Origin of the sequence: Pseudomonas sp. GM48 (genome assembly GCF_000282335.1) — a bacterium.
Taxonomy (GTDB): Bacteria; Pseudomonadota; Gammaproteobacteria; order Pseudomonadales; family Pseudomonadaceae; genus Aquipseudomonas.
In genome coordinates, this window is the sequence record NZ_AKJM01000050.1 from 1 (window position 1) to 48,271 (window position 48,271).

The 48,271-nt window shown below is 59.6% G+C and carries 37 protein-coding genes; 22 read left to right on the forward strand and 15 right to left on the reverse strand.

The features are described from left to right. The 7 genes from PMI28_RS31005 to PMI28_RS19475 form a co-directional block, all read left to right on the forward strand. Window positions 1-256, forward strand: a 256-nt coding sequence (locus tag PMI28_RS31005) for a hypothetical protein (RefSeq protein WP_238540675.1), incomplete at its 5' end; no start/stop codon positions are given. Further along, window positions 235-1,878 (forward strand): ABC transporter substrate-binding protein, encoded by a 1,644-nt coding sequence (locus PMI28_RS19500; protein ID WP_007984938.1) that lies wholly within the window; start codon window positions 235-237, stop codon window positions 1,876-1,878. The genes PMI28_RS31005 and PMI28_RS19500, both read left to right, overlap by 22 nt. Before the next feature lie 76 nt (window positions 1,879-1,954). Then, window positions 1,955-2,908 carry an ABC transporter permease gene (locus PMI28_RS19495; RefSeq protein ID WP_007984940.1) on the forward strand — a complete coding sequence of 318 codons (954 nt, stop codon included), beginning with the start codon at window positions 1,955-1,957 and terminating at the stop codon, window positions 2,906-2,908. Continuing rightward, window positions 2,905-3,741: an ABC transporter permease gene (locus PMI28_RS19490; RefSeq protein WP_007984942.1), complete on the forward strand. Its 837-nt coding sequence runs from the start codon at window positions 2,905-2,907 to the stop codon at window positions 3,739-3,741. Before PMI28_RS19495 ends, PMI28_RS19490 begins: the two co-directional genes overlap by 4 nt. Window positions 3,742-3,743: 2 nt before the next feature. Then, window positions 3,744-5,393 carry a dipeptide ABC transporter ATP-binding protein gene (locus PMI28_RS19485; protein ID WP_007984945.1) on the forward strand — a complete coding sequence of 550 codons (1,650 nt, stop codon included), beginning with the start codon at window positions 3,744-3,746 and terminating at the stop codon, window positions 5,391-5,393. A 130-nt stretch (window positions 5,394-5,523) separates the two neighbouring features. Next, on the forward strand, window positions 5,524-6,672 hold the full coding sequence (locus PMI28_RS19480; protein WP_033063205.1) for a hypothetical protein: 1,149 nt from the start codon (window positions 5,524-5,526) through the stop codon (window positions 6,670-6,672). A 215-nt stretch (window positions 6,673-6,887) separates the two neighbouring features. Then, window positions 6,888-7,763 (forward strand): LysR substrate-binding domain-containing protein, encoded by an 876-nt coding sequence (locus PMI28_RS19475; RefSeq protein ID WP_007984948.1) that lies wholly within the window; start codon window positions 6,888-6,890, stop codon window positions 7,761-7,763. Between the two features lie 123 nt (window positions 7,764-7,886). Here PMI28_RS19475 and PMI28_RS19470 read toward each other — a convergent pair whose 3' ends face one another. The 6 genes from PMI28_RS19470 to PMI28_RS19445 all read right to left on the reverse strand — a co-directional run bounded on the left by PMI28_RS19470 (window position 7,887) and on the right by PMI28_RS19445 (window position 12,996). Next, the gene (locus PMI28_RS19470) at window positions 7,887-9,335 is read right to left on the reverse strand and encodes an NAD-dependent succinate-semialdehyde dehydrogenase (RefSeq protein ID WP_007984950.1); all 1,449 of its coding nucleotides are present in this window, start codon (window positions 9,333-9,335) and stop codon (window positions 7,887-7,889) included. Continuing rightward, complete coding sequence (locus PMI28_RS19465) at window positions 9,332-10,366, reverse strand: aldo/keto reductase (RefSeq protein WP_007984952.1); 1,035 nt, start codon at window positions 10,364-10,366, stop codon at window positions 9,332-9,334. Before PMI28_RS19465 ends, PMI28_RS19470 begins: the two co-directional genes overlap by 4 nt. A gap of 10 nt (window positions 10,367-10,376) precedes the next feature. After that, complete coding sequence (gene fae / locus PMI28_RS19460; protein ID WP_007984954.1) at window positions 10,377-10,889, reverse strand: formaldehyde-activating enzyme; 513 nt, start codon at window positions 10,887-10,889, stop codon at window positions 10,377-10,379. Window positions 10,890-11,273: 384 nt separating this feature from the next. Next, window positions 11,274-11,543 carry a pentapeptide MXKDX repeat protein gene (locus tag PMI28_RS19455; protein ID WP_007984957.1) on the reverse strand — a complete coding sequence of 90 codons (270 nt, stop codon included), beginning with the start codon at window positions 11,541-11,543 and terminating at the stop codon, window positions 11,274-11,276. A 53-nt stretch (window positions 11,544-11,596) separates the two neighbouring features. Continuing rightward, window positions 11,597-12,382, reverse strand: coding sequence for a molybdopterin-dependent oxidoreductase (locus tag PMI28_RS19450; protein ID WP_007984959.1), 786 nt, complete (start codon window positions 12,380-12,382; stop codon window positions 11,597-11,599). Beyond that, window positions 12,379-12,996, reverse strand: coding sequence for a cytochrome b/b6 domain-containing protein (locus PMI28_RS19445; RefSeq protein ID WP_007984961.1), 618 nt, complete (start codon window positions 12,994-12,996; stop codon window positions 12,379-12,381). The genes PMI28_RS19450 and PMI28_RS19445 overlap by 4 nt, the downstream gene beginning before the upstream one ends. Window positions 12,997-13,276: 280 nt before the next feature. Between PMI28_RS19445 and PMI28_RS19440 the strand changes: the two genes are divergently transcribed. Next, window positions 13,277-14,218, forward strand: a complete 942-nt coding sequence (locus PMI28_RS19440) for a class I SAM-dependent methyltransferase (RefSeq protein ID WP_007984963.1) — start codon at window positions 13,277-13,279, stop codon at window positions 14,216-14,218. A gap of 21 nt (window positions 14,219-14,239) precedes the next feature. Here PMI28_RS19440 and PMI28_RS19435 read toward each other — a convergent pair whose 3' ends face one another. After that, entirely contained in the window at window positions 14,240-17,113 is a 2,874-nt protein-coding gene (locus tag PMI28_RS19435; protein WP_007984965.1) for an RHS repeat domain-containing protein, read from the reverse strand. A gap of 150 nt (window positions 17,114-17,263) precedes the next feature. Beyond that, window positions 17,264-18,037 carry a helix-turn-helix transcriptional regulator gene (locus PMI28_RS19430; RefSeq protein ID WP_007984966.1) on the reverse strand — a complete coding sequence of 258 codons (774 nt, stop codon included), beginning with the start codon at window positions 18,035-18,037 and terminating at the stop codon, window positions 17,264-17,266. Between the two features lie 110 nt (window positions 18,038-18,147). On the opposite strand from PMI28_RS19430, the gene PMI28_RS19425 reads away from it, so the two are divergent. Then, window positions 18,148-19,251, forward strand: coding sequence for an extracellular solute-binding protein (locus PMI28_RS19425; protein WP_007984967.1), 1,104 nt, complete (start codon window positions 18,148-18,150; stop codon window positions 19,249-19,251). Window positions 19,252-19,419: 168 nt separating this feature from the next. Continuing rightward, entirely contained in the window at window positions 19,420-20,550 is a 1,131-nt protein-coding gene (locus PMI28_RS19420) for a DmpA family aminopeptidase (RefSeq protein WP_007984968.1), read from the forward strand. A gap of 298 nt (window positions 20,551-20,848) precedes the next feature. On the opposite strand, the gene PMI28_RS19415 is transcribed toward PMI28_RS19420, so the two are convergent. Beyond that, window positions 20,849-21,469 (reverse strand): TetR/AcrR family transcriptional regulator, encoded by a 621-nt coding sequence (locus PMI28_RS19415; RefSeq protein ID WP_007984969.1) that lies wholly within the window; start codon window positions 21,467-21,469, stop codon window positions 20,849-20,851. 163 nt (window positions 21,470-21,632) lie between these two features. On the opposite strand from PMI28_RS19415, the gene PMI28_RS19410 reads away from it, so the two are divergent. Beyond that, a complete protein-coding gene (locus PMI28_RS19410) occupies window positions 21,633-22,073 on the forward strand; it encodes a hotdog fold domain-containing protein (protein WP_007984970.1) in 441 nt (146 codons plus the stop codon). 137 nt (window positions 22,074-22,210) lie between these two features. Here the strand turns inward: PMI28_RS19410 and PMI28_RS19405 are convergent, their stop codons facing one another. After that, on the reverse strand, window positions 22,211-22,933 hold the full coding sequence (locus tag PMI28_RS19405) for a GNAT family N-acetyltransferase (RefSeq protein ID WP_007984972.1): 723 nt from the start codon (window positions 22,931-22,933) through the stop codon (window positions 22,211-22,213). A gap of 509 nt (window positions 22,934-23,442) precedes the next feature. On the opposite strand from PMI28_RS19405, the gene PMI28_RS19400 reads away from it, so the two are divergent. Next, a complete protein-coding gene (locus PMI28_RS19400; protein ID WP_007984974.1) occupies window positions 23,443-26,835 on the forward strand; it encodes an Ig-like domain-containing protein in 3,393 nt (1,130 codons plus the stop codon). A 349-nt stretch (window positions 26,836-27,184) separates the two neighbouring features. Here PMI28_RS19400 and PMI28_RS19395 read toward each other — a convergent pair whose 3' ends face one another. The 3 genes from PMI28_RS19395 to PMI28_RS19385 form a co-directional block, all read right to left on the reverse strand. Then, on the reverse strand, window positions 27,185-27,754 hold the full coding sequence (locus PMI28_RS19395; RefSeq protein ID WP_007984976.1) for a YceI family protein: 570 nt from the start codon (window positions 27,752-27,754) through the stop codon (window positions 27,185-27,187). Between the two features lie 137 nt (window positions 27,755-27,891). Further along, window positions 27,892-28,563, reverse strand: coding sequence for a phosphoribosyltransferase (locus PMI28_RS19390; RefSeq protein WP_007984979.1), 672 nt, complete (start codon window positions 28,561-28,563; stop codon window positions 27,892-27,894). A gap of 221 nt (window positions 28,564-28,784) precedes the next feature. Then, window positions 28,785-30,143, reverse strand: coding sequence for an MATE family efflux transporter (locus PMI28_RS19385; RefSeq protein WP_007984980.1), 1,359 nt, complete (start codon window positions 30,141-30,143; stop codon window positions 28,785-28,787). Window positions 30,144-30,622: 479 nt separating this feature from the next. Between PMI28_RS19385 and PMI28_RS19380 the strand changes: the two genes are divergently transcribed. Further along, on the forward strand, window positions 30,623-32,101 hold the full coding sequence (locus PMI28_RS19380; RefSeq protein WP_033063208.1) for a DUF1254 domain-containing protein: 1,479 nt from the start codon (window positions 30,623-30,625) through the stop codon (window positions 32,099-32,101). A 56-nt stretch (window positions 32,102-32,157) separates the two neighbouring features. Here the strand turns inward: PMI28_RS19380 and PMI28_RS19375 are convergent, their stop codons facing one another. After that, window positions 32,158-32,481: a low molecular weight protein tyrosine phosphatase family protein gene (locus PMI28_RS19375; RefSeq protein WP_007984984.1), complete on the reverse strand. Its 324-nt coding sequence runs from the start codon at window positions 32,479-32,481 to the stop codon at window positions 32,158-32,160. Between the two features lie 1,731 nt (window positions 32,482-34,212). Between PMI28_RS19375 and mhpA the strand changes: the two genes are divergently transcribed. Both mhpA and PMI28_RS19360 read left to right on the forward strand, forming a co-directional pair. Continuing rightward, on the forward strand, window positions 34,213-35,871 hold the full coding sequence (gene mhpA / locus PMI28_RS19365) for a bifunctional 3-(3-hydroxy-phenyl)propionate/3-hydroxycinnamic acid hydroxylase MhpA (protein ID WP_007984989.1): 1,659 nt from the start codon (window positions 34,213-34,215) through the stop codon (window positions 35,869-35,871). Window positions 35,872-35,873: 2 nt separating this feature from the next. Then, entirely contained in the window at window positions 35,874-36,521 is a 648-nt protein-coding gene (locus PMI28_RS19360) for a TetR/AcrR family transcriptional regulator (RefSeq protein ID WP_007984991.1), read from the forward strand. Here the strand turns inward: PMI28_RS19360 and PMI28_RS19355 are convergent, their stop codons facing one another. Beyond that, window positions 36,522-37,778, reverse strand: coding sequence for an NADH:flavin oxidoreductase/NADH oxidase family protein (locus PMI28_RS19355; protein ID WP_007984993.1), 1,257 nt, complete (start codon window positions 37,776-37,778; stop codon window positions 36,522-36,524). Between the two features lie 350 nt (window positions 37,779-38,128). On the opposite strand from PMI28_RS19355, the gene PMI28_RS19350 reads away from it, so the two are divergent. The 7 genes from PMI28_RS19350 to PMI28_RS19320 all read left to right on the forward strand — a co-directional run bounded on the left by PMI28_RS19350 (window position 38,129) and on the right by PMI28_RS19320 (window position 48,134). Next, window positions 38,129-38,743 carry a TetR/AcrR family transcriptional regulator gene (locus tag PMI28_RS19350; RefSeq protein WP_007984994.1) on the forward strand — a complete coding sequence of 205 codons (615 nt, stop codon included), beginning with the start codon at window positions 38,129-38,131 and terminating at the stop codon, window positions 38,741-38,743. A gap of 86 nt (window positions 38,744-38,829) precedes the next feature. Further along, window positions 38,830-39,921 (forward strand): VOC family protein, encoded by a 1,092-nt coding sequence (locus tag PMI28_RS19345; protein ID WP_007984997.1) that lies wholly within the window; start codon window positions 38,830-38,832, stop codon window positions 39,919-39,921. A gap of 175 nt (window positions 39,922-40,096) precedes the next feature. Next, on the forward strand, window positions 40,097-41,053 hold the full coding sequence (locus PMI28_RS19340) for a fumarylacetoacetate hydrolase family protein (protein ID WP_007984998.1): 957 nt from the start codon (window positions 40,097-40,099) through the stop codon (window positions 41,051-41,053). A gap of 2 nt (window positions 41,054-41,055) precedes the next feature. Next, window positions 41,056-42,957, forward strand: a complete 1,902-nt coding sequence (locus PMI28_RS19335) for an acyl-CoA synthetase (RefSeq protein WP_007985000.1) — start codon at window positions 41,056-41,058, stop codon at window positions 42,955-42,957. Window positions 42,958-43,109: 152 nt separating this feature from the next. Then, window positions 43,110-44,429: an outer membrane protein transport protein gene (locus tag PMI28_RS19330; protein ID WP_007985001.1), complete on the forward strand. Its 1,320-nt coding sequence runs from the start codon at window positions 43,110-43,112 to the stop codon at window positions 44,427-44,429. A gap of 442 nt (window positions 44,430-44,871) precedes the next feature. Beyond that, entirely contained in the window at window positions 44,872-46,368 is a 1,497-nt protein-coding gene (locus PMI28_RS19325; protein ID WP_007985003.1) for a methyl-accepting chemotaxis protein, read from the forward strand. 179 nt (window positions 46,369-46,547) lie between these two features. Further along, window positions 46,548-48,134, forward strand: a complete 1,587-nt coding sequence (locus tag PMI28_RS19320) for an ArnT family glycosyltransferase (protein ID WP_007985006.1) — start codon at window positions 46,548-46,550, stop codon at window positions 48,132-48,134. Window positions 48,135-48,271: the final 137 nt, after the last annotated feature.

Genomic DNA, 48,271 nt, shown 5'->3' on the forward strand with positions numbered 1-48,271 from the left:
TGCTCGCGAAAGCGGTGTGTCAGTCAACATTGATGTATCTGACACCCCGCTTTCGCGAGCAAGCCCGCTCCCACATCGATTGTGTCCAGCCCTTCTATTTCAGGCGCTGGCACCGCCCTGCACCAGTAACATGCATTTATCGAACGTTTCCGCGCTGATTTTATCGTTTGTCGATCTTTGCCCGGATGACAAAACTGCGGCCATCTCAAATAAAAACAACATGAGAGCTGCCCCATGCCCCATCTCGACGAGTTAAAGACTCTGGACGGCGCCCTGCCGCATCCAGCGGTAAACGACCTTTGCACCCAGGTCAAAAGCGGCGAGATCAATCGCCGGCAATTCCTGCGCACCGCCGCCCTGCTGGGCGTCACCGTGGCCAGCGCCAGCACCTTTATCGGTTCGGCACTGCTCGGTGATTCGGCATTCGCCGCCGAGGATCAGCCACCGCGTCAGGGCGGCAGCCTGCGTTTTGCCTGCGCCATTCAGGAAATCCAGGACCCGATGCTGATCACCTGGATCGAAGCGTCGAACCTGCTGCGCAATTCCCTGGAGTTCCTGACCTGGGTCGATGCCGAGAACATCACTCACCCGTACCTGGCCGAAAGCTGGAGCCCGTCCGAAGACCTCAAGGTCTGGACCTTCAACCTGCGCCAGGGCGTCAAGTGGAGCAACGGCGACGAGTTCACCTCGGATGACGTCGAGCACAACATCAATCGCTGGATCGCCGCCGATTCCAAGTCGGTCAACCGCACCGCGTTCCAGGACATCGCAGCTTTCGAAAAAACCGGCCCGTACCAGTTCCGCCTGGTGCTCAAACGCCCGATCCTGGCCGTCCCGGAAATGCTCAGCGCCTTCACCTGCACCCTCGTTCACCGCAGCTTCAAGGCCGGCGACGACTGGACCAAAAACCCGATCGGCACCGGCCCGTTCAAGCTGGTTTCATTTGCGGTCAACAAGCAAGCCACCTTCGCCAAACGCGCGGACTACTGGCGCAAACCGGCCAACCTCGACGAACTGCGCTACGTCGACATGGGCACCGACATTTCCACCCATCTGGCAGCGTTGCAGGCCGGTCAAGTCGACGTGCTGTACCGCGTCACCGTCGCCGAACTGGACCTGGCCAAACGCTTGCCGGGTGCCCAATTGCTCAGCTGCAAGTCGGCGCAAACCGTGGTCATGCGCATGGCCTGCGACCAGAAACCATTTACCGATGTGCGCATCCGCAAAGCGGTGGTGCTGTGTGCCGATAACGCGCAGATGCTGAAGATTGCCTATCGCGGCATGGGCACCCTCGGTGAAGACCACCACGTCGCCCCCTCCCACCCGGAATACTCGCCGCTGCCCATGCGCGAGCGGGATGTCGCCGGGGCGAAAAAGCTGTTGGCCGAAGCCGGTTACCCGAATGGCATCGACATCGACCTGATCGTCGGCAACACCCAGGGCCGCTACGAACAGGACTGCGCGCAGATCCTGCAACAGAACTGCCTGGAAGCCGGTATCCGCATCAACCTCAAAGTGATCCCGGCCACCCAGTACTGGCCGATCTGGGACAAGGCGGCGTTCAGCCTGACCTATTGGGCACACCGTCCGCTGGGCGTGATGTCCCTGGAGCTGGCCTACCGCAGCGGCGCCGCCTGGAACGAAAGCCACTACAGCGACCCTGCGTTCGACGCCGCGCTGGACAAGGCCATGGGCATCATCGATCCGAAACAACGCGCCCTGGCGATGCAGGACGTCGAGCGCATCCTGCAAGACGCCGCCGTGATGGTGCAGCCGTTCTGGGGTGACAAGTTCACCGCCACCAGCAAGAAGGTCCAGGGCTTCAAGGTTCACCCTTCGGACTTCTACCCAATGGATGAAGTCTGGTTGAGCGCCTGACGCGCAGCCCCATATGTGCCCGCCCACCGACCTGTGCGGCGGGCCGGCATCCCTTGATTAGCCGGAGCCTGCAAGCATGGCTGAATTTCTGTTGCGCAAATTGATGGCGTTGATCGCGACCCTGTTGTCGGTGTCGCTGATCGTGTTCGTCGCCCTCGAACTGAACATCGAGGACGTGGCGATCAACGTCCTCGGCCCCTACTCCGCCGCCGACCAGCGCGCCGCGTGGCTGGTGGAACATGGCTACAACCAGCCGTTCCTGTGGCGCTACCTGGTGTGGCTGAAGGATTTCGTCAGCGGCGACTGGGGCACCTCGGTGCACTTTCGTGAGCCGGTGATCAATCTGTTGCTGCCCAACCTCGGGCAAACCCTGATCCTTGCCGGTCTGGCGCTGTTGATCATGGTGCCGGTGGCCCTGACCCTGGGCATTCTGGCGGGCATTCGCCAGGGTTCGCTGGTGGACCGCCTGGTGTCGTTCCTGTCGATCGTCACCACTTCGATTCCGGACTTCGCCAGCGCGGTGTTCGTCTCGGCGATCTTCGTCTTCTGGCTCAACTGGCTGCCGGGCGTGAGCAGCATGAGTGAAGGTTTCAACGCCGCCGAACTGGCCCTGCCGCTGATGGTCCTGTGCCTGTTCGGCATCGGCTATCTGGCGCGCATCACCCGCGCTTCGATGGTCGAAGTGATGCAGGCGCCGTACATCCGTACTGCTCGCCTCAAGGGTGCGTCGACTTCGCGCATCGTGCTGCGCCATGCCCTGCGCAATGTGCTGATCGCACCGATCACGGTGATCATGCTGTACATCCCGTGGCTGCTGTCGAACGTGATCGTGGTCGAGGTGTTCTTCGCCTACAAAGGCTTCGGCTCGCTGCTGTACACCGCCTCGCTGAACCACGACGTGTACCTGATCGAGGCGTGCGCGATGATCAGCGGCGCGGTGGTTGGCGCAACCAAAATCTTTTCCGACCTGGCCTACACCTGGCTCAACCCGCGCATCACCTTGCGCAGTCTTGGCGGAGGTGGCCAATGAGCTTCCTGCAATCGTTCAAACATCCTTTAGCCCTGCTCGGCCTGCTGTTGGTGGGCGGCTGGGTGCTGATCGCCGCGTTTGCGCCGTGGCTGGCGCCCCATGATCCGCTGGCAAGCTTCTCCCCGCTGCTCACGCCGATGACCGCTGACCCCAGTGGCCAAAGCTTCCTGCTGGGCACCGACATGATTGGCCGGGACATTCTTTCGCGGCTGGTCTGGGGCACACGTACCGTGCTGTTCTGGTCGATCCTCGCCACGTTGACGGCGTTCACCGTGGGCATTGCCATGGGCCTGTGCGCCGGTTACTTCAATGGCAAGGTCGATGCCTTCCTGTCCTATGTCGCCGACACGGTGCTGTCGTTCCCGGTGCTGGTGCTGTACATCGTGATCATCATCGCCCTCGGCGCTTCGGCGCTGAACATTCTGATTGCGGTGACCTTCACCAGCGCCCCGGCAATCTTTCGCATCATGCGCGCCCTGACCATCGACATCCGCTCCCGGGACTACGTGCTCAGCGCCATCACCCAGGGCGAAGGCTCGTTGCGCATCATGCTGGTGGAAATCCTGCCCAACTGCGGCGGGCCGCTGATCGTCGATTTCTGCCTGCGCATCGGCTACACCGCGATCATGATCGGCGCCCTCGGTTTCCTCGGCCTCGGCCTGCCACCGCCGACTCCGGACTGGGGCGGCATGATCAACGAAGGCCGCAGCATGGCCATCGCGTTCCCGCACCTGGTGATCTTCCCGTGCATTGCCATCTCCACCCTGATGCTGGGCCTGAGCCTGTTGGCGGACGGTCTGGACGAACACGCCCAGAAAGGCACAAGGAGCTGAGCATGAGCAACCCACAGAACCTGCAACAAGTGCTGCGCGTGGAGAACCTCTCCATCGAACTGCCGGCCGGCGCCGACCGCAGCCACGCCGTGCACGGCATCAGCCTGGATGTGCGCAAGGGTGAAATCCTCTGCGTAATCGGCGAGTCCGGCTCCGGCAAATCCGTGCTGTCGGCGGCGATCATGGGCGACTACGCCAAAGGCCTGCGCCACAGCGCAGGGGTGATCGATTTTCTCGGCGACGACATCTGCCGCATGCCAGACGATGCCTTGCGTCAGTTGCGCGGCAATCGCATCGCCATGATCTTTCAGGAACCGATGGCGGCACTGAACCCGGCGATCCGCATCGGCCGGCAAGTCGAAGAAATCTTCGACATTCATGCACCACAAATGCCCAACGCAGAACGCCGCGAACGCATGCTCGCCCTGCTTGAATCGACCCACCTGCCCGACCCGCCACGGATCGCCAACAGCTTTCCCCACCAGCTCTCCGGCGGCCAATGCCAGCGCGTGGTAATCGCCATGGCCCTGGCGATGAACCCGGACTTGCTGATCGCCGACGAACCGACCACGGCGCTGGACGTCACTACGCAAGCGCAAGTGCTGAAACTGGTGCGCGAACTGCGCGGGCGCGGCCAGCACGGGATTCTGTTCATCACCCACGACTTCGGTGTGGTCGCGGAGATCGCCGACCGCATCGCAGTGATGGAAGGTGGACGACTGGTGGAAATCGGTGAGCGCGATCAGGTGCTCAACGCCCCGGCGCACCCGTACACCCGCAAATTGATCGCGGCGGTGCCGGCGTTGCACCCGGAATTGCACGTACCCAGCGCCGACGGCGAACTGGCGTTGCGCATCGAGCATTTGAACAAGACCTACAACGTCGGCGGCCGCTCGGTGGCGGCGCTCCGGGATGTATCGCTGCAACTGCCACGGGGCAAGACCCTGGCCATCGTCGGCGAGTCAGGCTCGGGCAAGAGCACGCTGGTCAAGGCGGCGATTCGCCTGGTGGACAGCGACAGCGGTCACGTCTGGGTCGGTGACACCGACTTCCTGGCCTTGCGCGGCGCGGCGCTGGCGGCCAATCGGCGGCGCATCCAGATGATTTTCCAGGACCCTTATGGCTCGCTCAATCCACGCCACCGGGTCGGCGACATCATTGCCCGCGCCGCGCAGTTGCGTGGTTTGTCGGCCAAGGATGCCTGGGCCGAGGCCGGTGATTTGCTTGAACAGGTCGGACTCAAGCGCGACGCCCTCAAACGCAAGCCCCGGCAGTTTTCCGGAGGCCAGCGCCAGCGTATCGGCATCGCCCGTGCATTGGCGATGCGCCCGCAAGTGCTGATCGCCGACGAAAGCGTTTCGGCCCTCGATGTCTCGGTGCAAAAGCAGGTGCTGGAGTTGCTCGCCGAACTGCAACAACGATTGAACCTGAGCATCTTGTTCATCACCCACGACCTGCGGGTGGCGGCGCAGATCAGCGACTACATCGCGGTGATGCGCCAGGGCGAAGTCGTCGAATACGGCACCGCCGAACAGGTGCTGCTGCGACCGCACAACAGCTACACCCAGACGCTGCTGGCGGCGGCTCCCGGCGCTTCGGCAATACCGGCCAACCCTGTCGATGGCCCTGCGTTGAGACTGATTCGCCCATAGGCCATCGGCCCGAAAAAACCTTTCCCCCACGCCGCAGCATTCGCTGCGGCCGGGGTTGCTGTTGCCAACAAAAAATCAAGAAAACGGGAGTAAGACTTTGCGCACACCTACCCTTCGCGCGATCCATTGCATGGCCTTGATACCGGTGCTCGGCGCCCTGGCAGCACCGGCCATGGCGGTCCAGGTCACCGACAACCTCGACCTCGGCGGCGCCGTCCGTGCCCGCTGGGACTACGACCCGGATCGCGACATCCAGAAATTCGGCCTGGACACAGTGTTCCTCAGCGCCAAGTACAACTCCGACACCTGGATCGGTGAGGCCCAGTACCGTTTCTACGGCCGTTCCTACCCCTACCAGTACACCAAGAACTACGGCGACATCCAATTCGCCAAGTACGCGTGGGCCGGCTACAAGTTCAACCCCGACCAGCAGGTGCAAGTGGGCCTGAACACGGTGCCGTTCGGTTTGCAGCCGTACTTCGGCAGCACCTTCTACGAAACCCTGGGCAACGTCATCGGCCTGGAAGATGTGCAACAGGTCGGCGCCAAGTACATCCAGCAAAGCGGCGACTGGAACGTCCAGGCCGGTTACTACCTGCGTCCGGCCTGGCAAGGCAAAGGCACCAGCAACGGCGTCACCTACTCCAGCGTGGTGTCGGAAGCCGACAGCTACGTGGCCGACGGCAGCGACAACCAGGAACGCAACACCGTGGTGTTGCGCGTGGCCAGGGCGCTGGACTTGGGGCCGTGGAAATCCGAGGTCGGTGTTTCCGGCCTGACGTCGAGCATTCAGAACAGGGACACCGATAACGACGGCCGGCGCAATGCCGTGGCCGTGCACTACCTGGGCAAGAACGGTCCGTGGGGCGTGCAGTTGCAGGCAGCGCGACAGCAGATGTCACCGCGCAACCCCGGCACCGACGAACTGGTGACCCTTGGCGGTTACGACGGCACCTACAACGTCGCCAGTCGCGGCAACCTGTACGTGGCGGATGTCAGCTATGACGTGGCCGGCAAGTACCTGTTCGACCAGGTCAGCGGGGTCAAGCTCTACGCCAACTACAGCGTCTTCGACAAATCCGCCGATGATTTCAAGACCTCGCAACGGATGATCCTCGGCACCTCGTTCGCGGTCAGCAAATTGTGGGTCTACACCGAATGGCTGTTCGGCAAGAACGATCCGTACATTGGCGGCAGCAGCTATACCCAGAGCCTTGGGGCGGGTGGGACCGATCAGTGGGAGAATCAGTTGTACATGAACATCGGGTACTACTTCTGACCCGGGATTTGTAGCGTCTGCAAGGACGCTTTCGCGAGCAAGCCCGCTCCCACAGGTTCAGTGGTGATCCCTGTGGGAGCGGGCTTGCTCGCGAAGAGGCCAGCCGAAACAACACTTGCATCAGCACCTTGCTGATAGTCATATAGGCTCCACCGAACTACTAAAGACAAACCTGCCCCACGCAACACCGGCGGCCGGTGCGGAGCCCTTCTTACATGCGTCAACTGCCCTCGCTCAATATGCTGCGTGTCTTCGAAGAAGTCGCGCGGCATCGCAGCTTCAGCCAGGCGGCTCTGGGGTTGAATGTCACCCAGGGCGCCGTCAGTCGGCAGATCAAACAGCTTGAAGATTATCTCGGCGTGGCGCTATTCGTCCGCACGCCCCAGGGCCTGACCCTGACCGAAACCGGCACCGCCCTCTCCCCGCACCTGGCGGAAGCCTTCGACCATATCGAACGCGCCCTGCAAGCGGTACGCGTGCCCAATCTGCGGCAGCGCCTGCGCATCGTCGCACCGCCCACCTGGGCGACACGCTGGCTGTCGGCGCACCTGCGAGCGTTCGTTCAGCGCTATCCCGACATCAGCCTCAGCGTGACCAACCAGTTGGGCCACGACAGCCTCGCGGAAATCGACTGCCACATCCGCTTCGGCCTCGAAGCCGCCAGCCATTGCAACAGCCGCTTGCTGGTGATGGAACGGCACATTGCCGTGGCCAGCCCGGAACTGTTCAGCGACGGCAAGCCGCCGGACCTGCGGCAATTTCCATTGCTGCACATCCTGCACGACGGCAAACGCCTGAAGGTCTGGGAGAACTGGCTGGCAGCCATGGGCCGGGACGACATCGATGCCGGGCAAGGGCTGGAATTCAGCACCCTGGACCAGGTGATCCACACCGCACTGGCGGGCGGTGGGCTGGCGGTGATCGACCGGCAGATGATCGAAAAGGAACTGGCCAATGGCAGCCTGCTACCGATCACCCCGGTGGAAGTGGTCGGGCCGTATGGCTATTGGCTGGATGTGGCGAATGACAAGCAGGGCTTGTCGAAGGTGCGGTTGTTTACCGAGTGGTTGGGACTGGTCAGCAATCCCTGATACACCAACATCCCCCTTGTGGGAGCGGGCTTGCTCGCGAAATCGGTGTGTCAGTCGACATATGTATTGCCTGACACACCGCTTTCGCGAGCAAGCCCGCTCCCACAGGTTTTTTGGGTGCTGTTACAAACCGCCCATCAACAGGTATTTGATTTCCAGGTAGTCATCCAGACCGTACTTCGAACCCTCGCGACCCAGGCCCGATTCCTTGATGCCGCCGAACGGCGCCACTTCCGTGGAAATGATCCCTTCGTTGATCCCGACCATGCCGGCTTCCAGGCCTTCGGCCATGCGCCACACGCGGCCGATGTCGCGGCTGTAGAAGTAGGCGGACAAACCGAATGGCGTGTCGTTGGCCTTTTGCAGTACCTCGGCTTCATCCTTGAAACGGAAGCAGGCAGCCACCGGGCCGAAGGTTTCATCCCGGGCGATCAGCATCTCGCTGTTGGCGTCGGCGAGGATGGTCGGCTCGTAGAACGTGCCACCCAGCGCATGACGACGGCCACCACACAGGACCTTGGCGCCCTTCTCCACCGCGTCGCTCACGTGCAACTCGACCTTGGCCAGCGCAGCGTTGTTGATCAACGGACCTTGTTCGGTTTCGCCGTCCAGGGCGCTGCCGACACGCATCGCTGCAACCGCTTCGGCGAGTTTGCCAGTGAAGGCTTCGTACACTCCGTCCTGAATGAAGAAGCGGTTCACACAAACGCAGGTCTGTCCGGTGTTGCGGAACTTCGAGGCCATCGCGCCTTTGACGGCAGCGTCCAGATCCGCGTCATCGAACACAATGAACGGCGCGTTGCCACCCAGTTCCAGCGAAACCTTTTTCAGGGTGTCGGCGGCCTGGCGCATCAGCAATTTGCCGGTGCGGGTCGAGCCGGTGAACGACAGCTTGCGCACGATGCTCGACGCTTGCAGCGCGCCACCGATCGCCACGGCATCACCGGAGACGATGTTGAACACGCCGGCCGGAATCCCGGCCTGCTCGGCCAGCACCGCCAGGGCAAAGGCCGACAGCGGGGTTTCTTCCGAGGGCTTGAGGATCATCGTGCAACCGGCGGCCAGCGCCGGACCGACCTTGCGGGTGACCATGGCCAGGGGGAAGTTCCACGGGGTAATCGCCGCGACGACGCCTATGGCTTCCTTGACCACGATGATCCGCGCATCGGCCTTGTGGCTCGGGATCACGTCGCCGTAGGCACGCTTGGCTTCTTCGGCGAACCACTCCAGGAAGCTCGCGGCATACACCACTTCGCCCATCGCTTCGGCCAACGGCTTGCCTTGTTCGCGGCTGAGCAGCGTGGCCAGATCCTTCTGGTTGCTTAGCATCAAGTCGCTCCAGCGCTTGAGGCGCTGGCTGCGTTCCTTGGCAGTCAGCTTGCGCCAGGCCGGCAAGGCGCGGTTGGCGGCTTCGATGGCCAGGTTGGTTTCGTCTGCGCCGGCCTTTTGCACCTCAGCGATCAGTTCGCCGTTGGCCGGGTTCAGCACCGGATAAGTCGCACCGCCGCTGGGCCCCCCACCGCTTAACCATTGCCCATCGATGAAATTGCCGTGACGAATCAACGCGCTCATGCCACGGCCTCGGTCAGGTTGAAACGATCCAGGCCCGGACGCGCAGTGCGCAGGATACGTTTGCCGGCGGTGTAATCGTTGATCACGTCGCACGGCGTGTAGTTGCGTTCCAGCTCGTGCAGCTCTTCGGTGTCGAGCCTGGTTTCCAGGGCCGCCAGGGCACTGTCGAACTGTTCGGTGGTGTCGGCGCCGACCAGCATGCAATCCACGCCCGGGTGGTTGGCCACCCACGCCTGGGCAATCTGCGCGTTGGACACGCCACGGGCACGGGCGACACGTTGCACCGAATGGGCGATTTCGAACGAGGCTTCGTCGCTGTACATCTGCTGGGTGAAGAAGTCGGTCTGGTTGCGGGTCGACTGCGCATCACCGGTCAGCAGGCCACGGGCCAACGGGCTGAACACCGAGACACCGAGGCCCTGATCGCGGCAGAACGGGATCATCTCGCGCTCTTCTTCACGGTAGGCGCAGTTCAGTTGCAGCTGCATGTTGATCGGCTTGACCCAGCCATTGCGCTCGCAAGCCATGAGAATTTTCGCCAGTTGCCCGGTGAGCATGGTCGACACGCCAATGTAGCGGGCCTTGCCGGAACGCACGATGTCGTTCATCGCGCTCATGGTTTCTTCGACCGGCGTGTTGACGTCGAAGTAGTGCAGCATGAAGACGTCGACGTAATCCATGTCCAGGCGCTTCAGCGAAGCATCGATGCTGTCCATGATGTGCTTGCGCGAGTGGCCGCTGGCGTTGATACCACTGCGGGTGCCGTAGCCGACCTTGGTGGTGATCACCAGGTCTTCGCGACGGGCCAGGCGCTTGACGATGCGCCCCACCACTTCTTCGCCTGTGCCTGCGGAATAGAAATCCGCCAGGTCAATGAAGTTCACGCCCTTGTCCAGGGCGTGCTTGACGATCGGCTCGCTTTTCTTCTCATCGAAGATCCACGGTTTCCAATCCGGGGTGCCCATGTTCATGGTGCCCAGGCACAGGCGGGAGACTTCGAGGCCGGAGTTGCCCAAACGAATGTATTGCATGGCGCGGACCTCAGGCTTTTGGCGTGTAGAAAGGGTTGCTGATGTGATCGACCACATCTTTTAGCTGCGCGGTTTCCGGTTTGCCGGTCAGGGCGGCGCGGATTGCGGTGCGGCAGGCGTTGTAGTTGTTCAGGTACACCGCATCGAGGTCGTCGCAGGCCGGGTTGACCCAGTTGGCGGTGACGATGGCCCACTCGTCCTCGGCTTCCGGCGGCAGGGTGCCGTCGAGCAGTGCTTCCAGAACCGCCTTGGCAATGCCGGCCTGCGACGCGCCCCAGGTGGCGTTGCCGTGCAGGTCGCTGCCGATTGCGGCCTTGTTCACATACAGGGTCATCGGCTTGACCGGGATGTTCGGCTGGGCGATCACCATGAACGGGCAGTGCCCCTGGCTAGGCGACGCCAGGCTGTTGGCGAACGCTTGCCCTGCCGGGCCGTTGCGCGGGCCGATCAGGATGTTGATGTGCGCGGCGTTCACGCCCGGGCCTTCGAAACCTTCACCGATGTACAGGTCGAGTTCTTTCATGATCATTACTCTTGGGGACGCAGAGGGATTTGTTTGGAGGTTCAGCAGCGCACACAGGCACGGGGCCTGGCGTGGCAGATGTTCGGGTTCGAAGAGCGCAGCAGGACGCTGGCGAAGACGCGGCAGTGATGATGAGTCATGGTTGCAAACGCTCTTTTTTGTTGTTGATGAGCTGGTTTGCGATTTTTTAACACTGGGGGTTGGCGGGGCTGTAACCATTAAAAGTCATGGGGGTATGACTTCAAGTCATACCCCCTGAATACCTGCGAACAACCTGTGGGAGCGGGCTTGCTCGCGAAGGCGTAGTGTCAGTCGCTATCAATGTTGACTGATACGCCGCTTTCGCGAGCAAGCCCGCTCCCACAGGGTCTGCGGTGCTTGGACTTACTGAGACATTTCGCTTTTTTTCATTGCATCCTTGGACATTGCATCTTTTTTCATCGCGTCCTTGGACATTGCGTCCTTGGACATGCTGCCTTTGGACATGGCGTCCTTGGACATCGAATCGGTTTTCTTCATCGCGTCTTTCTTCATCGCATCCTTGGACATCGAGTCCTTGCTCATGCTGTCGTTACTCATAGTGTCAGCTGCAAAGACACTGGCGGCACCAACGGCCAGGCACATGGACAGAACAACAGTGGTCAACTTTTTCATGATGAAACTCCTTGGAGCACGGGATTGCGGACGGTGAATGTTTCGGGTGTTCATCAGCTGCCACCAAACCAGTTGTAGCCCTGGTCTTCCCAGTAGCCGCCGCTGTAGGTGTTGCTGACGAAAATCGCCTGAATGTGTTTAGGGTTCTTGTAGCCAAGTTTGGTGGGCATGCGCAGCTTCATCGGGAAGCCGTATTGGCGCGGCAGCACCGCGCCGTCATAGGTCAGCGTCAGCAGGGTTTGCGCGTGCAGCGCGGTGGCCATGTCGATGCTGGTGTAGTAGTCGTCGGCGCATTTGAAACCGACATATTTGGCATCGGTGTCGGCGCCGATGCGCTTGAGGAAATCGCTGAAACGCACGCCACCCCAACGACCGATCGCGCTCCAGCCTTCAACGCAAATGTGCCGGGTGATCTGCTCGGTCTGGGCCATGGCACGCAGCTCTTCGAGGCGCCAGCTGCGCTTGTCGGCGACCAGTCCGGTAACTTCCAGGCGATAGCTCTCCTCCTCCACCGTCGGTGCCTCGTCGATGCCGTAAAAGGCATTGAACGGAAACGGTCGGGTGATCATCGACTCGGGATAGGTCGGCGCCATCGCGTTGGGGTTGAACAGCCAGCCCTGCACGCGGTCGTTGAAGCGCGACATGGACGACAACGCGGTCTCGACGCTTTCGTTGTCGGTGATGTTGCAACCGGACAACATGGCCACGCCGCCCAGAGTCAGGCCGCGCAGCAGGAACGAGCGGCGCGAGCGGTCTTCAATCTGCGGGGCGAGGATCTTGCGGGCGTCGGTGAGGATCGACGACTCGTCCAGCCCGGGTATCTGAATGCGCTTTTTCATGCTTGCTCCTTGCGGCCGACGATCATGGCCAACAGCGTTTTCGGCACCAGCGCGACCATCAGCAGATGCACCGCCACGAAGGCCACCAACAGCGCCATAGCGAAGAAATGCACACGCCGTGCGCCTTCGTAACCGAACAGCAATTCACGCAACAGCGGGAACTGCACCGACTTCCACAACACCAGCCCGGAGAGCACCAGCAGCGTGATATCGACCATCACGAACAGGTAGGCGACTCGTTGCACCTGGTTGTAATGACTGAGGTCGGCGTGTCCGAGTTTTCCGCGCAACGCGGCCCACAGGTCATGCAGCACGCCTCTGGGCGAAACCGGGAAGAAGCGTCGCTTCAGGCGTCCGCTGAACAGATTGAAGGCCAGGTAGATCAGGCCGTTGATCGCCAGGAACCACATCGCCGCGAAATGCCATTGCAGCGCGCCGCCCAGCCAGCCGCCGAGGGTGATCGACTTGGGAAAACTGAATTCGTAGATCGGCGAAGCGTTGTAGATGCGCCAGCCGCTGGTGACCATCACCAGCACCGCCAGGGCGTTAAGCCAATGGGTCAGGCGTAGCCAGCGTGGATGACTGGACTTGGGTGAAGCAGTGGTCTGCGACATGTCCGGCTCCCGGTTGTTATTCGTTGGAGCCGATTATGGGAGCCGGAAGATCGCCAAATCCTCACGTAAAGTTAAATTAAACGTGATAACTCGTTCCTGACGAACATCAGAAAACCTGTGGGAGCGGGCTTGCTCGCGAAGACGGTGTGTCAGTCGACATCTGTATTGCCTGACACACCGCTTTCGCGAGCAAGCCCGCTCCCACAGGGGGATTTGTGTGGTCCGCCGTATGCGCAATTATGTTTAAATGCCGCCCCCTACAAATGACCGACCCGACCCGATGAACCCTGAAGCCCTCGCCACCCTCAACCAACAGGTGCTGACTGCCCTGGCGGCCGCCCCCACAGAAACCCGTCGCCTGTTCCACGGCCGTGGTCGCTGCTGGCCGGGGCTGGAGCAAGTGACTGTGGACTGGTTGCAAGGCGTGGTGCTGGTGGCGCTGTTCAAGGAGCCGGAAGCAGCGCAACTGGAAGACTTGAAACAGTTGCTGATGGCGATTACCCAGTCTGAACAGTGGGCAAAATCCGGCGCCCATACGCTGCTGCTGCAACATCGCTACCTGCTGCAAAGCACCACCGAATGGCTGCTCGGGGAAGCCATCGAGGAAATGACCATCACCGAAGGCGGTCTGAAGTACCGGGTCGACCTGGGCCGCAAGCAGAACACCGGGCTGTTCCTCGACATGCGCTATGGTCGCGACTGGGTACGGGCCAATGCCGAAGGCAAACGGGTGTTGAACCTGTTCGCCTACACCTGCGGTTTTTCGGTGGCAGCCATCGAAGGCGGCGCGAGCCACGTGGTCAACCTCGACATGTCGAGCCCGGCCCTGAGCCGTGGTCGCGACAACCACCGGCTCAACGGCCACGACTTGAGCAAGGTGAGTTTCCTCGGCCACGACCTGTTCAAGTCCTGGGGCAAGGTGATCGGCAAAGGCCCGTACGACCTGGTGATCATCGACCCGCCGTCGTTCCAGAAAGGCAGCTTTTTACTGACCAAGGATTACCAGCGCGTGCTGCGCCGTTTGCCGGAATTGCTCAGCCCGCAAGGTACCGTGCTGGCGTGCATGAACGACCCGGCGTTTGGCCCCGACTTCCTGATCGACGGCGTGACTCGTGAGGCACCGAGCTTGCGGTTCGAGCAGCGGCTGGAAAATCCGCCAGAGTTTCCGGATGCGGATGTCGAGTGTGGGTTGAAGGCGTTGGTGTTCAGGCTGGAAGGCTAAAAGATCACAGCCTGGACACTACTAATGCGGATTTCGTATGCCCTCGACTCGGTAATGAACACCACCTTGGTGGCTCAACATAAGTCGGTGGACTCCCCGTTTGGTACTTCCAGGAAAACCTCGCAGATCCGCAGACCACAAACCGTCGTGATGGCGATGCCAACTGAGCGCTCCAGTGCGGCCTTCACGCAGACTGCTGATCGTTGAGGAAACACTCTTGTGGCACGGGTCAGACGAATTACCCAGGATTGAATCCACCGCGTGAGTATCAATTTCCCAGTGTTGAACTGATTTCGGCGCCATTGATGATGCGACCGAGCTCGTGCCGGACTGTGACGTTTTACCGGCCTTGCGCATGTTCGAGACAGAGGCACCTTCTACCTCAAATGATTCAACATAGGGCGATTGTTCAGTGGATGATTGCTCTTTCGGCGTATCTCGAACCAGCAGCGTGTTGTAGCCAAGCCGCTTTAGCCCTCGAACCGGATTTTTTTCCGTGCTAAGGACGCGCCATGCCTTGTCTACGTTGCCTTCGGGACCTGTATAGCCAAATATTTTTCCTGTTTGCGAATGGAAAAGTCTAAGGACCACCCCATCACTTCCCGAGGCATTACGGTGTTCAAAAGCAAAGCTCGAAAACTTTGTAGTTTCCTCCTGTGTCAGGCTTTCGTTCGCCGCCAGGCTGGTGGCCAGATTTTTAATGTCCTCCCCAAACTGCCGTTCCACTACGTCTTGATTGGCGGCCACAGCCTCTGGTCGTAACTGTAGATACTCGTGCGTTCGCACAATCCCGAACAGCGCTCCACCCAACAGGGCGCCGACTGAGGCACCTGTCATGGCATTGCCCGCCAACCAACCCAACCCGGCCCCGGTCAAGGTCAGCAAGAACATGAGAATAACCCCTCCCAAAATCTGGGTACCCGTAACCTGCTCTCCGTTTAATCCGAATCGATCAGCGAAGTTGATCGGGTTATTACCCACCATCGCATAGCGATTGGGCCCCTCCACTTCCCCCGCCGGATCCGGACAAATCCAGTGCTGCAACCAAGGGGCGTAATACCTATAGCCATAGTAATAGAGCCCGGTCGCATCCCGTTCCTTGCCCGAATAACGAATGGTTTTGTACTTCGCTACCAATGCGCTTTTACCCGCCCAGCACGCCGTGCCGCCAAAGGGGTAATAGTGTTCCTGGGTTAGCACGCCCGCCTCATCGTCCAGTTCCAGGGTGCTGGAACCGAGGTGGTCGCTGAGGCTGAAGCGCAATTGATCGTCATGAGTACCTTGGGGCCAGTGCAGCGCCCGCACGCTACTGCGCCCGGCTTCGACGCTGATCACGTGATGTTCTTCGCCATCGGCCTGACGGTGGATTTCCAGACCCGGGAGGTAACGGACCTCGCTGCACAGGGTGCGACCGCCGCTGTGGGCGACCCCCACTTTGCGCAGGCGATGACCGGGGCGGTCGTAGCGGTAGCCTTCGTAGTCGTCCGGCCCGGTTTCACGTTTGACCAAGGTGACCTGGTGCAATTGATTGCGGCTGTCCCAGGTCATGGCTTGACCACGTTGCAGTTCCTGTTGATTGCCACAGGCATCGAAACCCAAGGCGACTTCGGGCTCGCCCGGCAGCGAACCATCATCGCGCTGCCCGAGGCTCCGGTTGCTTCGTGTCGAGGTGAACATCGAAAACCTGGGCGCATCGCTCTGCTGGCGGCTAATCAAATTCCCGCCCCGGTCGTACTCGAAGCACTGGGTGTAATTACGCCGTTGATTAGGGTCCAGCGGTGTGGGCAGCAGTGTCGGCAGCGTCGGACCATGACTCGGCTGGCTGACCTCCCAACCCCGGGCTTCGACCAGTTGATACAGGCTGTCATAGCGGTAGCGATTGATCGGGTCGATGCGCTGGTTGTTGAAATGGCTGACGGCTTGAGACAGGTCTTGCAGCTCGACGATGTTGCCCGCCGGGTCGTAGACGTAGTTCAGTTCCTGCAACGGCTTTTGATTGCCGACTGCCGCTACCAGCCTGAGCAGCCGGCCGTCATCGGCCGCATACTCGGCGTGGGTCAGCACGCCATTGCCGGCGGTTTCGCTTTCGATCTGATCCTGGGCGTTGTAGCGGATCGCACTGACCAGCCGTTGCGGACGCTTGCCCTCACCGGCCATTTGAAGCCAGACCTCACTCAACTTGCCCGCCCTGTCGTAGCCAACGGTGCGAACATTGCCCATCGCATCGGTTTGACGCTGAAGCTCACCACCGGGGTTGAAGGCGTGGCGAGTGATGAACGACCGATCTTCCAGCCATGAATCGCGCTCATCGAGGCCCAAAGGCCAATCAGGAGTTTCGAGATCAGCGAGAAAACGTCGATCCTCAACCAGCACGGCACCGGTAAGCCCGTAGGCGAGGAAGACTTGAACTCCAGCCGGATCATCATGGCGGATCAACTGCCCGCACTGGTTGCGCTCGGCGAACGCTGGAGCGCAATCACCGTAGGTCAGTCGCTCCACTACCCGAGGCGCTTCTCCAGCGACCTGTTCCATGACGGCGATCGGTCGCTGTTGTGCGTCGAACCCGGTGCGGCGCTGACTGCCTCGTGCATCCCAGAAGGAACAAGGCGAACCGGCCTGATCCGGCAAACCCAACTGCCATCCGCCATCGACGCTGTCCGTCAGTAACGGTTGACCGCTCAGGCCGTAGAGCGTGATCAAGTTCGGCTTCGGCGCCGTACCCCACAATCGCGGGTCCCAGGATTCGACCAAACGGCCTGCCGCGTCAAAGCGTTGCCGGGTAATGCGCGGGTCAATCACCGGGCTGTCGGGATGGCGGCAATAGCCCACGTTGCGAACCGCCAGGGTGCGCGGGTCGATGACCGACAGCGTCGGTGTCGCGGCGTGAGGGTTCATGGCGTTGACAGCCCTTCGTTCTGACTGAGGACAGACTGGGCCTTTTTTCGCCGGACCGTAACTGTAAGAAGTTACAGTTGAGCGTCTTTGACATCACCATGGTGGGCAAAGCTTTTTCCATTCAAGCGGATGAGACGCAGGGCAGGCGATTCAACGCGGCTGCAACACCAAGGCAAACAACTCGCCATGCCCGCTCACGTTGAGCTTGTGATAGAGGTTGCGCCGGTGCACTTTCACTGTCTCCGGGGAGATGCCCATTTGCTGGGCGATGGCCTTGCTGGAGAAGCCCTGGAGAATCAGGCGCGCAGTTTCGATTTCCCGCAGCGTCAGGCGTGCGTCGAAGCGATCGAGCAAGGTCGCCAGATCGCCGGCCGGTGGTTCGGTAGCCGGCCCTTCAGGCGGCAGCAAATCCAGGTGTCGGCGCATCGCTGCCAGCACCCAGTCACGCATGCACAGCAGGCGGCCCTGTTCCTCAAGGCTAAAGCGTGAAGCACGTCCGAGGGACAGGCCGAGCACGGCACCGTCAACGTTGACCATGAACTGCAACTCGTCCCCACCGACCACGGCGCTGAAGTAACTCAGGTAATACTCGCTGTGCTGGAACTGGTCGGGGGCCACCGATTCGAGGCTGTGCAAACCGTCGGCAATGCCTGCGCAAGCGGCTTGATAGAACGGATCGAGCAGGTACATGCCGGCACTGTAGTCCGCCAGTTCTTCCTGCTCATCGCGGTTGCCATTGGCATCGAAATCAATCAGCAGGCGCGGCACATGCCCCGGGCGCATCAGCGCCACCAGGGCGTTGTCCAGCGGCACCAGCAAGCGCAGGGTATCGACCAGCGCACGCCAGAAACCGTCCCGCCCCACCGCCGTGAAGACCCGCGCCAGCCCCTGGTGCACCGGCAACTCTTTCAACAACGCGTCCACGCACTACCCCTTTTGAGTAACCCATGATGGGAATGGGTGAAGGTCACCCTGGTCGATACGCTGCAAACTCCTGATTACCACCGGCCGCAACAGGCCAGGAGTGCCGCATCATGAGTCGTCACCGCTTGTATTTCAATCTGGGGTTTGGCGCCTGCCTGGCGGTGTCGCTGTCGGCATTTGCCGTCGAAGCCCCGACCGTGCACGTGTACAACTGGTACGACTATATCGGCCCCACCACCCTGCAGGATTTCAAGCGTGACACCGGGATCGCGCCGGTCTACGACACCTTCGACAGCGCCGAAGTACTCGAAGGCAAGTTACTCACCAGTCGCAGCGGCTACGACGTGGTGGTGGCGAGCAACTTCAGTCTGCCCACGCTGATCAAGGCCGGCGCCCTCGCCCCACTGCCCCGTTCGCAGATGCCGGACTTCAAGAACATGGACGCCGATCTGCTGGCGAAACTGGCCAACAACGATCCGGGTAACCAGTACGCCGTACCGTATCTTTGGGGCACCAACGGCATCGGCTACAACATCGACAAAGTGCGCGCAGTGCTGGGCGACAAGGCACCTGTGGATTCCTGGGACCTGGTGTTCAAGGAGGAGAACCTGGCCAGGCTCGGCGAATGCGGCGTGGCCATGCTCGACTCGCCGTCGGAGATGCTGCCGGTCGCCCTGCACTACCTCGGCCTGCCACCCAACAGCACTAACCCCGAGGACTACAAGAAAGCCGAAGCGCTGCTGCTCAAGCTGCGTCCGCACATTGCCTACTTTAACTCGTCGAAGTTCATCAGCGACCTGTCCAACGGCAACATCTGCGTGGCGGTCGGTTGGTCCGGGGCGATGCTCGAAGCCAAGGCCACCGCCGAGCAGGCCGGCAACGGCGTGAAGATCGCCTACAGCCTGCCCAAGGAAGGCGCGCCGGTGTGGTTCGACACGCTGGTGCTGCTCAAGGACGCACCGCACCCGGAACAAGGGATGGCGTTCATCGACTACCTGATGCGCCCTGAAGTCATCGCCCCGGTCAGCGACCACCTCAACTATCCCAACGGCAACCGCAGCGCCACGACGCTGGTCGCCGAAGCGACCCGCAGTAACCCGGCCGTCTATCCGCCAGCGGAAGCCATGGCCACGTTGTTTACCCTCCAGCCTTTGCCGCCGGCTACCGAGCGTGTGCGCACGCGGATCTGGAGCAAGGTCAAAAACGGTCAATAAACACACCGCATGTCCCTGTGGGAGCGGGCTTGCTCGCGAAAGCGGTGGATCAGCAAAAACTGATAGCGACTGACACTCCGCCTTCGCGAGCAAGCCCGCTCCCACAGGGGACGTACGGTGCCCGAAATACCCCCTTTTTTCTGCCACGAATTGAAGATGAGAAAAACCATGAAACCACGCGCCCGCGACCTGAATATCTCGTTCGGCCAACTGCAACCCGGCCCGCTCAACGCCATCACCGATGTCCCCGGCGTGCGAGTCGGCCACAGCGATGTACGAGGCCGCACAGCCAATGGCCGCGACATCCTCACTGGCGTCACCGTCATCGAACCGCGTGCCGGTTCCACCAGTCAGCAACCCTGTTTTGCCGGCGTACATGTACTCAACGGCAATGGCGATGCCACGGGGCTGGAGTGGATTCGCGAAGCGGGGTTGCTGACCAGCCCCATCGCGTTCACCAACACCCATAGCCTGGGTGTGGTTCGCGATGCGCTGATCGTGCTCGATCGCGAGCAGCAAGCCGATGACGGGCGTCTCTACTGGAACATGCCGGTGGTGCTGGAAACCTTCGACGGCCTGCTCAACGACATCAACGGTTTTCACGTGAAGCCTGAACACGTGGCCCAAGCCGTGCGCTCGGCGGCGGGTGGCCCGGTGGCCGAAGGCAATGTCGGCGGTGGCAGCGGCATGATCTGCCACGAATTCAAGGGCGGCATCGGCACCGCGTCGCGACGCTTGAACAACGCCCAGGGTGGCTGGACGGTGGGGGCAATTGTCCAGGCCAACCATGGCATCCGTCATGAACTGCGCGTCGACGGGTATCCGGTCGGGCGCTACATGGAACAGGTCGATTCGCCGTTCCTCAAGGCCTCGTTGCCCCATCCGGGCATGGGTTCGATCGTGGTCTGCCTGGCCACCGATGCGCCGTTACTGCCACACCAGTGCACGCGCCTGGCCCAACGCGCCAGCCTCGGCCTGGCCCGCACCGGCGGCGGTAATGAAGACCACAGCGGCGACATCTTCATCGCCTTCGCCACCGGTAACGATCACGTGCCGCCGGCCGCCTATGAGAGCAAGAAAGCACCGACCACCGACAACCTGAGCATGGTCAACAACGACCACATCAGCGAGCTGTTCCTGGCCGCCACCGAAGCCGTGGAAGAAGCCATCATCAATGCCTTGCTCGCCGCCGACACCGCCGAAGGCAACGGGCACGCGGTGCAGGGGCTGGATGTCGAAACGTTGCTCAAGGCGTTGCGTAGCGCTGGCTGGCCGGGGGATGCGACTAGTGGTACTTGAGTGAAACACTCGGTCTTTTTACGATGAACTTGCGCAGCCGTTTGTTGACTCAAACCGCTGCGTAGGTGGTGAGTGCACTGAACCCCTACCAAGCTCACCGCCTGCTTCACGCGCATCTTGAGCCTCACGGCTCCTCTTCCTCCCCATCAAAGAGCTTTGAGGCTCTTTTTTTGCCTCTGAAAACCAACACTATTCATTGTGGGAGCGGGCTTGCTCGCGAAGGCGGTGTGTCAGTCAATATTTATGGCGACTGATACGACGCCTTCGCGAGCAAGCCCGCTCCCACAGGGGGGGATTTTCATTGGGGTTGGGGGATGCACAGCGAACGCCACGCCGCCTCCGCCAGCATGTCCCGGTATGCCTTCGGGCTGCCCTTGACCCGGCCCGACAACCAGGCGCGGCAGTAACTGTCAGCCTGGCCGACGATCAGCGACGGTATCAACTCCGCCGGAAAATTCCCCAACTCATTACCGTGTGCCCCCAGCCACTCCAGCAACTGCTTGTTGCGCGTCTTGTTGCGGGTGGCGAGTTCGTCCTTGAACGGCCCCTTGGTGACGGCAAACCGCGCGTGGTACTGGAACCGTGCCCACTCCGGCTGGCTATCGACCCAATCCACATAGCTGTGCACCAGCGCGTGCACCCCCGCTTGTGTGGTGTGTGCGTCAGCCAGGTAGCTGTCGCGCAAACGGGCCTGATCGTCGAGGGCGGTAAAAAACAGCGCCGCCACCAGACCTTCCTTGTTGCCGAAATGGTGATAGATCGCGCCGACGCTGGTATCGCATTCGGCGCGAATCATTTCGATGGTCGTGGCCTCGATCCCCTGTTCGTTGAACAGGCACAGGGCCTTTCTGAAGATGTCGCGCTTGAGTTCGGCGCGTCGTCCGGGGTAGCAGCGTTCGAGCAGGTCGGCGGTTTCCATGCTGAAAAACAGTCCAGAACAATCATGAGGACGCTGGCGAATGCCAACGGGTAAGTCGCAACAGGTTGACAGATTTCTCATCGACAGAATACTGTTCCGTCACAGAACAATATTCTGTTACGGAATATTGTTCTGCAAACTGTCATCCTCAAGAGGCAAAAAAATGAGTCAGTTCCTCAGCATGTTCAACAGCGCAGGGCCAGAAGGGTTCAGCAAAATGGCCTGCCAGGTGGCGCCCTACTTCTCCACCATCAACCCGCTGGTCCAGGATTTGCGCAAAGGCTCTGCCACCGTGCACGTACCGTTCGCCCGGGAGATCACCAATCATTTGGGTACGGTGCATGCCATTGCCATGTGCAATGCCGCCGAACTGGCCGCCGGGATGATGACCGACGTTTCCATTCCCGCCGGCGCACGCTGGATTCCCAAAGGCATGACCGTCGAATACCTGGCCAAGGCCAAGAGCGATGTGACGGCGGTGGCCGCGGGGGAAGCAGTGGACTGGACCACTGAAGGCGACAAGATCGTGCCGGTGGACATTCACGATGCCGAAGGCAAGAAGGTGTTCACGGCGCGGATCACCATGAATGTGAAGCTCGCCTAAACGCTGCCCGCAGTTAAATGTGGGAGCGGGCTTGCTCGCGAAGGCGTCGTGTCAGTCGCCATCAATGTTGGCTGACACACCGCTTTCGCGAGCAAGCCCGCTCCCACAGGGGAATTGTGGTGTTTAGTTGAACACGGTCAGACCAGGCGCAACCGGGGGCCAGACGCCGGCACCGCATCGTCACCCAACCGCGCCCGCACAAATTCATTGGCCTTGCGCGTCAACTGGTCCAGATGCCGGTCGCGTTGTTTTTCCGCATCGGTCATGGCCCGCTTGCCGTGCTTTTGCAGCAGGTAGGTATGAATCTGCCGCACTTCCAGCGAGCTGTAGATCGACGCCACATCCAGCAGCGCCATCAAGCCATCGGTGGCGTGGTCGCGGGTGTTCATCAACACCTGGGTCGCACGCACGCCCACCACCTGAAAACCCATCGCCTCGAAATACGGCACCTTGGCCACCGCGCAGGTCAGCTCGGCATGGGGATAACGGCCGACCATTTCCCGCAGCATCCGTCGGGCCACGCCCTGGCGCCGATATTCGGCCTGTACCGCCATGTACGCCACGCCGCAAGCCTCGGGGTCATCCTGCACAGGCAGGTACAACAGAAAGCCAATGACCTTTTCCGGATCGTCTTCGTCAGTGGCAACGATCAACTCCACGGCAATACCCTTTTCACCATTCAGCGCCTCCAGATACAGATGCACCTCATAGCCGATCGCGTATTGATAGAGGTTGTACAGCAAGTTGCTGGGCGGGATCGCGACCATGCTGATGTCGGTCAGGTTGTCGACCACCATCTGCAGGATCTGGCTATTGATGTGCTCGGGGCACGGGGTCTTGAAATGGCTGATCAGGGGCATTGCGGTGACAGGCTCCGTGAGGCAAGGGCCGCCTATCATAGCGCGCCTGACACCTGCGGTCCGAAGGGTGATGGACAGACATCCCCCCTATTCATGAGCCATGCACATCGCCAGCGTTTGCCTTACGGCTGGAGGCGTTGCGTTTTCGAGGCTGACAGCAGTGACTCAGGCACAATTTGTGCTGGATGTAGTTGCCTCATCGCGAGCAGGCTCGCTCCCACAGGGGACTGCGGTTTTGCCCACTCCTCGATCTTCTGTGGGAGCTCGCATGCTCGCGATAGCATCCACCACTACAACGGTCTGCGGTGTGAATGGGGGGGAATCAATGGGTAAAGCCCCCCAACTGTGAGGATTCCCACCCACTAGGCCACTACGACTAAAGTCCTAACCGCCAGTCTTTTGATATCAATCAGGTTTTTGTCTCCCTCGATCTCCCCGCGATTGGCGCACCTCTTGCATTGAGCGAAATGCGAACGTCAGCCACACCGGCGCGCCCCGAGGGGAACAACATGAAAAAAATGCCTGACCTCCAGTCGCTCGGTTTTTTCCGAAAACCGGGCATCGCCGCTGTGTTGCTGATCAACGTCAGCATCGGCACCGCCAATGCCGTACCGTTAGATGATTTCGGCCCGCCACCACCGACGGACCCCTCGGCGTTTAGCAACCCGCCGGCCGACCTCGATGCCGCGGCGGCTGCCCTACGGGCCATGCCACCCGTCAACCAGGGCGCCATCGCCCTGCCCAATGGCGCTTATGGCACCCGCCTCACCACGCCAACGACTGATAACGTGCTGCCGCCAGCCCTGCAGACATCATTCAAGATCCCCACCAACGGCAAGCCCAGCCCATTGTTCGGGGCCCAGCCGTACACTCAGCAACTGCTGCTGTTCGAAGAATTCGGCACGGAAAAACTCGACCCGACACTGCCGGCACCGCCCCTGACCTTCCCGGTTCCGCTCGTCGGCCCGGCGCCCACGCAGGACCCGAACAACATCGCCCGCAGCGGCCCTTCGCCCACGGCGCTGGTAGCCTTCATGCGCCAGCCGGGGCTGTACCCGTTTCCGTCGCAGTATTCCAACGTGCTGGACCGCAACCCGTGGAAAGCGCAGATCGAAGCCTTCCTCAACCGCCATCCGGTCGGCTCGCCGGCCGAAGGTCGTCCGCCAGGAAAAGGCTGGTCGCACCAGCGCTGGAACGAGTTCTACCCACAGGTCGGCTTCAAAACCGCTCAAGCGGGCGCCCAGCTCAACAGCGGCATGCGCGACCGCCGACAGTTGCACAACTACGCCGTCGGTGAGTTCGGGCCTGGCGGGCTCTACAACCAGACTTCGAGCACCCCGGTCATAACAGGCACCACCCAAGGCATAAATGTTCGTTTTCACCCCAACATGCCGATTCAGAACCACAAGGCGCTCTGGACCTTCGACGGCACCTTTCCACCAAAACTGTTGATGGTGCGTTACGGTCAAGCCGCGCTGATGCGCCACTACAACGCCCTGCCGATCGATCCAGCGGCCAACATGGGGTTTGGCCTGCACACCATTACAACCCACGAACACAACGGCCACTCCCCGGCCGAAAGCGATGGCTTTGCCGGTGCGTTTTTCTTTCCGGGGCAGTACTACGACTATCGCTGGCCGATCCAGCTGGCCGGTTACGACACCATCAACACCAGCGCTCAGGATCCGCGTGCGGCGTTCCCTTGCGCCCCTGGCGAAACCCTGTTCGTCAACGATGCCACTCCAGGCCTCAAGACGTGCAACAACGGCAGCATCAAGATCCGTGGCGACTGGCGTGAAACCATGAGCACCCACTGGTTCCACGACCACATGGTCGATTTCACCGCGCAGAACGTCTACAAGGGCAACGCGGTGATGATGAACTACTACAGCGCCCTGGATCGCGGTAACGAAGCCTTCGAAGACGGCGTCAACCTGCGCCTGCCCAGCGGTTCGGCGCTGCCTTGGGGCAACCGCGACTATGACGTCAACCTGATGGTGGCCGACAAGGCCTGGGACGCCAATGGCCAACTGTGGTTCAACCCGTTCAACACCGACGGTTTCCTCGGCGATCAGATCCTGGTCAACTGGCAGTACCAGCCGCGCCTGAATGTGCGGGCGCGCAGCTATCGCTTCCGCATCCTCAATGGCTCGGTGTCGCGCTACTTGAGGATCGCACTGGTGCGTGAAGTCGCCGGCACCGGCGGCGAATTCCCCGGGCCGGCAGGCTCCGGCGTGTCTTATACCCGCGTGCCGTTCCACTTGATCGCCAACGACGGCAACCTTATGGAACATGCTGTGCCGTTCGACGGCAGCATGGACCTGGAAGGTAACGGCGACCTGCAGAACCACAACGCCATCCTGCCCACCATGGGCATCGCCGAGCGTTACGACATCATCGTCAACTTCGCGAAAAACGGGATCAACACCGGCGACAAGCTGTACTTCGTCAACCTGATGGAGCACCACGACGGCAAGGGGCCAGAGGCTACACTGCTGAGCCTGGCCGACGTGCTGTCCGGGACGTACAAGGCGGTGCTCAAGCAGGGCAGCAAAGGGCTGGAATGGGACGGCGGCGACCCGGCGGTGGGCAAGTTCATGCAGATGGTGGTCCAGCCTTATACCGGCCAGGACGTGAGCATGAACCCCGCCGACTACGAACCCGCCAAACCGGGCAAGCCGGCCGGCAAGACCATGATCCCGCTGACCCTCAACCGCGATGATCCGGTGGTGCAGGCCAAGCTCAAGGTGTCACGGCATCGCGAGTTCATCTTCGGCCGCTCCGACGGCACCGACCAAGAACCCTGGACGATCAAGACCGACGGTGGTCAATTCGGCTTCCCCATGGACACTCGAATCATCAGCGCCGCTCCGCAACTGGCCAACGGACCGACCCCTGCCGGGTTCTCCGGCGACGGCACCCTTGAGGTGTGGAAAATCAAGAGCGGCGGCAACGGCTGGAACCACCCGGTGCACGTGCACTTCGAAGAGGGGATCATCCTCCACCGCGATGGCAACCCGCCGCCGGAATGGGAAAAATGGGCACGCAAGGACGTCTATCGCATCGGCGAGGGCATCGACAGCTCGGTGGATGTGGAAATGGCGGTCCGTTTCCGGGAATTCGCCGGGACCTACATGGAGCACTGCCACAACACCCAGCACGAGGACACGTCCATGTTGCTGCGCTGGGATATCGAGCACCCCGGCCAGTTCCAGTTGATGCCAGCGCCCCTGCCCGGCTGGGATGGCGTCACCTACGTCAATTCCTCCGCATTGCCAACCTTCCGCACTGGCGATACCCGTGCCAATAACGACGGCGATAACCAAAAACCGATTGCCAACCCCGACAGCGCCATCAGCAGCAACGACCAACCGCTGACCATCAACGTCCTGGCCAACGACACCGACCCTGACGGTAATGTGCCACTGAAAGTGGTGGGGTTGGAGCAACCGGACTCCGGCAAGGGCGTGGTCAGCACCGATGGTACGCGCGTGATCTACACACGACCGGCCTCGGTCCTCACGCCGTTCACCGCGACCTTTGTCTATAAGGCCGCCGATGCCAAGGGTGCGGAATCGGCACCGGCGACGGTGTCCGTGGCGGTCGGGGCAGTGGTTGTCGAGAACCTGATCGTCACCAGCGCTACCGTCATCGCCCGCAGCAACAATCGCTGGTATTGGGTCCTGTCCGGCACCACCACGCGTGGCACGGGCAATACCATCACGGCGACTGTCACGACCACATCCGGTCCGGTGAGCCTTGGCGCCGCCACCCTGACGCCTACGGCTACAGGCGCGCGCTGGAATATAGCGGTGACGACCGTCGGCAGTGGCCCGTCGCCTGGTGCGACGGCGACCGTCACATCGGCCTTCGGCAGAACCGTGACGGTGCCAGTGCACTAGAGCGCAGTGATCGGCGCCCGGTCCATGCAATGTGGACCGGGCGCTTTTTTTTGTGGATCGTACGGTGGTGCCGTGGGGGGGTACTGACTATCGACTGGCATTTGCGCTGACTGTCAGGCCGCTATCGCGAGCAGGCTCACTCCCACTATTGACCGGTGTCGAGTACAAATCCCGTGTACGACACAAAACCACTGTGGGAGCGAGCTTGCTCGCGATGGTGGAGGGTCAGCCACCCTCGTCGTCGGCTATGAATCCGCCTTCGCGAGCAAGCCCGCTCCCACCATAGACCAGTGTCGAGCACAAATCCCGTGTACGACACAAAACCACTGTGGGCGATTGAGGTCTCCAGTCACCGCTGCGGCGCCACCATCCGAAAGCGGATATTGATCTCGTTGGACACCACACTGTCCGCCCACTCGCCCTCGCCTATCTTGAAGTCGTCACGCTTGAGCACCAGTTGGCCCTCGAAGATGCCAATGGCGCTCTCCGATTTCAGCAGCACCGGTACACTCACTTCGCGAGTAAGCCCCCGCAGGGAAAGCTTGCCAGTGATGGTGTAGCGGTTATTGCCCAGGGCCTTGATGGACGTCGACTCGAAGGTCGCCACCGGATAAGTCGCGGTGTCGAACCACGCCGGCTTTTGCAGCTCGGTATCGGCGTCGCTGCTGCCGGCGTCGATGCTCTTCAGGTAGATGGTCAGCGCGGCATGGGCGGCGCCGGGGTCATCGGTGTCGAAGTCCAGTTTGGCCTTGAACTTGCCGAAGGTGCCGTAGGTTCTCGAACCCATCTGCTCATAGGTGAAACTCAATGTACTGGCCTTGGCGTTCACTTCCTTGTATTCCACGGCTCCAGCGAACGGCATAAGGCCGAACACAAACGTACCGGCCAGAGCGACGAAACACGCGGATCGAAGGTTCATGGCACTCTCCGGGAGGGCTCCCGTCTTGAGTTGGCGTGCCGCACACGAAGGGTGGCACCAAATGGACTAAAGCAAACTACGGGGGTTTATTCCACCTCAGGCGTTGTTTTGCGACCACCTGTCGATGGCCGCCCGCGTTACCCGCACTCCTCGCGTTGCCACGCCCGCTGCAACAGCTCGATCACCTCGGTATCCGGGGTCTGGGAAAAATCCATGTACCAATGACCGATCGAAGTGAACCACTCGGGCTGCAGCGGGCAAACCAGCTCATCCACCTCGCCGCGCAGCGCCTGCGCCGTCTCGACCGGCGCCACCGGCACCGCCACCACGATGCGCGATGGTGCCTGCACCCGCAGCGCCTGGATCGCCGCCATCATCGAAGCGCCGGTGGCCAGGCCGTCGTCGATCAGGATCACCACCTGATCCTTGAGCTGCACGGACGGCCGCGTGCCGCGGTAGACCTTCTCGCGGCGCAGCAGCTCGCGGGTTTCCCGTTCGACCACGGCGTCGAACGCGGCGCGATCAATCGGGTGCGCCCGCAGTGCCTCTTCATTGCGAATCTGGATACCGCCGCTGGCAATCGCGCCCATGGCGTACTCCGGACGGGACGGCACGCCGAGCTTGCGCACCAGCATCAGGTCCAGGCGAACCTTCAGCGCCGTGGCCACCTCATAAGCCACCGGTACGCCACCACGGGGCAAGGCCAGAACAATCACATTGGGTCGGTTAGCATAAGACAGCAGCGGCTCAATCAAACGCCGCCCGGCCGCGGGCCGGTCTTGCAGGATGAAATGGGACAAGGGGTTCATTCGAAAACCTCCCCAGGCGATCACGCCTGCGAACTTCAGCCAAACCTACCCTCTGGAGCAAAAGCTTTTGTGGCGAGGGAGCTTGCTCCCGCTGGGCTGCGCAGCAGCCCCAAAAAACCGATAACGATTACCGAATCCTGTGAGTGCTACGCACTCAAACGCGAGCAAGCTCGCTCGCCACAAACTTCAGTGCATAGCATTATCCGCCCCCTTCGTCCCGCCTACACCAACCGCTCGATCTTCTGATGCTGCCACACCAGTTTGTAATACAGCGTCTGCAACACCAGCATCCCCAGATACGCCACCGGAAACGCCATCCACACCCCTTGCAACCCGAACTTCGCATCCAGCAGATACGCCGCCGGCAACTGCACGCCCACCACGCAGACAATGGAAATCGCCACCGGCACCAGCACCGTACCGCTGGCACGCATGATGCCGCCGATGATCGCCTGGAAGCCAAACACCAACAGGCTCCAGAGCATGATGTGCAACAAGTGCCGGGCCATGCTGCGCGTCGCCTCTTCGGTCAGGAACGAGGCCAGCAACCAGTGCGACAGCAAGTAACCCAACACAACCAGACCACCAGTCAGGCACACATTGATCATCAACCCCGTGCGCAGAATCGGCCCCATGCGCTCGATGCGCCCGGCCCCGATCGCCTGCGCCCCAAGGATCGACGCGGTAATCGCAATCGACAGCGCCGGAAACTGCACGTAATTGACGATCTGCGTCACCGCCCCGTACGCCGCCGTCGCCTGGGAACCGTGCTGGTTCACCAGCGCCAGAATCACCAGTTCCGACAGCGACAACACCACCATCTGCAACCCGGTGGGCAAACCGATGCGCAACACCTTGCCGAGAATCGCCATGTCCAGCTTCATCACCGCAAAGAACTCCCGGTCCGGTGCCAGCGGATGGCCCTTGCCGATCAGCCGCCACGCGAGCAACCCCATCGCCACCAGGTTACCCACCAATCCGGCGTACGCCGCACTCTGAATCCCCATAGGCGGCAACCCGATCCACCCGCGAATCAACGCCGGCGTCAGCGCCAACCCCACAATGGTCGACACCACCAGCGCCAACAGCGGCGACAACGTATCGCTCACCCCGCGCAATAACTGGGTGAACAACACAAACACCAACAGCGACGGCATGATCCACAACATCACATGGGCATACGCCACCGCATCGTCCAACACATCCGCCGGGGTCCCCAACCCCACCAACGCCGACCGCGCAAACACACTCCCCACCACCGCCGCCACCAACCCGATCAACACCCCCAACAACAACGTCGCTCCGGCAATCGCCTTCACCAGATGCACCTCCCGCGCCCCCCACGCCTGCCCGATCAACACCCCGGCGCCAGCACCGAGGCCGATGACCAGGGCGATGAAGAAGAAAACAATGGGGAACATGCCGGATACGGCCGCCAGGGCTTGGGTGCCGAGCATTTGGCCGATGTAGATACTGTTGACGGTACCGGACATGGATTGCAGGAAGTTCGACAGGACCATCGGGGCAAGGAACAGCAGGTAGATTTTCCAGAGGGGGCGTTGAGGGTTCGGGGTTTGCATTGGATAGAGGTCCATCTCGACGGCGGGAGGGCTGATTGACGATAGCTTCAGTGAGTCAAAACCAGGGGGCAATGAACATCTCAGGTCTGTGTTTATATTTCCAGCAAATGCTTGCGAGCGCAGACCACGGAGTAATCGAAAGCGGACGCCGAATGCGCCTGATGCCAGTCAGGTAAGCCCCGGATATTGTGGGAGCGAGCTTGCTCGCGATGGCGGACTGTCAGACACCCCTTGTGTGACTGTCCAACCGTCATCGCGAGCAAGCTCGCTCCCACAAGGTTTGCAGTGTTCAAACACTTAACTGACAGGCATCAGCCGAATGCCGCGCCCGCCGGGCTTCATGGACCAGTTGCCTGCTGTTTCCGACAAATGATCTATGCTCCTGAGCGGCAGTAAACCCGCTGGAACCTTCGGCGCATCCAATCGCTGATCAGGACATCCAAGGCAGAGAGGACTGTGGTGACAGGAGCAACACAATGATGAAACCGGAATATTCAACCTGCATGAAATGGATCGCAATCGCTGCCGCCTCGGCGGCTCTTGTTACAGGCTGTGCCAACCAGAACGATCCCGTGGCCCAGGCCGGGAAAGCCGACGCAGCCAGGGGCATCGCCGCACCCAGTCTCACCGAGACGAAGGCCATCGCCGAGGAAGCCTTCATCTACGGACTGCCGATCGTCATGAACTATGCGGTGATGTATGAGTACGCCGTGGACAAGGGCGGCCCACAGTTCAAGGCACCCTTCAACCAGATCAAGAACGAGCCCCGCGTGTTCACCTACCAGGACACGGCCGTTGTCACCCCCAACAGCGACACCCCCTACTCCTTCCTCTGGCTGGACCTGCGTGCCGAGCCAATGGTGCTCACGGTACCGGCGGTCGAAAAGAGGCGCTACTACGCAGTGCAGCTGGTCGACGGTAATACCTACAACTTCGGCTACATCGGCAGCCGCGCCACGGGGAACGGCCCGGGCAACTACCTGGTGGTCGGCCCCGACTGGAAGGGTTCCACGCCACCGGGCATCAACAAGGTCTTCCATTCGACAACACCCTTCCCGATCGCTGGCTATCGAACCCAGCTCTTCGGTCCCAAGGACATGCCGAACGTGATGAAGGTGCAGTCGGGCTACAAAGTCCAGCCGCTGTCGGCATTTCTGAAGCAACCGGCGCCACCGGCATCGCCGGTAGTCAATTTCCTTCCGGCCACCACAGCGGGGATCAAGGAGAACTTCTTCGAGTACCTCGATGCCGCGCTCCAGTACGTGCCGCCAACGCCGGAAGACAGGGAGATTCGCGCCCGAATCGCACGAATCGGCCTCGGGCCGGGCAAGAGCTTCGAGTTCAAGGATCTCTCGCTTGAACACAAGGCTGCCGTCCTGCTCGGCATGAAGGAAGGCCACGAAAAGGTGGACAAGTGGTTGTCCGGCGGACTCAAGGACGTCAATGGCTGGAACATCGGTTCGTTCTTTGGCGACCGCCATTTCTACAACGGTAACTGGCTGATGCGCGCGGGCGCAGCCAAGGGCGGTATCTATGGCAACGATGCAGTGGAAGCCACTTATCCCATCACCCGCACAACAGCGCTCGGCGAGCCACTGGACGGCAGCAAGCACAACTACACGCTCACCTTCCCCGCCGGGCAACTGCCACCGGTGAACGCCTTCTGGTCGGTGACCATGTACGACGGCAAGACGCAGCTCCTGATCAAGAACCCGATCGACCGCTATCTGCTGAACTCGTCCATGCTGCCCGGCATGAAGAAGAGCAAGGACGGGGCGCTCACCCTCTACATTCAGCGGGACTCGCCCGGCAAGGCGCTGGAAGGCAACTGGCTGCCCGCCCCCGACGGCCCGATCTACCTGGTGATGCGCCTTTATTGGCCCAAGGAGACACCGCCTTCGATCCTGCCGGCTGGCGAAGGAACGTGGAAGCCAGCAGGCATCGTGGTATCGAAATAGAACCTGGCGCGCCAGAACGCACAGCCCCCCGGCATTTGCCGGGGGGCTGCCCTTTCTCAGGAAGGTAGATACTGCGTCACTCTCTCGTCCAACAGCTTGATCAGCGCAGGCTCCATGAACTGGAACTCATCGGGTATGTTCAGGCAGACGATACGTTTGCCTGCCAGCTCAGAGCTATATCGCGCCATCAATTTTTGTCGATGGATCGGTTCCATCACACATATCAAATCAGCCCACTGCAGCTGCTCACGGCTCACCGGAACAACAGCCCCGTAGTCGATACCCGCTGAGGCAGTTTCCACGCCGGGCCAATCAGCGAACCGTTGCTCGGCCGACGGACTTCGCAGTCGATTCTGGCTGCAGATGAAGAGAACGTTCACATCGGATGACTCCAACCAGTGTTCGTGTCCCGAGGTGGGAACGGGACACTGTCTGATATTGAATCAGATGGGGCCTGCCGTCTTCTACCTTGGGTCGTGGCGGTCGATGGGTTCGAAACTTCAGGACCTGATTTGCGCTGCATACCGCGTTTTTTGGGTGACTTGCAGCTCGGTCCTCGCGTGACGAGTACTGCAAGCCATGGCCGATTACCGCATTCGCACGGTGACGCAGGTGCTGGAGGCTCATTTCCGACTTTGATGTGTGAAAAGACATGGTTTTAATCTACCTGGGACCAATATCCCAACATAAGGCGAAGTTCAGTCTGATTCGTCCCGACTTTCATCGATTTATTTTTGATAATTATTAATTTCTCAACCCCCCTTTATCCGTTTTAAATGCGCCTGGAGGAAGGTTAGCGAAGGTAGAACCTGCATCTACGGAGTCTACCCCTTCCCACCTTGCTTACTGTTTCCCCCCGTATCTTCAACCGGGACACGCAGACGAAAGTTCAAACACCGCATTCGGTTTTTTCCAGGTTCGAGACTGAGCTAAACCACCAAACGGAGGGACTCCAAGATGCTGATAAAAATCGAGAAAGCGAGCACGCCGGAATACTGGAATGTATGGATGAATGCGTGGTGCGTTAAATTTCGCAGCTATGCAGAAGCCCTGGCGTTCGTGAACAAATTGGAGGGTCGGATAAATGCACCACACTTCTTACCTATCCGCGAAGACAGACTTTTATTAGAACTGCCTTAACCTCGCGACCTCATCACCAACCACTGCGCGCATCTCGCTTCTGCCTTTTTCGTCGCACCTTTCTTTCTACTCGGAGCTGCGGGGGGGACAGGCCTTTCAGGGGCTTATGGTGGGGGAAGCAGCGGCTGCACTATTCTTAGCTGCCTTGGCAGTGGGTCGATTGAATCGACGCTATCAACGATGTTGTATCGGCGCTCATTAATCTATTTTTGATAATTATTAATTTCTGTTCTCCCCTCCCTCAGCCTTAAATGCACTTCGAGGGGGTTGACCAAGGTGGGGTTACAGGTGACACCTTAACGGATGCTTCGAATGCAGCCCAATCTGCATTTGAAGAGGCTGACCCTCCTCACCATGTGTACTTTTTGCCCCGTATCTTCCCCCAGGAGATGCGGGGTTTTTTTACAGTAAAAAAATACAAGTCAAACACCCGAACCATTACTGGCGGGTGTTTTGTATTTCCAGACTTTGTTTTTTCTTAAGATGCAGGTTCATCGAAATGAATCGCCCCTAGTTTCGTAGACATCTCTGAATGGCCTCGATATTCGCCTTGGATGAAGCGCTTCATGGGCAATCCTTGCAATGAAATCATCAGGAATCACAGCGACGTCTCGCAGACTTGCCTTGGCCCATTGCGCCCGGAACGCATTCTGCGCAGGACAGATATCTATCCACCACTCGTCGTAATTTTAAAAGCCATGAAGATATTGCAAGCACCGCGGCCAGCACAGTCAGCATCACCGGACGGGCTCGGTGGATGGTGGCATCCAGCTCCGCTGCCTTGATCTGAACGCGGTCTGTTGCGCCGGACACCTCGACTCGCCCGCTCGGTCTCATCACGGCATTTTCAATGCCCCAAATTTAATGACAAAAATATCAATATTGAAATTATTCTCAATTTTGCATACCTTGACCCTGCCTGACGATGAGACCTGTGCGCCTCACGACTTCAATCACAACAAGGGCTCGAGATGAACAACAACAAGAAAGTTTCCGAATTGCCTTCCTCCACCGTCGATGTACTGATCGTCGGTAACGGTCCGGTAGGGGCGACAATCGCGGCGCTGCTCGGCCGCTACGGGGTCACGACCCTGGTGCTGGACAAGCTCCATGAAATCGTACTGATGCCTCGTGCCATTGCTCTGGACAACGAGGCTCTGCGCATCCTGCAACTCGCCGGATTGTCGGAGGATGCTTTCGAGAAGATCGTTATCCCTGAAGTGAAGATGCACTCTCCGGTCCTCGGGCAATTCGGTCGAGCCGATACTCAAGGGTGCATCGATGGCCATCCCAAGCTTGTGACGTTCTATCAACCCGACCTTGAGCGAGCGATGCGTGGCCAGGTTTCCCGTCTCAAATCAGTGACCAGCCTCGGTGGTTTCGAGCTGGAGAGTCTGGTTGAGGACGCGGACGGCGTGGTCGCCACTGTACGGGATGAAAATGGGCAGCCGCATTCCGTTCGCGCCCAGTACCTGATCGGAGCGGATGGCGCCAGCTCCAGAGTCAGGGCACTGATCGGCCAGGAGTTCGAAGGGCAAACCTATGCAGAGGATTGGTTGATTGTCGATGCCAGGAACCGGCATCAGTCAGCCATTGATCACATCGAGTTTATCTGTGATCCACGGCGGCCCACGCCGCACATGCCTGCCCCCGGTGGCAGGGAGCGTTGGGAATTCATGCTGCAGCCCGGCGAATCCCGGGAGGAGCTGGAAAGCCCGGAAAGCATCGCGCGGCTCATTGCGCCATGGGTCAATCCGCAGGAACTGGAAATCGAGCGCAAGGCGGTCTATCGATTCCACGCGCGTTGCTGCAATCGATTCAGCAAGGGACGTACTTTCCTCGTCGGCGACGCCGCACACATCACCCCTCCTTTTGTGGGACAAGGTCTCGTAGCGGGCCTGCGTGACGGCGCCAACCTTGCCTGGAAGCTGGCTTGGGTTCTCCGTGGCCATGCCGCGCCGGCGATACTCGATACCTATGATGCAGAACGCCGCCCGCATGCCCAGGCGATGATCAATCTGGCAAAACTCATGGGCCGCCTGGTAATGCCCAAGAACAGGATCGCGGCGTTCTTCATCCACGGCCTGATGCGTATGCTGGCGCTGACTCCAGCGACCAGAAGGTACTTCGAGCAACTGGATATCAAGCCGAAGAACACCTTCAAGCACGGCCTGTTCGTGCCGCATCGTCGGGGTGACAAGCTAGTACGTGGCAGCCTGTTTCCCCAAGCCTGGATTCGTACCCTGCAAAAGCAGATCAAACTGAGCGACGACGCACTGGGAGACAACCTGACCCTGGTTGGATTCGGTGTTGACCCGTTGTCACTGCTCACCACTGATCAGATCGTTTCCTGGGAAAAGATAGGGGGCCACTTCCTGGAGGTCAGACCCCGAGGTCAACGCTCCGGCGGCAGTTGTGACTTCATCGAAGACATGAACCATGACATCCTGCCGCTGGCGGCTAAAGGAACGCTGGTCGCCGTTCGTCCTGACCGTATCATCATGCACCATGCCCCCGGCGCAGAGGCAAGCAGACTCCTTCGAGACTGCCGAGCCCTGTTGATGAGCGATGACGCCACGCCTGACAACGTTTCGATTACCATCAACGAGCCGATTAAATTACGAGCCTGATCATGCATTCCCCCACTCATCCTTTAGAAGCTGCTGCGCCAGAACCTCTCACCAGGGGCCACAAGAAGCGTGAGCGCACCCGTCGCGGTCTGGTGGACGCGGCATTACGGCTTATTGCACGTAAGGAGGTGGGGGAGATTGCATTGTTCGAGGTAGCCGCAGAGGCTGCGGTATCCAACGGCACCATCTACAACTATTTCCGAACGCGCGACGAAGTACTCGAAGCGGTGGGTATTGCCATGGCCACCGAGTTCTCTGACGCCATTTCCGTCATGAACTCGGACGTGCATTGCGGTGCGCAGCGGCTTTCGATTGGTGTTCGCATGTTTGTATGCCGGGCCGCTGCCGACCACCAATGGGCGAATGCGCTGTTGCGCATCATCCATTTCGACCAGGCAATGCGCTCGCGTTTGGCTGCCCATGTACTTGGCGATCTGCGTGAGGGGCTGCGTGCGGGGACTTTGGCTTATGAGGACGAGGGGGTCGCCCTGGATTTAGTCTTATCGTGCACAACCGGAGCAATGCGCTCCGTTGTCGAGGGCCGTGCAGTGGCGGGGCACGATTTGCGGGTCGCCGAAATGATTCTCCAGGCTCTGGGCGTTACACCCGCCAGAGCCAGGAGGATCGCTGGAAAACCCCTACCCGCCTGATCAGATGTCTTTCTTGATCTGACAGGCGTTATTAATCCATTGCCGATAACGCTTCGCCTGGCGTCGGGATTTCAGCTGATTGCAGATCAATGCCATGAGTGGCGACGTCCCGGGTCGTGTTCGTTTCCCTTGGCTCAGCAAGCCAAGTTGTTTCTTGATCAACGACGCCACTGCAAGCGACGCCAGCGCCTTGTTCTTCCAGCGGACTACGACGGGCTCCACTTCGGTGTCCTGGCCTGCCATCCACTTTCTGGGCAGGGTCGGCTCGATTGCCAACGCCGTGGCAAGCCCGACCATCGACACCGAGCCGCTCACCACTCGCTCCGCGACTTCCTTTCTTCGCACTCCGCCGGTGACCATCAGCGGCATGCGCGCGATTTCTCCAATCTTCTCCGCGAATTCGAGAAAATAGGCTTCTCGAGCCAATCGACTGCCATCGCGGGTCTGCCCCTGCATTGCCGGGCTTTCGTAGCTGCCACCTGACAACTCGACCAGATCGACCGCCTTGGCGTTAAGCATTTCCACTACGCGAGCTGCATCCTCGGCATCGAATCCGCCGCGCTGAAAATCCGCGGAATTGAGCTTCACAGCGACACAAAAGATCGGCGCCACACGCTGACGTATTGCATCAATGGTGCGCAGGAGAATTTGCGCGCGGTTTTCCAGGCTCCCGCCCCAACCGTCGTTACGCTGGTTGGTCAAGGGCGAAAGGAATTGGCTGAACAGGTAGCCATGCGCTGCGTGAATCTCCACGCCGGTGAATCCGGCACGCTCTGCCAACACCGCCGCTTGGGTATAGCGCCCAATCAGTTCTTCGATCTCCTGCTCATCCAAAGCCCTGGGCGGCACAAACGCTTTTGAAAGTCCGGGTATATCGACCGCAACCGCGGAAGGGCCCCTTGCCGGCTGCCCCATGGATGCCAATAGCTGGCGTCCGGGGTGATTGATTTGCATCCAGGCCTGGGCTCCACGACTGCGGCAGGCATCGGCCCATAGTCGAAAATTCTTCAGGTTCCGATCGTCCTCAAACACCACGCCAGCGGGTCCAGTCAAGGCGTGGCGATCAACCATGACGTTGCCAGTGATGATCAGACCGACCCCACCCTCCGCCCAGCGCCGATAGAGCTTGACCAGCGCTTCCCCAGGAGCGTGATCCTCATTGGCAAGGTTCTCCTCCATGGCAGCCTTGGCAATTCGGTTTGGAATCACCGTGCCGTTAGGCAATCGAAGCGGTTTGAAGAGCTTTGAGCCGGTCATTTTCTGTCCTTCAGCTAATGAAAAGTCGGCCAGCCATCGCTAAGGGTCATACCGTTGAGCACCGTCCGAACAGTACTTGCTCAAGTTGTTGAGGTCCCGGTTTACATCGATGGGCCGGCTTGATGACCTGCCGGGAAGGCGAGCCACAAACACGACACAGCTGAACACGCGTGTTCAGCTGTGTCAATGTATAGGGCCCTCCATTGATCCTGTACATCAAGCAACCATTGCGTTTTTCGGGTGTATAACGGTTTTTTTTGAGGTTGGCGTACTTGAGCGGAAAAACTTTGTTGACGCCAGCTGAACACAGGTGTTCAATCAGATCACAAGGTAATCCTGGAGAGAGAACCGTGGAATCCCTAAATCCAACGCAGCGCCGCATTCATCAAGCCGCCTTTCGCCTGTTCGCTGAAAGAGGCACCTCACAAGTGAACATTCTCGACCTTGCACAAGAGGCAGGAGTGGCGCGCGGAACGGTCTATAGCAACATCGACAGCATGGAAAGCCTGTTCGAGGCAGTCGCCAGCCATCTTGCGAGGGAGATGCATGAGCGCGTCAACAAGAGCTTCAACTCCCTCTCCGATCCGGCTCAGCGCCTTGCCAATGGCATTCGATTCTTCATTCGTCGAGCGCACGAAGACTCCCAGTGGGGCGCATTCATACATAAATTCGCCATGAGCAATTCTTCGTTGCGCGAAATGTTTAGCAGCCAAGCGACTACGGATCTTCTGGGCGGGCTTTCCACTGGTCGCTACACGTTTGCGCAGGAGCAATTGCTCTCAGTACTGACGCTGATATCGAGCAGCGTCCTGGGCTCGATTTTCCTGGTACTGGAAGGCCACAGAACGTGGCGCGAATCGGGCTCTGACACCGCCGAACTGGTACTGCGGGCATTGGGCGTGTCGCCAGAGGAGGCTCGTGCGCTGGCGACCAAAGAGTTGCCGGCACTTCCGTCTCTCGACTGAGCACCTGACTGACTCAACTACACAACACCCCTGGTTTTTCAGGGGTTCGGGACAGCTTTGCCCTAAAAACCCGGAAAACAAGAACAATGAACAACAAAAACGAATTGCACCGGCTGGCAACACAACATCCCGCCCGGCATCCGCAGCCGACGGTGAAGGCCCAGGATCTGACTCACCTGATCTTTCAAAGGCCGGACTTGAATGAGGCGGCGCGCTTCCTGACCGACTTCGGCCTGACGGTAAGTCGGCAGGACGCCGATACGCTCTATCTACGGGCCACCGACGCCACTTCATATTGTTACCGTGTCCATCGGGCCGACCATGCATGTTTTATCGGGTTCGGACTCGCAGTCCAGTCTCTGGAGGATCTGGAAAAGCTCACTCGAATCCCGGGTGCGTCATCGGTAGAGCAGTCGGAACATCCTGGCAAAGGGCATTACGTCAGGCTGACTGATCCGTCCGGTTTCATTGTGGAAGCCGTTTGCGACCAGATTCCAGGCAAGTCTCTGGCACATAGAGCTCCTCTGCACTGGAATCTGGCGCACGAGCAACCGCGAATCAACGCCACGCAGCGCCCGCCGATTGCTCCCCCTGAAGTACTGAGACTTGGCCACATCGTGATCGAAGTGGCTGACTATCAGGCAACCTGTGCCTGGTATACACAGCATTTCGGGTTTATTCCCAGCGATGTGCAAGTAATCCCCGACGGCACGCCTATCGTCACTTTCATGCGTCTTGATCTCGGTGACATTCCCACGGCTCACCATACGCTCGCGATTGCGCAAGGGTTCATGGCCACCTATAGCCATAGCGCCTATGAAGTCGTCGATGCAGACGCGGTGGGAATGGGACAGCGCGTCCTGCGCGAGCGCGGCTGGGAGCACTCATGGGGAATCGGCCGACACATTCTGGGCAGTCAGATCTTCGATTACTGGCAAGACCCATGGGGCGATAAGCACGAGCATTACTGCGACGGGGATATTTTCACGGCCACTCGGCCTACCGGCATTCATCCCGTGAGTCCCGAGGCAATGGCGCAGTGGGGGCAGCGTATGCCCAAGAGCTTTACCAAACCCAGGATGAGCTTCAGCAATGTGCGTGCGCTGATCCGCAACCTGCGACGCAGCCCGGACTTAACCATTCGCAAGTTGATAACACTCATGCGGATGTTCGGGTAGAGCTGCCGCCATGTCGGGTAACTCAACCCGGTATGGCCGGCGGGATGTGCTCAAAGCCGGTGCCTTGATCGCCGGCGGCTCGTTGGTCTACAGCGTTGCCAGCCCCCCTTCAGAACAACACCACAGTTCCCACGCCACCGAACGCGGGACAAACGCCGCTCCAGGAGTACCTTCAATGTCTGCTGTACATGTAGTCCGCTTTGAATTCGAGAACGGTATCCACTGGGGCGTGCTTCGCCAGGGCCGTATCACGCTCATCCCCGGTGTTTTTGAAACCACCGGTGATTTCATCCGCCAGAACAGTATTGACGACCTCGCTCAACTGAAAGGTTCGGAGCTGGATGAGAGCGCAGTAAAACTGCTATCGCCGGTGACCCGCAACCAGCAGTTCGTCTGCCAGGGCGCCAATTACCGTCAGCACATGATTGAGTCGGGCATGGATCCGGATGCGAAGAAATTCAACATGATCTTCACCAAGGCGACGAGTTGCCTGGTGGCGGCTGACAGCGACCTGATCAAGCCGCGTACCGTGCGTTTCCTCGACTACGAGATTGAACTGGGGCTTGTGATGAAACGCGCGATCACCGGTTCCGTGTCTGTCACTGACGCCAATCTGCATGAGTTCATCGCAGGCGTCGTCATTGTCAATGACTACTCGGCCCGCGACATTCAGATTCCCCAGATGCAGTTCTACAAGGGCAAGAGTTTCCGCACATTTGGTCCGGTCGGTCCTTACCTCTGCCTTCTGGATGTCAAGGACATGCATTACCTGAAAGCTTTGCAGCTGCGCCTGACGGTCAACGACCAGGTGCGACAAAGCGACAGTACGGCCAACCTGGTTTACGGTCCCGCTGAAACCCTTACCGAACTCTCCGCAGTGCAAGATCTCGCCGTTGGAGATCTGATTGCCACCGGTACTCCTGCCGGCTGTGCGCTTACGATACCGTCGCCTGCGAAACAGCGCATCGCAGCCCTGATGCCAGAGGCCACCAAGTGGAAGCTTTTTCTCAAGGCGCAGGAAGGGCGGTCTCAGTATCTCAAGCCAGGAGACGTCGTCGAAGCGCGCATTAGGAGCGTTGATGGCGTGATTGATCTGGGTGTGCAACGCAACCGAGTCGTAGGGGAAGCCTGACGATGATGGTGCGATCACTGAACGACATTGAACGTATCGAGCAGGTCCCGTTGGCAGAGCGTAGCCTGGCTTCCAGCACCTATGAAGCACTGACACGGACAGCCAGGCTCAGCCCCAACGCGCCCGCACTGAGTTTCTTCGCCGACGCCAGCTGCTTCAGGAATACCCACCACTGGAGCTATGCCGAACTCGTCGAAGATATCACTCGCGCGGCGAATGCCTTCCATGACCTGGGCATTACCCCGGGTGAAGTACTGGCCTTCATCCTGCCCAACCTGCCGGAAACCCACTTCACCATCTGGGGGGGTGAAGCGGCCGGTGTCGTCATGGCGATCAATCCGCTCCAGGAGGCCAAACAGATGGCTGCCCTGCTACGGGCCGCCAAGGCCAGCGTGGTGGTAACGCTCGCGCCGACCCCGGGCAGCGACCTGTGGCCCAAGCTGGCCTCTCAGCTCGATCAACTTCCCGAGATCAAGCACGTCGTTTGGGTTGGCATGGGACCCTACGTTGATGTCGCTCAGCGTGAATCCCTTGAATCCCTGGCAGAGAAAGAGCGTGAGTTGCACAGGGGCGCCACGATTCACGAATTACGCACGTTGATGGACGCTCAGCCAGGCACACAACTGAAGAGTGCCCGGCTGTTCCGCCCTGAGGATCGTTCCTCTTACTTCTGCACCGGCGGTACCACCGGGCTGCCCAAGATTGCGATGCGTACGCACGGGGCGGAGGTCTTCAACGCGTGGGCCATGGACACGCACATGCAGCCACACGGGAGTGGCCAGGTTATTTTCTGCGGGTTGCCGCTGTTCCACGTAAATGCACAGCTGGTGACAGGCCTGATGCCTTGGAGCCAAGGTGACCATGTCATCCTCGGCACGCCGCAGGGTTATCGTGGTGAGGGTGTGATCCCGCGCTTCTGGGAGATGGTTGAGCACTTCGGCATCAACTTCTTCTCGGGTGTTCCTACTGTCTATTCCGCACTTTTGCAAAATGAGCTGGAAGGCCGCGACCTGTCCAGCCTTCGTTATGCCATGTGTGGTGCCGCGCCGATGCCGGTCGAACTTTTCCGGGAATTCGAAGGCCGGACCGGGGTAAAGATCCTCGAAGGCTATGGACTCACGGAAGGCGCATGCGTCTCCTCGGTCAATCCACCCCATGGCGAGCGCTACATCGGCTCCATCGGTATACGGATTGCCTACCAGGACATGCGCGCAGTCTTGCTCGATGACTCGGGAGAATATCTGCGCGATGCCAAAAACGACGAAATTGGCCTGATCACCATCACGGGTCCGAACCTGTTCGAGGGTTACGTTGAGGAAAGCCATAACCGGGGCCTGTGGATCGAAATCAATGGTCAGCGTTGGCTGAATACAGGCGATCTGGGGCGCCAGGATGAAAATGGCTATTTCTGGCTGACCGGGCGCAAAAAGGAACTGATCATCCGCGGCGGCCACAATATCGATCCCAAACAAATCGAGGAGGCTTTGCAGGCCCACCCAGCGGTGGCGTTGGCGGCCGCCATCGGCAGCCCGGACGCCTATTCGGGCGAAGTCCCGGTCGCCTACGTACAACTGCGACCAGGCCACGTCTGCAATGTTGAAGAACTTGAGCAGTTTGCTCAGCACCACATCAGTGAGCGGGCGGCCATTCCCAAGCGGATCGAAATCCTCGACGCACTGCCATTGACTGCGGTTGGCAAGATCTTCAAGCCCGCTTTGCAGCAGCGCGAGGTGGCCCGAGTAATTCGGCAGGAAGTGGAACGCATGTGTCTGAAGGACATTGCAGTGGAAGTGATTCAGCACGAACAACGTGGGTTAGTCGCCTGCATCCGGGCCGGGAGAAATCAAGAGTCCCTGGCCCTCCTTCTAGGTCGCTATAGCTTTCAGGTGGAGTGGCTCAAATGATCCTGACTTCGTAAGTTCGGCACCTCGGTCCTGGCAGTAGTCGGCCAGGGCCTTTTTCACAACTTCGATCAACGCCAACCGGCACTGCCAAGTGCACCGGAAGGCGAAGCCTTGCCTGCGCACCAATCAATAAAAACAATACGAGGTGGGAAATGAAACTGAGCAACCGTGCAACCCCGTGTCTCTCAGCTGTGCGAGAAGTGTCTTCCTGGATTAAATTCACAGGTGCCGCGGCAATACTCAGCGTTTCAACAAGCGCAAGCGCCAATGGCATTGCCCTTAACGAACAAAGTGCAAGCAGTGCGGGAACTGCTTATGCGGGAAGGTCGTCTTCCGCGCTGGACGCCAGCACTATCTTTGGCAATCCCGCAGGTTTGACCAAGTTGAAACGTGCCGAGATTTCCGGCGGAGCCGCGGTCGTCTCGGTGAGCGATGACATCAGTGATGCGCAGAGCAGTGCCCCGGGAACGAATAAAGGGGACTCGGTCCCTTTGGGGGTCGTCCCTTTCGCCTATATGTCGACGCCGCTTGACGATCGATTTTCGATTGGTATTGGCCTGTATGCTCCGAGTGGTCTGATCAATGATTACGAGAGCGGTTTTCAGGGCCGTTATCATGGTTCCTATAGCACGACCAGGGAAATAACCCTGCAGCCCACCATTGCCTGGCGGATCAATGATTACGTGTCCATTGGTGGCGGACCGACCATAAACCGTTTCAATGCAAAGCTTCAGAATTACCTGGCCACCGGCGCCCTGAACAATGGCCAGGACACACTGGTTACCATCAAAGGCGATGACACGGCACTTGGCTACAACGTCGGCGTCTTGTTTGATTTGAGTGATGCGACCCGTTGGGGGATTAACTATCACTCGAAGGTGAGCTATGAACTCAAAGGGCATACTGAGGTTTCCGGCTCCCCGAGCGTTATCCCGCTGGACGGAAACTATGACAACAAGATAGACCTCACGATGCCCGAATCCGTGGACACGTCTATCACCCATCATTTCAATAGTCGCTGGACGGGATACCTGGGGACCACCTGGAAACGTTGGAGCCGGATCAAAAAGGTCGAGGCAGTCAACAGCGGTCTTTCCCCCTTGGGTCAGGCGGCCGGCCTGGGAAGTGTGACCGAAGAAATGAACTGGCACGACACATGGTCCACCGCAGTTGGCGCGTCCTTGCAATTGAACCAGCAATGGCTGCTGCGCGCAGGCTACGCCTATGATCCGTCGCCCATTGGAAATGCCGATCGCAGCGTGCGCGTTCCGGTCGGGAATCGCCAGGCCGTGACCTTGGGTGGCGCTTATTCGCCGAATTCCGATCTGACAATAGACTTTGCTTATGGTTATCTCTGGGATTCCAAAGCCTCAGTAAAACAGTCGAACAACTCCGGCCTTCAACCGGAATACAGTGCCAAATACGAAAATAGTGCGAATGGATTTTCAGTCCAGGCAACCTATCGGTACTAATCGACAGCACTAAGTTTTTAATAAAGCCCATTATTGCGAGACTTCCTGAAAGCTCTCCTTTCATCGTTAATCAACTATCCCAACGGGACGTGACGCAGTTCTGCCTGGCAATCAGCGCCAACTGCCGCGAATACGTTCGCGGTAGTGGGTGGGTTGTCATTTCATTAGCTCTAATCCATCGAGTTTTCTGCGTAAACCTTCTGAATCACGGCCCTACAGGCGGGCCCTACCCCGCTGACTCCGCATTCCTTGCCTCTAAATCCGCCAATACTCCCCACAAACGACGTAACACCCGTCAAGAATGATGGCATTAAGCTACTCTCTCCACGGTTTCTCATATTCACTGCAACACCCCAAAAACGCCACAGCTTCAGTATCAGGCTCGCCTGACCGGTATCAGCCCCCTGCTTCATCCTCACTCAATTACATGGAGTAAGCGTGAATGCCCTTCCCCCCTCGTTTCCTCGACCACTACCGCAAAGCCGACCGCATCATGCTGGGTCTGATCTGGCTGATGTTCGTCTTCGCGGTGGGCCTGGCGTTCTGGCACGACACGTTCAAGCAAGCGCTTTTAGTGGGTGGCGGCACCAGTGTGCTGTTGACCATGCTGTACCGCGCCATCGGCGGGTCGCGGTTGATGCGCTGTTTGCTAGGCGTTGGCTTGATGGTGATGGCGGCGTTGCATATCAATCAGGCCGAGGGGGTCATTGAGTCGCACTTCGGGATTTTCGCGTTGTTGGCGGTGCTGACGTTTTATCGCGACTGGTTGCCGATTCTGGTGGCGGCGGCTGCGATTGCCGTGCATCACGTGGTGTTTCATGTGCTGCAACATCAGGGTTTTCCGGTGTATGTGATGGCGCATCACGGTGGCTGGACGATGGTGTTCGTTCACGCTTTTTATGTGGTGATGGAGACGGTCGCGCTGCTCTATCTGGCGGTGCACAGTCAGGCCGATGCGGTGGAGAGCCAGGACATGCTGGACAAGATGCTCGCCACCACGTCGCAGTTCACCGCCAACGCCGAACAGGGTGACAAGGCGCGGGTGCATGTGTCGCTGGCGCAGCGTTTCGATCAGTTTTTGATGCAGATCACCGCATTGGTCGACGGGGTGGTACGTGACTCTCACGGCTTGGGTCAGTTGGGCCAGGAGTTGGCCAAGGCGAGTAATACGCTGGAGAAAGGCGCGAAGCATCAGTTGACGGAAATCGCCCAGATGACCGGGTCGATGCAACGCATGGGCGATGCGATGGAGCACATCGTGGTGCATGTCGAGCATGCCGTTGAACATGCCGGCCAGGCCAGTGCGCAAGTCACTCGCGGTCAGGAAAGCGTGAACCGTGCGCGGCAGGAAATCACTCAGTTAGCGTCGCGCCTGGAAGGCACCAACCAGACCGTTCAGGTGCTGGCCGGGCAAGCACAGCAAATCGGTTCGGTGCTGGAGGTGATCAGCAGCATCGCCGAGCAAACTAACCTGCTGGCGCTCAACGCGGCTATCGAAGCGGCGCGTGCCGGCGAGCAAGGCCGGGGCTTTGCCGTAGTGGCCGATGAAGTGCGCAGCCTGGCGCAGCGCACGGCGGTTTCCACCAAAGAAATCCGGACCATCATCGAGGCCTTGCAGCAAGGCAGCCGCAAAGCGGTCGAGGCCATGCAGGACAGTCGCGAAGGTGTAGAGCGCTGTGTCGAGGACAGTCAGCTGGCGGCTGCGATGTTGCAGGCCGTGGGCAGTGACATCTCGCAGATCGATGAACTCAATGGACGGATTGTCACGACAACCCGCGAACAATCCACGGCGAGTTTCGAGATCGTCGGGCGCTTGCAGTCGGTGCAGAGTATTGCGCAGAACACCGCGGACGATGTGGAAACCCTGGCGTTGAGCAGCCGGCGCTTGCCACCTATTGCCACGCGCCTGGATGCACTGGGGCGTACGTTTCATCAATGATCGTGCTGTGGTTTACATGAACAATTTTTCATCTTGTAAATCACAGCCTTACATCACTTGATGGGGCAACCACGCCTCAATCAGAACCAATGGTTTATTCGCAATCTACTGACAATCCCATCACATTTCGCCGGATAACCTTGTTGCTCCAGCCGCTTCACGCAACGTGCGAAATAGTGATGAAAAATTCGTTAGTCAGGTTTCTGAAAAGTGACCAGGGTGCGCTGATCCTTCTGCTCGGTGTATCCGCGTTTCTATTGCTGTTCGGGTTGGGCACAAGGGAGCTTTGGGGGGCGGAAACCCGCTGGGCGAACATCGCGCTGCAAATGTTGCAAACCGGCGATTATTTCGACCCTTATCTCAAGGGCATGCCCTATTACGACAAACCGCTGCCTTCCTATTGGCTGATTACGGCCACTGCCCACCTGATGGGTGGTCTCGGGCACTGGTCGCTGCGCTTGCCTTCGGTTCTGGCGGCGTGGCTGAGTGTCTGGCTGGTCTATTTGATCGGTGAACGGCTCTTTAGCAAAGGCACCGGCCTGATTGCCGGCTGGTTTCTGGCGACGACGTTCTTTTTCGTGTTCTGGGCGCGGGTTGCCACGGCCGACATTTTAACGGTTTGCGGTGTTCTGGCGGCTGTCTGGTGGTATTGGCGCGGCCCGAGCGACACCCGTCTGGGTCGCTACATCGTATTTTTCCTGATGCTGGCACTGACGTCGCTGTTCAAGGGCTTGATCGGGTTTATCCTGCCGGGGCTGATGCTGTTGCCGCATCTGCTCAGCGAGGGGCGCTGGAGAAACCACCTCAATCCGCGCCTGTTTCTGGCGATGCTGGTGGGCGGTGTGGTCTACATGCTGCCGTTCATGCTGTCGCACCGCTATGGCACGCCGACTTATGGGCCGAGCGGGCTTGGCCTGGTGTTTCAGGAGAATGTGGTTCGATTTTTCAAGCCATTCGACAACATCGGCCCGATCTATACCTATCTACTCTATCTGCCGGTTTACACCCTGCCCTGGGCACCCTGCTGGATACTTGGCCTGTGGGTGGCGGTACGCCGCTGGAAGCACACCGAACCCAATGTTCGCTGGCTGATTTTGGGCCTGGGATTGCTGTTTCTGTTCTTCACCGCCAGTGGCAGTCGACGCAGCTACTACGTATTACCGCTGGTGCCGTTTGCCCAGCTGCTGGCGGCCTGGTGGGTCACCCGGCGCATGGCCGCGCGTCAGGCGGCCGGTAACGTCAGCGGGCCGGGTTGGACGAAGGGTATTGCCGGGGCGGCAGGTCTTTTGTTTTTGATTTTGGGCGTTGTCTATCCATGGACTAACGGCGGTGCTGGCGGTGTCATGCAGTTCACCCGGGACGTGCGTGCCGAAGCGATCAAAACGGCACCGTGGAGCGAATGGCGCATGGTGCTGGTGGATGTCGACAACAAACTGCCCATGTACCTGCAAAATCATGGCGCCGCGTTCTACTACGTGCTCCCGGATTCGGATATTCCGCAAACAGGTGACAGTGCTGCACTGATGGCGTGGCTGGAAAAGAACAGTGGCGAAACCTGGAATCCTGAACGCACGATCATCGTGGAGCAGTACAAGGATATCCATCAATTGCCTCTGGACTATCTGACGGCCGACCATCAGTTGATCACCACCAAACCCAACAACGGCGCCCGGTTGTTTCATGCCCATGAAAATGGCAGTGCGGCGTTTATTCCCAATGGGAAAACGATGGGAATCCCTGTGGCCGATCAAGCCTCGGTTCAATAGATATATGAGGGGGGCAATCAACGAAACAGGGCGCCTTACAGGCTAACGCCGATCAGCTACGCCTTCCTTGTAGCAGCTGGCGTAGCCTGCGTCCGGCTGCGCAGCAGTCGTAAATCCGGCTTGCACGATCTCTCTGA

Excerpts from the sequence above, each read along its gene's own strand:
- PMI28_RS19420 (WP_007984968.1), top strand. The coding sequence starts at position 19,420 with ATGAAACCACGCGCCCGCGACCTGAATATCTCGTTCGGCCAACTGCAA.
- PMI28_RS19360 (WP_007984991.1), top strand. The coding sequence starts at position 35,874 with ATGCATTCCCCCACTCATCCTTTAGAAGCTGCTGCGCCAGAACCTCTC.
- PMI28_RS19340 (WP_007984998.1), top strand. The coding sequence starts at position 40,097 with ATGTCTGCTGTACATGTAGTCCGCTTTGAATTCGAGAACGGTATCCAC.
- PMI28_RS19455 (WP_007984957.1), bottom strand. The coding sequence starts at position 11,543 with ATGAAAAAGTTGACCACTGTTGTTCTGTCCATGTGCCTGGCCGTTGGT.
- PMI28_RS19475 (WP_007984948.1), top strand. The coding sequence starts at position 6,888 with ATGCGTCAACTGCCCTCGCTCAATATGCTGCGTGTCTTCGAAGAAGTC.
- PMI28_RS19410 (WP_007984970.1), top strand. The coding sequence starts at position 21,633 with ATGAGTCAGTTCCTCAGCATGTTCAACAGCGCAGGGCCAGAAGGGTTC.
- PMI28_RS19425 (WP_007984967.1), top strand. The coding sequence starts at position 18,148 with ATGAGTCGTCACCGCTTGTATTTCAATCTGGGGTTTGGCGCCTGCCTG.
- PMI28_RS19355 (WP_007984993.1), bottom strand. The coding sequence starts at position 37,778 with ATGACCGGCTCAAAGCTCTTCAAACCGCTTCGATTGCCTAACGGCACG.
- PMI28_RS19485 (WP_007984945.1), top strand. The coding sequence starts at position 3,744 with ATGAGCAACCCACAGAACCTGCAACAAGTGCTGCGCGTGGAGAACCTC.
- PMI28_RS19380 (WP_033063208.1), top strand. The coding sequence starts at position 30,623 with ATGAAACCGGAATATTCAACCTGCATGAAATGGATCGCAATCGCTGCC.
- PMI28_RS19325 (WP_007985003.1), top strand. The coding sequence starts at position 44,872 with ATGCCCTTCCCCCCTCGTTTCCTCGACCACTACCGCAAAGCCGACCGC.
- PMI28_RS19490 (WP_007984942.1), top strand. The coding sequence starts at position 2,905 with ATGAGCTTCCTGCAATCGTTCAAACATCCTTTAGCCCTGCTCGGCCTG.
- PMI28_RS19500 (WP_007984938.1), top strand. The coding sequence starts at position 235 with ATGCCCCATCTCGACGAGTTAAAGACTCTGGACGGCGCCCTGCCGCAT.
- PMI28_RS19480 (WP_033063205.1), top strand. The coding sequence starts at position 5,524 with ATGGCCTTGATACCGGTGCTCGGCGCCCTGGCAGCACCGGCCATGGCG.
- PMI28_RS19385 (WP_007984980.1), bottom strand. The coding sequence starts at position 30,143 with ATGCAAACCCCGAACCCTCAACGCCCCCTCTGGAAAATCTACCTGCTG.
- PMI28_RS19415 (WP_007984969.1), bottom strand. The coding sequence starts at position 21,469 with ATGGAAACCGCCGACCTGCTCGAACGCTGCTACCCCGGACGACGCGCC.
- PMI28_RS19470 (WP_007984950.1), bottom strand. The coding sequence starts at position 9,335 with ATGAGCGCGTTGATTCGTCACGGCAATTTCATCGATGGGCAATGGTTA.
- PMI28_RS19390 (WP_007984979.1), bottom strand. The coding sequence starts at position 28,563 with ATGAACCCCTTGTCCCATTTCATCCTGCAAGACCGGCCCGCGGCCGGG.
- PMI28_RS19405 (WP_007984972.1), bottom strand. The coding sequence starts at position 22,933 with ATGCCCCTGATCAGCCATTTCAAGACCCCGTGCCCCGAGCACATCAAT.
- PMI28_RS19330 (WP_007985001.1), top strand. The coding sequence starts at position 43,110 with ATGAAACTGAGCAACCGTGCAACCCCGTGTCTCTCAGCTGTGCGAGAA.
- PMI28_RS19450 (WP_007984959.1), bottom strand. The coding sequence starts at position 12,382 with ATGAAAAAGCGCATTCAGATACCCGGGCTGGACGAGTCGTCGATCCTC.
- PMI28_RS19445 (WP_007984961.1), bottom strand. The coding sequence starts at position 12,996 with ATGTCGCAGACCACTGCTTCACCCAAGTCCAGTCATCCACGCTGGCTA.
- PMI28_RS19345 (WP_007984997.1), top strand. The coding sequence starts at position 38,830 with ATGAACAACAAAAACGAATTGCACCGGCTGGCAACACAACATCCCGCC.
- PMI28_RS19440 (WP_007984963.1), top strand. The coding sequence starts at position 13,277 with ATGAACCCTGAAGCCCTCGCCACCCTCAACCAACAGGTGCTGACTGCC.
- mhpA (WP_007984989.1), top strand. The coding sequence starts at position 34,213 with ATGAACAACAACAAGAAAGTTTCCGAATTGCCTTCCTCCACCGTCGAT.
- PMI28_RS19495 (WP_007984940.1), top strand. The coding sequence starts at position 1,955 with ATGGCTGAATTTCTGTTGCGCAAATTGATGGCGTTGATCGCGACCCTG.
- PMI28_RS19335 (WP_007985000.1), top strand. The coding sequence starts at position 41,056 with ATGATGGTGCGATCACTGAACGACATTGAACGTATCGAGCAGGTCCCG.
- PMI28_RS19400 (WP_007984974.1), top strand. The coding sequence starts at position 23,443 with ATGAAAAAAATGCCTGACCTCCAGTCGCTCGGTTTTTTCCGAAAACCG.
- PMI28_RS19435 (WP_007984965.1), bottom strand. The coding sequence starts at position 17,113 with ATGAACCCTCACGCCGCGACACCGACGCTGTCGGTCATCGACCCGCGC.
- fae (WP_007984954.1), bottom strand. The coding sequence starts at position 10,889 with ATGAAAGAACTCGACCTGTACATCGGTGAAGGTTTCGAAGGCCCGGGC.
- PMI28_RS19395 (WP_007984976.1), bottom strand. The coding sequence starts at position 27,754 with ATGAACCTTCGATCCGCGTGTTTCGTCGCTCTGGCCGGTACGTTTGTG.
- PMI28_RS19465 (WP_007984952.1), bottom strand. The coding sequence starts at position 10,366 with ATGCAATACATTCGTTTGGGCAACTCCGGCCTCGAAGTCTCCCGCCTG.
- PMI28_RS19320 (WP_007985006.1), top strand. The coding sequence starts at position 46,548 with ATGAAAAATTCGTTAGTCAGGTTTCTGAAAAGTGACCAGGGTGCGCTG.